At 65.7% G+C, this 54,156-nt stretch carries 56 protein-coding genes; 40 read left to right on the plus strand and 16 right to left on the minus strand.

Going from position 1 to position 54,156, the window contains the following annotated elements:
• The first annotated feature begins 416 nt into the window (after positions 1 to 416).
• The gene (locus HCZ97_RS15160) at positions 417 to 1,004 is read left to right on the plus strand and encodes a YceI family protein (protein ID WP_167689625.1); all 588 of its coding nucleotides are present in this window, start codon (positions 417 to 419) and stop codon (positions 1,002 to 1,004) included.
• Positions 1,005 to 1,288: 284 nt separating this feature from the next.
• Here HCZ97_RS15160 and HCZ97_RS15165 read toward each other — a convergent pair whose 3' ends face one another.
• Positions 1,289 to 2,554 carry a cytochrome b/b6 domain-containing protein gene (locus HCZ97_RS15165; RefSeq protein ID WP_254871553.1) on the minus strand — a complete coding sequence of 422 codons (1,266 nt, stop codon included), beginning with the start codon at positions 2,552 to 2,554 and terminating at the stop codon, positions 1,289 to 1,291.
• Between the two features lie 234 nt (positions 2,555 to 2,788).
• Positions 2,789 to 3,157, minus strand: coding sequence for a hypothetical protein (locus HCZ97_RS15170; protein WP_167689627.1), 369 nt, complete (start codon positions 3,155 to 3,157; stop codon positions 2,789 to 2,791).
• Between the two features lie 282 nt (positions 3,158 to 3,439).
• Here HCZ97_RS15170 and fabD point away from each other — a divergent pair, with 282 nt between their 5' ends.
• The 24 genes from fabD (at position 3,440) to HCZ97_RS15285 (ending at position 24,732) form a co-directional block, all read left to right on the plus strand.
• Positions 3,440 to 4,375: an ACP S-malonyltransferase gene (fabD, locus tag HCZ97_RS15175; RefSeq protein WP_167689629.1), complete on the plus strand. Its 936-nt coding sequence runs from the start codon at positions 3,440 to 3,442 to the stop codon at positions 4,373 to 4,375.
• A gap of 105 nt (positions 4,376 to 4,480) precedes the next feature.
• Positions 4,481 to 5,218 (plus strand): 3-oxoacyl-[acyl-carrier-protein] reductase, encoded by a 738-nt coding sequence (fabG, locus tag HCZ97_RS15180; RefSeq protein WP_167689631.1) that lies wholly within the window; start codon positions 4,481 to 4,483, stop codon positions 5,216 to 5,218.
• A gap of 330 nt (positions 5,219 to 5,548) precedes the next feature.
• On the plus strand, positions 5,549 to 5,782 hold the full coding sequence (locus tag HCZ97_RS15185) for an acyl carrier protein (RefSeq protein ID WP_167689633.1): 234 nt from the start codon (positions 5,549 to 5,551) through the stop codon (positions 5,780 to 5,782).
• A gap of 337 nt (positions 5,783 to 6,119) precedes the next feature.
• Entirely contained in the window at positions 6,120 to 7,379 is a 1,260-nt protein-coding gene (gene fabF, locus HCZ97_RS15190) for a beta-ketoacyl-ACP synthase II (protein ID WP_167689635.1), read from the plus strand.
• A gap of 1 nt (position 7,380) precedes the next feature.
• The gene (mltG, locus tag HCZ97_RS15195) at positions 7,381 to 8,538 is read left to right on the plus strand and encodes an endolytic transglycosylase MltG (RefSeq protein ID WP_167689636.1); all 1,158 of its coding nucleotides are present in this window, start codon (positions 7,381 to 7,383) and stop codon (positions 8,536 to 8,538) included.
• A 210-nt stretch (positions 8,539 to 8,748) separates the two neighbouring features.
• On the plus strand, positions 8,749 to 9,090 hold the full coding sequence (locus HCZ97_RS20630; RefSeq protein ID WP_254871554.1) for a hypothetical protein: 342 nt from the start codon (positions 8,749 to 8,751) through the stop codon (positions 9,088 to 9,090).
• 52 nt (positions 9,091 to 9,142) lie between these two features.
• Positions 9,143 to 10,366, plus strand: a complete 1,224-nt coding sequence (locus HCZ97_RS15200; protein WP_254871555.1) for a DNA-packaging protein — start codon at positions 9,143 to 9,145, stop codon at positions 10,364 to 10,366.
• 295 nt (positions 10,367 to 10,661) lie between these two features.
• The gene (locus HCZ97_RS15205) at positions 10,662 to 11,792 is read left to right on the plus strand and encodes a phage portal protein (protein ID WP_167689640.1); all 1,131 of its coding nucleotides are present in this window, start codon (positions 10,662 to 10,664) and stop codon (positions 11,790 to 11,792) included.
• Positions 11,785 to 12,021 (plus strand): hypothetical protein, encoded by a 237-nt coding sequence (locus HCZ97_RS15210; RefSeq protein ID WP_167689641.1) that lies wholly within the window; start codon positions 11,785 to 11,787, stop codon positions 12,019 to 12,021. Before HCZ97_RS15205 ends, HCZ97_RS15210 begins: the two co-directional genes overlap by 8 nt.
• A 24-nt stretch (positions 12,022 to 12,045) precedes the next feature.
• Positions 12,046 to 12,609 (plus strand): HK97 family phage prohead protease, encoded by a 564-nt coding sequence (locus HCZ97_RS15215; protein WP_167689643.1) that lies wholly within the window; start codon positions 12,046 to 12,048, stop codon positions 12,607 to 12,609.
• Positions 12,610 to 12,641: 32 nt separating this feature from the next.
• Positions 12,642 to 13,826 carry a phage major capsid protein gene (locus tag HCZ97_RS15220; RefSeq protein WP_167689645.1) on the plus strand — a complete coding sequence of 395 codons (1,185 nt, stop codon included), beginning with the start codon at positions 12,642 to 12,644 and terminating at the stop codon, positions 13,824 to 13,826.
• Positions 13,827 to 14,005: 179 nt separating this feature from the next.
• Positions 14,006 to 14,608 carry a hypothetical protein gene (locus HCZ97_RS15225; protein WP_167689647.1) on the plus strand — a complete coding sequence of 201 codons (603 nt, stop codon included), beginning with the start codon at positions 14,006 to 14,008 and terminating at the stop codon, positions 14,606 to 14,608.
• 20 nt (positions 14,609 to 14,628) lie between these two features.
• Complete coding sequence (locus HCZ97_RS15230; RefSeq protein ID WP_167689649.1) at positions 14,629 to 14,940, plus strand: head-tail adaptor protein; 312 nt, start codon at positions 14,629 to 14,631, stop codon at positions 14,938 to 14,940.
• The gene (locus tag HCZ97_RS15235) at positions 14,937 to 15,347 is read left to right on the plus strand and encodes a DUF3168 domain-containing protein (RefSeq protein WP_167689651.1); all 411 of its coding nucleotides are present in this window, start codon (positions 14,937 to 14,939) and stop codon (positions 15,345 to 15,347) included. The genes HCZ97_RS15230 and HCZ97_RS15235 overlap by 4 nt, the downstream gene beginning before the upstream one ends.
• A 55-nt stretch (positions 15,348 to 15,402) precedes the next feature.
• Positions 15,403 to 15,816 (plus strand): phage major tail protein, TP901-1 family, encoded by a 414-nt coding sequence (locus tag HCZ97_RS15240; RefSeq protein ID WP_167689653.1) that lies wholly within the window; start codon positions 15,403 to 15,405, stop codon positions 15,814 to 15,816.
• Entirely contained in the window at positions 15,816 to 16,142 is a 327-nt protein-coding gene (locus HCZ97_RS15245) for a gene transfer agent family protein (RefSeq protein ID WP_167689655.1), read from the plus strand. The genes HCZ97_RS15240 and HCZ97_RS15245 overlap by 1 nt, the downstream gene beginning before the upstream one ends.
• Before the next feature lie 3 nt (positions 16,143 to 16,145).
• Positions 16,146 to 16,373 carry a rcc01693 family protein gene (locus tag HCZ97_RS15250; protein WP_167689656.1) on the plus strand — a complete coding sequence of 76 codons (228 nt, stop codon included), beginning with the start codon at positions 16,146 to 16,148 and terminating at the stop codon, positions 16,371 to 16,373.
• Positions 16,360 to 17,013, plus strand: coding sequence for a phage tail tape measure protein (locus HCZ97_RS15255; protein WP_167689658.1), 654 nt, complete (start codon positions 16,360 to 16,362; stop codon positions 17,011 to 17,013). The genes HCZ97_RS15250 and HCZ97_RS15255 overlap by 14 nt, the downstream gene beginning before the upstream one ends.
• Positions 17,014 to 17,023: 10 nt before the next feature.
• Positions 17,024 to 17,650 carry a DUF2460 domain-containing protein gene (locus tag HCZ97_RS15260; protein WP_167689660.1) on the plus strand — a complete coding sequence of 209 codons (627 nt, stop codon included), beginning with the start codon at positions 17,024 to 17,026 and terminating at the stop codon, positions 17,648 to 17,650.
• Positions 17,650 to 18,534 (plus strand): DUF2163 domain-containing protein, encoded by an 885-nt coding sequence (locus tag HCZ97_RS15265; RefSeq protein ID WP_167689662.1) that lies wholly within the window; start codon positions 17,650 to 17,652, stop codon positions 18,532 to 18,534. Before HCZ97_RS15260 ends, HCZ97_RS15265 begins: the two co-directional genes overlap by 1 nt.
• The gene (locus HCZ97_RS15270; protein WP_167689663.1) at positions 18,534 to 18,974 is read left to right on the plus strand and encodes an NlpC/P60 family protein; all 441 of its coding nucleotides are present in this window, start codon (positions 18,534 to 18,536) and stop codon (positions 18,972 to 18,974) included. The genes HCZ97_RS15265 and HCZ97_RS15270 overlap by 1 nt, the downstream gene beginning before the upstream one ends.
• A complete protein-coding gene (locus HCZ97_RS15275; protein ID WP_167689665.1) occupies positions 18,974 to 22,906 on the plus strand; it encodes a glycoside hydrolase/phage tail family protein in 3,933 nt (1,310 codons plus the stop codon). The genes HCZ97_RS15270 and HCZ97_RS15275 overlap by 1 nt, the downstream gene beginning before the upstream one ends.
• Before the next feature lie 94 nt (positions 22,907 to 23,000).
• Complete coding sequence (gene cysE, locus HCZ97_RS15280; RefSeq protein ID WP_167689667.1) at positions 23,001 to 23,804, plus strand: serine O-acetyltransferase; 804 nt, start codon at positions 23,001 to 23,003, stop codon at positions 23,802 to 23,804.
• A 229-nt stretch (positions 23,805 to 24,033) separates the two neighbouring features.
• Positions 24,034 to 24,732 (plus strand): hypothetical protein, encoded by a 699-nt coding sequence (locus HCZ97_RS15285; RefSeq protein WP_167689669.1) that lies wholly within the window; start codon positions 24,034 to 24,036, stop codon positions 24,730 to 24,732.
• Positions 24,733 to 24,843: 111 nt separating this feature from the next.
• Here HCZ97_RS15285 and HCZ97_RS15290 read toward each other — a convergent pair whose 3' ends face one another.
• The 3 genes from HCZ97_RS15290 to pdhA are packed head-to-tail and all read right to left on the minus strand — an operon-like array spanning position 24,844 to position 28,605.
• A complete protein-coding gene (locus HCZ97_RS15290) occupies positions 24,844 to 26,172 on the minus strand; it encodes a pyruvate dehydrogenase complex dihydrolipoamide acetyltransferase (RefSeq protein WP_167689671.1) in 1,329 nt (442 codons plus the stop codon).
• A 13-nt stretch (positions 26,173 to 26,185) separates the two neighbouring features.
• Entirely contained in the window at positions 26,186 to 27,574 is a 1,389-nt protein-coding gene (locus HCZ97_RS15295) for a pyruvate dehydrogenase complex E1 component subunit beta (protein WP_167689673.1), read from the minus strand.
• Between the two features lie 14 nt (positions 27,575 to 27,588).
• Positions 27,589 to 28,605, minus strand: coding sequence for a pyruvate dehydrogenase (acetyl-transferring) E1 component subunit alpha (gene pdhA / locus HCZ97_RS15300; RefSeq protein ID WP_167689674.1), 1,017 nt, complete (start codon positions 28,603 to 28,605; stop codon positions 27,589 to 27,591).
• A gap of 293 nt (positions 28,606 to 28,898) precedes the next feature.
• Here pdhA and HCZ97_RS15305 point away from each other — a divergent pair, with 293 nt between their 5' ends.
• Positions 28,899 to 29,207 carry an EthD family reductase gene (locus tag HCZ97_RS15305; protein ID WP_167689676.1) on the plus strand — a complete coding sequence of 103 codons (309 nt, stop codon included), beginning with the start codon at positions 28,899 to 28,901 and terminating at the stop codon, positions 29,205 to 29,207.
• A 46-nt stretch (positions 29,208 to 29,253) separates the two neighbouring features.
• Here HCZ97_RS15305 and HCZ97_RS15310 read toward each other — a convergent pair whose 3' ends face one another.
• The 3 genes from HCZ97_RS15310 to pgk all read right to left on the minus strand — a co-directional run bounded on the left by HCZ97_RS15310 (position 29,254) and on the right by pgk (position 31,985).
• Positions 29,254 to 29,553, minus strand: coding sequence for a septum formation initiator family protein (locus HCZ97_RS15310; RefSeq protein WP_167689678.1), 300 nt, complete (start codon positions 29,551 to 29,553; stop codon positions 29,254 to 29,256).
• Between the two features lie 198 nt (positions 29,554 to 29,751).
• Positions 29,752 to 30,675, minus strand: coding sequence for a fructose bisphosphate aldolase (locus HCZ97_RS15315; RefSeq protein WP_254871556.1), 924 nt, complete (start codon positions 30,673 to 30,675; stop codon positions 29,752 to 29,754).
• Between the two features lie 140 nt (positions 30,676 to 30,815).
• Positions 30,816 to 31,985, minus strand: coding sequence for a phosphoglycerate kinase (pgk, locus tag HCZ97_RS15320; protein ID WP_167689680.1), 1,170 nt, complete (start codon positions 31,983 to 31,985; stop codon positions 30,816 to 30,818).
• Positions 31,986 to 32,111: 126 nt separating this feature from the next.
• On the opposite strand from pgk, the gene HCZ97_RS15325 reads away from it, so the two are divergent.
• Together HCZ97_RS15325 and HCZ97_RS15330 are read left to right on the plus strand one after the other, a co-directional pair.
• Positions 32,112 to 32,618, plus strand: coding sequence for a peptidylprolyl isomerase (locus HCZ97_RS15325; RefSeq protein ID WP_167689682.1), 507 nt, complete (start codon positions 32,112 to 32,114; stop codon positions 32,616 to 32,618).
• Complete coding sequence (locus HCZ97_RS15330; protein WP_167689684.1) at positions 32,611 to 33,162, plus strand: peptidylprolyl isomerase; 552 nt, start codon at positions 32,611 to 32,613, stop codon at positions 33,160 to 33,162. Before HCZ97_RS15325 ends, HCZ97_RS15330 begins: the two co-directional genes overlap by 8 nt.
• Before the next feature lie 108 nt (positions 33,163 to 33,270).
• On the opposite strand, the gene HCZ97_RS15335 is transcribed toward HCZ97_RS15330, so the two are convergent.
• The gene (locus HCZ97_RS15335) at positions 33,271 to 34,089 is read right to left on the minus strand and encodes an isocitrate lyase/phosphoenolpyruvate mutase family protein (protein WP_167689686.1); all 819 of its coding nucleotides are present in this window, start codon (positions 34,087 to 34,089) and stop codon (positions 33,271 to 33,273) included.
• A 103-nt stretch (positions 34,090 to 34,192) separates the two neighbouring features.
• Here HCZ97_RS15335 and HCZ97_RS15340 point away from each other — a divergent pair, with 103 nt between their 5' ends.
• The 6 genes from HCZ97_RS15340 to HCZ97_RS15365 all read left to right on the plus strand — a co-directional run bounded on the left by HCZ97_RS15340 (position 34,193) and on the right by HCZ97_RS15365 (position 40,002).
• Positions 34,193 to 34,966 (plus strand): metallophosphoesterase, encoded by a 774-nt coding sequence (locus HCZ97_RS15340; RefSeq protein WP_167689687.1) that lies wholly within the window; start codon positions 34,193 to 34,195, stop codon positions 34,964 to 34,966.
• 251 nt (positions 34,967 to 35,217) lie between these two features.
• Entirely contained in the window at positions 35,218 to 36,612 is a 1,395-nt protein-coding gene (gene cysS / locus HCZ97_RS15345; RefSeq protein WP_167689689.1) for a cysteine--tRNA ligase, read from the plus strand.
• A gap of 151 nt (positions 36,613 to 36,763) precedes the next feature.
• Positions 36,764 to 38,398, plus strand: coding sequence for a citramalate synthase (gene cimA, locus HCZ97_RS15350; protein ID WP_167689691.1), 1,635 nt, complete (start codon positions 36,764 to 36,766; stop codon positions 38,396 to 38,398).
• A gap of 114 nt (positions 38,399 to 38,512) precedes the next feature.
• Complete coding sequence (locus HCZ97_RS15355) at positions 38,513 to 38,917, plus strand: hypothetical protein (protein WP_167689693.1); 405 nt, start codon at positions 38,513 to 38,515, stop codon at positions 38,915 to 38,917.
• Entirely contained in the window at positions 38,917 to 39,120 is a 204-nt protein-coding gene (locus tag HCZ97_RS15360) for a helix-turn-helix transcriptional regulator (RefSeq protein ID WP_167689695.1), read from the plus strand. Before HCZ97_RS15355 ends, HCZ97_RS15360 begins: the two co-directional genes overlap by 1 nt.
• A gap of 93 nt (positions 39,121 to 39,213) precedes the next feature.
• Entirely contained in the window at positions 39,214 to 40,002 is a 789-nt protein-coding gene (locus HCZ97_RS15365) for a squalene/phytoene synthase family protein (protein ID WP_167689697.1), read from the plus strand.
• A gap of 76 nt (positions 40,003 to 40,078) precedes the next feature.
• Here the strand turns inward: HCZ97_RS15365 and HCZ97_RS15370 are convergent, their stop codons facing one another.
• The 3 genes from HCZ97_RS15370 to cobA form a co-directional block, all read right to left on the minus strand.
• Positions 40,079 to 41,311 carry an MFS transporter gene (locus HCZ97_RS15370; RefSeq protein WP_167689698.1) on the minus strand — a complete coding sequence of 411 codons (1,233 nt, stop codon included), beginning with the start codon at positions 41,309 to 41,311 and terminating at the stop codon, positions 40,079 to 40,081.
• Between the two features lie 79 nt (positions 41,312 to 41,390).
• Positions 41,391 to 42,671, minus strand: coding sequence for a cobyrinate a,c-diamide synthase (locus HCZ97_RS15375; protein ID WP_167689700.1), 1,281 nt, complete (start codon positions 42,669 to 42,671; stop codon positions 41,391 to 41,393).
• Positions 42,668 to 43,516: a uroporphyrinogen-III C-methyltransferase gene (gene cobA / locus HCZ97_RS15380; RefSeq protein WP_167689701.1), complete on the minus strand. Its 849-nt coding sequence runs from the start codon at positions 43,514 to 43,516 to the stop codon at positions 42,668 to 42,670. The genes HCZ97_RS15375 and cobA overlap by 4 nt, the downstream gene beginning before the upstream one ends.
• Before the next feature lie 153 nt (positions 43,517 to 43,669).
• Between cobA and HCZ97_RS15385 the strand changes: the two genes are divergently transcribed.
• The 4 genes from HCZ97_RS15385 to HCZ97_RS15400 are packed head-to-tail and all read left to right on the plus strand — an operon-like array spanning position 43,670 to position 46,762.
• On the plus strand, positions 43,670 to 44,758 hold the full coding sequence (locus HCZ97_RS15385) for a cobalt-precorrin-5B (C(1))-methyltransferase (RefSeq protein ID WP_167689703.1): 1,089 nt from the start codon (positions 43,670 to 43,672) through the stop codon (positions 44,756 to 44,758).
• A complete protein-coding gene (locus HCZ97_RS15390; RefSeq protein WP_167689705.1) occupies positions 44,752 to 45,483 on the plus strand; it encodes a cobalt-precorrin-6A reductase in 732 nt (243 codons plus the stop codon). Before HCZ97_RS15385 ends, HCZ97_RS15390 begins: the two co-directional genes overlap by 7 nt.
• A complete protein-coding gene (locus tag HCZ97_RS15395; RefSeq protein ID WP_167689707.1) occupies positions 45,465 to 46,100 on the plus strand; it encodes a DNA-3-methyladenine glycosylase in 636 nt (211 codons plus the stop codon). Before HCZ97_RS15390 ends, HCZ97_RS15395 begins: the two co-directional genes overlap by 19 nt.
• Positions 46,097 to 46,762, plus strand: coding sequence for an alpha/beta fold hydrolase (locus tag HCZ97_RS15400; RefSeq protein WP_167689709.1), 666 nt, complete (start codon positions 46,097 to 46,099; stop codon positions 46,760 to 46,762). Before HCZ97_RS15395 ends, HCZ97_RS15400 begins: the two co-directional genes overlap by 4 nt.
• 41 nt (positions 46,763 to 46,803) lie before the next feature.
• Here the strand turns inward: HCZ97_RS15400 and HCZ97_RS15405 are convergent, their stop codons facing one another.
• The gene (locus HCZ97_RS15405; RefSeq protein WP_167689711.1) at positions 46,804 to 47,232 is read right to left on the minus strand and encodes a VOC family protein; all 429 of its coding nucleotides are present in this window, start codon (positions 47,230 to 47,232) and stop codon (positions 46,804 to 46,806) included.
• A 237-nt stretch (positions 47,233 to 47,469) separates the two neighbouring features.
• Between HCZ97_RS15405 and HCZ97_RS15410 the strand changes: the two genes are divergently transcribed.
• The gene (locus tag HCZ97_RS15410) at positions 47,470 to 48,054 is read left to right on the plus strand and encodes an HNH endonuclease (protein ID WP_167689713.1); all 585 of its coding nucleotides are present in this window, start codon (positions 47,470 to 47,472) and stop codon (positions 48,052 to 48,054) included.
• Positions 48,055 to 48,388: 334 nt separating this feature from the next.
• On the opposite strand, the gene HCZ97_RS15415 is transcribed toward HCZ97_RS15410, so the two are convergent.
• From HCZ97_RS15415 to bcp, 3 genes are all read right to left on the minus strand, one after another.
• The gene (locus HCZ97_RS15415) at positions 48,389 to 48,904 is read right to left on the minus strand and encodes a polymer-forming cytoskeletal protein (protein WP_167689714.1); all 516 of its coding nucleotides are present in this window, start codon (positions 48,902 to 48,904) and stop codon (positions 48,389 to 48,391) included.
• Entirely contained in the window at positions 48,894 to 50,219 is a 1,326-nt protein-coding gene (locus HCZ97_RS15420) for a DUF5930 domain-containing protein (protein WP_167689716.1), read from the minus strand. Before HCZ97_RS15420 ends, HCZ97_RS15415 begins: the two co-directional genes overlap by 11 nt.
• Before the next feature lie 536 nt (positions 50,220 to 50,755).
• Complete coding sequence (gene bcp / locus HCZ97_RS15425; protein ID WP_167689718.1) at positions 50,756 to 51,217, minus strand: thioredoxin-dependent thiol peroxidase; 462 nt, start codon at positions 51,215 to 51,217, stop codon at positions 50,756 to 50,758.
• Between the two features lie 226 nt (positions 51,218 to 51,443).
• On the opposite strand from bcp, the gene HCZ97_RS15430 reads away from it, so the two are divergent.
• Positions 51,444 to 54,156: hypothetical protein (locus HCZ97_RS15430; protein WP_167689720.1), on the plus strand; the 2,713-nt coding region annotated here is incomplete at its 3' end.

The raw sequence follows: 54,156 nt of genomic DNA on the forward strand, positions 1-54,156 counted from the left end.
GGGGGGGGGGGGGGGGGGGGGGGGGGGGGGGGGGGGGGGGGGGGGGGGGGGGGGGGGGGGGGGGGGGGGGGGGGGGGCGGGGGGGGGGGGGGGGGGGGGGGGGGGGGGGGGGGGGGGGGGGGCGCTGCCCCCCACGCCGCATGGCCCCTCGACGGGGCCGTGCGGCGTTCCCCCCGAAGTATTTTTGGCCAGGTGAAGTTTGGGGGCTTGGTGAAGGGCGGGGGGTATTGGGCGGTTTGGGCCGGGTGGAGGGCGGGGCGAAGAGATTGCAAGGGCGGGCGGTTGTTCGATACCGCACAGGTCCTGTGGGGGAGTCATGGATTTACGCGCGGGTGCGGGCCTGCGAGGTGTCCGGGGTACACTGGCCGGGGATGGTCCCCGTCCAAGACCACCCATTGGATGAAAGGCATATCCTGATGAAATCCACCGTGATGGCCACCGCACTTGCCCTCCTTGCCACCCCTGCGCTGATGACCTCTGCCGTGGCGGCGCCGGTCGAATACGACCTTGATACCACGCACACCCAGCTGATCTTCCATTACAACCACCTGGGCTTCTCCACCGGTTTCGGCATGTTCTCCGGCTTCGGCGGCACGATCGAGTTCGACGCGGAAGACCCCGCGGCCTCTTCTGTCGAGGTGACGATCCCTGCCGATACGCTGGTCACCGGCATCGACGAGCGCACCGCGCATTTCCTGACCGGTGATTTCTTCGGTGCGGAAGAGAACGACCTGATCACCTTCACCTCCACCAGCATCGAGGTGACGGGCGATGAGACCGCGCTGATCACCGGCGATCTGACCCTGAACGGCATCACCAACGAGGTGGTTCTGGATGCGGCGCTGAACCAGGTTGGCGAGCACCCGATGGAGGGCAAGCCCTGGGCCGGTTTCGACGCCACCACCACGATCCTGCGCTCCGATTACGACATGGGCATGTTCGCGCCCTATGTCTCTGACGAAGTCGAGATCGAGATCTCCATCGAGGCGATGCAGGCCGAGTGATCGGTGCTTCCGGCGCTTAGAGGCGCCGGGTTGCAGAATGGGAAGGGCGTGTCCGGGAGGGCGCGCCCTTTTTGTTTGGGGCCGATTTGTTTGGAGCTGTGGGGCCGGGCGTCCGGGTGTTTGGAAAGAGCGCTTGGCTTGAGAGGGTTTGGCGCGCCAGGGGGCGTATTTGAGGGCTGCCTTAGCGCGGGCAGGGCGCTGCGGCGGGCATGAAAAAGGCGCCGCGGGGGAGCGGCGCCTTGTCGTGATGTGTCGTGTCTTTCCTTGGTGTGTCGTAGCCGGGCCTACTCGGCACGTGTCGCGGTGAGGTCGAAGAAGATCTCGACCGGGAAGGCGACGGTCTTTTCGTCCGGCATGGTTTCCCCGATGCCGTAGTCCATCCGGTTCACGGTGACGCTGGCGGTCGCATGGGCGGTGCCATCGGTGATTTCAAGCGCGAAGGGGAAGGCGAGCGGCTGGCTGACGCCGACAAGGGTGAAGGTGCCCTCGGCGCGGGGGCCTTCGGGGGTCTGGAAGAGATCGGCCTCGTAAGTGGCCATGGGATGTGCCGCGGCATCGAGGAAGTTTTCCCCAAGCGCCTGTTCGGTGACCGAGCCGAGGGTCATCGTGGGGGTGGAGACATGGACGGTCACATGGCCGGCCAGCCCCTCTATCACGCTGTCGTCCCAGGCGATCTGGGCGGTCCAGTCGGCGAAGCTGCCTTCGACGCGCTTGCCGAACTGGGTGACGGCCAGGCCCAGGCTGCGTTCGGTGACCTGCCAGTCGCTGGCGAGGCTTTCCAGGGCCGGGGTGGCGGCCTGCTGGGGGGCGGCTTCGGCGCCGGGGCGGTTGGCGATGCCGATGCCGACCACAGCCATCAGGACAACGGCGGCCGAGGCAGCGGGCAGCGCGTGGCCCGGTTGCTTCTTGCTGCCGGCGCGGGGGGCGCCGCGCAGCATCCGCATCAGGGTGGCGTCCTTGTCGATCACGTGGTGCTTCAGCGCGCCGGCGATATGCAGCACCAGCGTTGCGGTCAGCGCCCAGGCAAAGGCCCAGTGCACGCCGGAGAAGATCGCGGCCAGCCGGTCGCTTTGCGGCACGAAGGGCAGGTGCTGGCCGAAGGGCCAGAGAATCGGCGCAAAGCCCGTGGTCGCGGAATGATGCAGCCAGCCGGTCAGCGGCACCAGGATCAGCGAGGCATAAAGCAGCCAGTGGACGACCTCGGCCAGCAGGGCCTCGGCGCGGCGGTCGCCGTTCAGCAGGCCGGGGCGGGGCTGGATCACCGCCCAGAGCACGCGCAGGATCGAGGTGAAGAAGACCGCGACGCCCAGCGTCTTGTGCACGGAGAAGAGCGTGGCCGTGGTGGCGACAAGCCGGGCCTGGTCCTGCGGGGCGGCGGTGGCGATATCGGCGGACATGTCGTGCGCGATCAGGCCGAGGGGCCAAGCGAGGAGGATCAGCAGCGCGGTCAGCCAGTGGATGCTGCGCGTGACGGGACCGTAATGGCTGGCGCTGTCGCGCAGCCCGCCGTCGGGGCGGCGCTGTTCGGGGCGGCCGGTGTCATGGGGCAAGGGAATGTCCTTCGGGTTGGCGTGCCGGGGAGTGGCAGGGTTTGGGCGGCATGGCTGAGGGTGGGTTGCTGCGCAACATGACGGCGGGGCCGGGGCGGCTCAATTCCTGCTGCCTGCGCAGTATCTGTGCATGAGCGCGCGGCGGCGCGGCCACCGGTGCGCGGGGAACACGCGCTTTGGCTGGGAGGGGCGGGGGCGAGGGCTTGCTTTATCCTGTCCCGTCAGGACCACGCATCAGGGGATGGAAAAGGCCGAGGCCCCGAAGCTGGCGATGAGCGAGGTGATTATCGGTGCCAGCAGGCTGAGCGCGGCTTCGATCTGGCGCAGAAGGTCATGGGTTGTGCGGCCGGCGGCCTCTTCCGGCGTGGGGGCGATGCCCTCTTTCGCCTCTGCGATCTGGCGGTTCAGGACCAGGGTGACGGGCAGGTAGATGCCCAGGATCACCAGCGAATAGCTGACGCCGAAATAGATCGAAACCGCAGAGGTCATCTTGGCGTAGGTGTCATAGTCCGCCGGGCTGAGCACGGCGCGGCGGAAGCTGAACCAGACCAACATGGAGATCATGCCAAGGGTGAAAAGCGTCGAGGCCAGGTAGAGGAACATGCGTGGTAGGCGGTGTCGTGGCCCTTGGGGGACAATCTGCGGGCATTTCCGGCCGTCAGGGGCTGGGGAGGTGCGCGGATCATTGGTGCGGCGCGTCAGCCGGGTGCCGGGGGCGCAAGCCCCCACGCAAGCCGCCCCTTCGATGGGGAAGGCCTGCGTTCCCCCGGCGGCGAGATCGCGCGCTCTCAATGCGGTCCGCTGGTCCGCATCCTGCCTCTTGCATTGCCATATCCGCCGGCTTTGGCTATCCCCCGGGCCAAAGATGACGTGAGGGAGCAAGTCATGAGCCGCGCATTCGTGTTTCCGGGCCAGGGTGCCCAGACCATCGGCATGGGCAAGGAACTGGCTGAGGCCTATCCTGCCGCGAAAGCCGTTTTCGACGAGGTCGACGAGGCCTTGGGCGAAAGCCTGAGCAGCCTGATCTGGGAGGGCGCGCAGGAAGAGCTGACGCTGACCCGCAATGCCCAGCCGGCCTTGATGGCGACCTCTCTGGCTGCCTTCCGTGCGCTGGAAGTCGAGGGCGTGAGCATCGAGGCCGCCAGCTTCTTGGCCGGTCACAGCCTGGGTGAATATTCCGCGCTGGCCGCGGCGGGCGCGCTGAGCGTGGCCGATGCCGCCCGGCTGCTACGCATTCGCGGCGCGGCCATGCAGGAAGCCGTGCCGGTCGGCGTGGGCGCCATGGCCGCCCTGCTGGGCCTGGATTTCGCCACCGCCGCAGAGGTCGCGGCCGAAGCCGCCGAGGGCCAGGTGTGCCAGGCCGCCAACGACAATGATCCGGGGCAGGTCGTGGTCTCCGGCCACAAGGAGGCCGTGGAACGCGCGCTGGAGATCGCAAAGGGCAAGGGCGCGAAACGGGCCGTGCTGCTGCCGGTCTCTGCCCCCTTCCACTGCGCGCTGATGCAGCCCGCCGCAGAGGTGATGGCCGGGGCGCTGGCAGAGGTGTCCTTCGCGGCGCCGGCGGTGCCCGTGGTTGCCAATGTGCGCGCCGAGGCGGTCTCCGATCCCGAGGCGCTGAAGGCGCTGCTGGTGGAGCAGGTCACCGGCTCTGTCCGCTGGCGCGAAAGCGTGGCCTGGATGGCGGGCCAGGGCGTGAGCGAGCTTTGGGAAATCGGCGCGGGCAAGGCGCTGAGCGGCATGGTGCGGCGGATCGAACGGTCCATCGCCTGCCGCCAGGTCGGCACGCCGGAAGAGGTGAAGGCCGCCGCAGAGGCGGTCTGAGACAGAAGAGGGGGCTTTGCCCCCGTCGCGGCAGGCCGCGACTCCCCCAGAGTTTATCGGCAAGAAGAATGGCAGGGTGGGGGCTGCCGGAAAATGGAGCGAGAGATGTTTGATCTGACGGGCAAAGCGGCGCTGATCACCGGCGCGAGTGGCGGAATCGGCGGCGAGATCGCCAAGGCGCTGCATGGCGCAGGTGCGACCGTGGGGCTTTCCGGCACCCGCGAGGCGCCGCTTGAGGCGCTGGCGGCAGAGCTGGGTGAGCGGGCCCATGTGCTGCCCTGCAACCTTTCGGATGCAGAGGCCGTGGAGGCCCTGCCGAAGGCGGCGATCGCGGCGATGGGCAGCCTGGATATCCTGGTGAACAACGCCGGCATCACCCGCGATCAGCTTTTCATGCGGATGAGCGACGAGGACTGGCAGAGCGTCCTGGATGTGAACTTGACCTCGACCATGCGGCTCTGTCGTGGCGTGATGCGCCCGATGATGAAGGCCCGCTGGGGCCGGATCGTGAATATCTCTTCCATCGTGGGCACCACCGGCAACCCCGGCCAGGTGAACTACGCCGCTTCCAAGGCGGGGATGGTCGGCATGACCAAGTCCATCGCCTACGAGGTTGCCAGCCGCGGCATCACCGCCAACTGCGTCGCGCCGGGCTTCATCGCCACCGCGATGACCGACAAGCTGACGGATGAGCAGAAGGCCAAGATCGACGGCCAGATCCCCGCGGCCCGCATGGGCACCCCGGAAGAGATCGCGGCCGCCGTGCTCTACCTGGCCAGCCCCGAAGCCGGCTATGTTACCGGCGCCACCCTGCATGTGAACGGCGGCATGGCGATGATCTGAGGCGGGAATCGGGCGGGGGGTCCGGCTCCCTGCCGGGGTGCATCCGCCCGATTTCCTTCCCAAAAGCGCGTGGTCCCGAAGGGGAGGGCGCGGAAATCCACCCCGTGGTGCCTTGCAATCGGCGCATCCGGGTCACAAGTCGTGAAAGCGTTTGCCTCTTTCCACCCATATGCTATAGGCGGCGCAGATCGACGGGGGCGGCCATGACCGGACGGCCTCCGTGCCTCGCATTCCGCGGGGACAAACCGCCCGAATGGGCATGAGTTAACCAGCCCGCAAGGGCGAGGCAAAACCGGGCCAGAGTGCCCACCTGACGTGAGGGGAAGACCTATGAGCGATGTCGCAGAGCGCGTGAAGAAAATCGTTGTCGAGCATCTCGGCGTGGAAGAAGAAAAAGTGACCGAGAACGCCTCGTTCATCGACGACCTGGGCGCAGACAGCCTGGACACCGTCGAGCTGGTCATGGCCTTCGAAGAAGAGTTCGGCATCGAGATCCCCGATGACGCAGCAGAGAACATCCAGACCTTCGGCGACGCGGTGAAATTCATCTCCGAAGCCGTCTGAGCTGGTCCGCGCGCCCCGCGGGGTGAGCGATAAGACAGGGCCTCTGCCTGATCGGCAGGGGCCTTACTTGTTTGTCGGGCCCGCTTCCGCGGTGCAGGACAACGGCCCTCGGTCCGTCGGGCCGTCGCCCCTTCTTCTTGCCGGCAAACTCCGGGGGAGGCGCGCGGCACGCGCGGCGGGGGCAGCGCCCCCCTCCGTCCGGTCGCCCGGGCAGGGACCGCCAGGCGGGAAAGTCGCCGAGAGGCGTATTCCGCGCGCGCGCGGAGGCGGGCCAAGTCTTGCCCAGCATGGGGCCCCTCGGGTATGAGCATCCAAGAGTAGTACAAAGGGACAGAATATGCGTCGTGTCGTCGTCACCGGGCTGGGCCTGGTCACTCCCCTGGCCTCCGGGGTCGAGGAAAGCTGGAACCGCATCCTGGACGGAAAATCCGGGGCAGGCCGGATTACGCAATTCGATCCGGAAGGGCTTGTCACAACCTACGCCTGCGAAGTGCCGCGGGGCGATGGCAGCAATGGCACCTTCGATGCCGATGCCTGGATGGAGCCCAAGGAACAGCGCAAGGTCGATACCTTCATCCAGTTCGGCGTGGCCGCCGCCATGCAGGCGGTCGAGGACAGCGGCTGGAAACCCACCGAGGACGAGGACCAGTGGCGCACCGGCGTGCTGATCGGCTCCGGCATCGGCGGGCTCAACTCCATCGCCAATACCGCCATCATGATGAACGAGAAGGGCCCGCGCCGTGTCTCGCCCTTCTTCGTGCCGGGCGCGCTGATCAACCTGATCTCTGGCCAGGTCTCGATCAAGTACGGCTTCAAGGGCCCGAACCATTCGGTGGTGACCGCCTGTTCCACGGGCGCCCATGCCATCGGGGATGCGGCACGCCTGATCCAGTGGGGCGATGCGGACGTGATGATCGCGGGCGGCGCGGAAGCGGCCATCTGCAAGATCGGCATCGCGGGCTTCAACGCCTGCAAGGCGCTGTCCACCAAGCGCGCCGATGAGCCCGAAAAGGCCAGCCGCCCTTATGACGAGGACCGCGATGGGTTCGTCATGGGTGAGGGCGCCGGCGTCGTGGTGCTTGAGGAATACGAACACGCCGTGGCGCGTGGCGCCAAGATCTACGGCGAATACCTGGGCTACGGCATGTCGGGCGACGCCTATCACATCACCGCTCCTTCCGAAGACGGCGACGGCGCACGCCGCTGCATGGAGATGGCGCTGAAACGCGCGGGCCTGACGCCCGAGGACGTGGATTACGTCAACGCGCACGGCACCTCGACCATGGCGGATACCATCGAACTGGGCGCCGTGGAGCGCCTGATGGGCGATCACGCGGGCAAGGTCACCATGTCCTCGACCAAGTCGGCCACCGGCCACCTGCTGGGCGCGGCCGGCGCGATCGAGGCGATCTTCTCCATCCTGGCGCTGCGTGACCAGGTGGCGCCGCCCACCATCAACCTGGATAACCCGGCCGTCACGCCCAAGCTGTTCCTGGCGCCCAACGCCAAGCACGAGCGCGAGATCAACGTGGCCCTGTCGAATTCCTTCGGCTTCGGCGGCACCAACGCAAGCCTGCTCTTCGGGAAGGCCAAATAACATGTGGCGCTCTATCGCCTCGAACGGATTCACCATCCTGATCATGCTCGGGGTGCTGCTGGCCGGTGCCATCCTCTGGGGGCAGCGCCAGTACGTGGCCGAGGGCCCGCTTGAGCAGGCGATGTGCCTGCGGGTGGCCTCTGGGTCCAACATGCGGGCCGTGTCGCACGACCTTGAGGAAACCGGCGCCGTTTCCAACGGGACGCTGATGCGGATCGGTGCGGACTACGCGGAGAAATCCGATGAGCTCAAGGCGGGCGCCTTCCTGGTGCCGGCCGGGGCCTCCATGGAGCAGATCGTCGATATCGTCACCCGTGGCGGCGCCAATACCTGCGGCACGGAGATCATCTGGCGCGTCGGCATCCGCACCTCTGACGTGCTGGTGCGCGAGCTGGATCCGGCCACCAACCGCTACGAGGAACAGGCGCGCTTCGTCCCCTCTGAAGAGCTCGAAACGCCCGAGATCTTCACCAACATGCTGGAAGACAATGACACGCGCTTCCAACTGATCCTGGCAGAGGGCGTGACCTCCTGGCAGGTGCAGCAGGTGCTGAACGATGTTCCGATCCTGAGCGGAGACGAGGTGGAGGAGACCCCCGCAGAGGGCAGCCTGGCGCCGCAAAGCTATTCGCTGACCCGGGGCGACAGCCGCACCGCGCTGGTGGAGCTGATGCAATCGCGCCAGAACGAGATCCTGACCGCCGCCTGGGAGGCGCGCGATCCCGATCTGCCGCTGGATTCGCCCGAGGAACTGCTGACCATTGCCTCCATCATCGAGAAGGAGACAGCAGTGCCGGGAGAACGGACCCTCGTGGCCTCGGTCTTTGAGAACCGGCTGCGGCGCGGCATGCGTCTGCAGACGGACCCGACGGTGATCTACGGGGTGACCAACGGGCAGGGCGTGCTGGATCGCGGTCTGCGCCGCAGCGAGCTGGACCGGGTGACGCCTTACAACACCTACCAGATCGACGGCCTGCCGCCCGGTCCGATCGCCAACCCCGGACGGGCAGCGATCGAAGCCGCGGTGCATCCGGCGGATACGGAGTATGTCTACTTCGTGGCCGATGGCACCGGTGGCCATGCCTTTGCCGCCACCCTGGCAGAGCATAACGCCAATGTCGCCCGCTGGCGCGAGATCGAGCGGGAGACCAACAACTGAGCTGAACCAGACCAGTGACTTGGCCGCCGGATGGGGAAAGACCTTGAGATTTCCCTAACCGGCGCGCCGCTGGCCGGTTTGACAGAGCGCACGGTCTCTGGCAGCTTTTGTGACATGCTGGAAGGAATGGGCGAACGGTCCCGGGAGTGATCCCGAGGCCGTTTTTTCATGCTGCTCGATCGGGGACAACAATCGCGAGGCAGAGCGACAATGACAAATAATCAGTCCAACAGAGACGACACCCGGTTGCGTGAGACAATTGAGACGATTGAGAAACAGGTTTCCGACATCACCCGGGATCTGAAGGCGGTGCAGGGCAGGCTGCGCGCCGGAGAGACCGAGGCGGTGAAGGATGCCACCAGGATGTGCGGAGAGATCCGCACGTGGATCCGCTTTGCAATGGAGATGGAGGCGAAACTCGATGACGGAAGACAGCGGAGGGGCCCAGAGCCCGCAGGAGGAGATATCGACCTCGACGCCGCAAGGGCTTCGATCAGGTGCCGCCTGGATCGCTTGCGCAGATGCGGAAATCCAGAAAAACTTCCTGGATGACCTTGATGAGGGAGAGCTTCGTGCTCTCCCTTTTTTGTTCGAATTCTGGGCCATGCCCCACCAGTTGCCGCCCGAGGGCGACTGGCGGACATGGGTGATCATGGGCGGGCGCGGCGCGGGCAAAAGCCGTGCCGGTTCCGAATGGGTGCGCGCCCAGGTCGAAGGGGCGCGCCCGCTGGATGCGGGGCGCTGCCGGCGGCTGGCCCTGGTGGGAGAGACCATCGATCAGGTGCGGGACGTGATGATTTTCGGCGACAGCGGCATCATGGCCTGTTCGCCCCCTGACCGGCGGCCCGACTGGCAGCCCAGCCGCCGCCGTCTGCTTTGGCCCAACGGGGCCGAGGCGCAGGTCTTTTCCGCGCATGAACCCGAGGCGCTGCGCGGCCCGCAGTTCGACGGGGCCTGGCTGGACGAGATGGCCAAATGGAAGAAGGCGCAGGATACCTGGGACATGCTTCAGTTCGCGCTGCGGCTGGGGCAGGCGCCCCGGGTCTGTGTGACCACCACGCCGCGCAATGTCGGCGTGCTGAAGACCCTGCTTGAGAGCCCCTCGACAGCGGTGACCCAGGCCCCGACAGAGGCCAATCGCGCCAACCTGGCAGAGAGCTTCCTGGAAGAGGTGCGGGCGCGCTATGCCGGCACGCGGCTGGGCCGGCAGGAGCTGGACGGGATCATGATGAGCGATGCGGAGGGGGCGCTCTGGACCGAGGCGATGCTGGTCTCTGCCCAGGTGGAGCGCGTGCCCGAGCTGGACCGCGTGGTCGTGGCGGTTGATCCGCCCGTGACCGGCCACGCGGGGTCCGACGAATGCGGGATCATCGTGGCCGGCGTGATCAGCCGGGGCGAGCCGAAGGACTGGCGCGCCTTCGTGCTGGAGGATGCCAGCATCAGCGCCGCCTCTCCCAATCAATGGGCCGAAGCCGCCATTGCCGCGATGGAGCGCCACGGTGCGGATCGCATCGTGGCCGAGGTAAACCAGGGGGGTGATCTTGTGGAGGCCGTCATCCGGCAGGTGGATGCCTTGGCCCCGGTCAAGAAGGTGCGTGCCGCCCGTGGCAAGGCCGCACGGGCAGAGCCGGTCGCGGCGCTTTACGAACAGGGCCGGGTGCGCCACCTGCGCGGCCTTGGCAAGCTGGAGGACCAGCTGACCCAGATGACCATGCGCGGCTGGGAGGGGGCCGGTAGCCCGGACCGGCTGGATGCGCTGGTCTGGGCGCTGCATGACCTGATGATCGCCGCCCAGGCCGGCCAGAGACCGCAGGTGCGCACGCTTTAGCGTCAGGCCGGTTCGCGTCAGGCCAAACAGATGAGAATGCCGAACGGGCTCCGGATTTTCCGGGGCCCGTTTTTTTGTGTCCGGGTCCCGGGGGGATGTCCTGTTTTCTTGGAAATGACCTTTTTGTCAGGGGCTTGAGGGGCAGCGTACGCTGGATGAGATGCTTCTTAACCTGCTCGTAGCAGAGTGTTCCCCACGGATCGCCACGCAGCAGATCCGGGCCGGGAGACCCGGCAGGGGTTCCGGCCGGGGCCCGCCTTTCGCGGCGGTGCCAGGCCTAGACAAGGAGACAGGAATGGGCGTGATCGACTACTTCCGCCGCGAAGCCACGGCAGCCGCCGCACCGGAGCAGAAAGCCTCTGCCACGGGCAAGCTGGTGGCGATGCAGGCCGCCGGAGGCCGCGTGGCCTGGACCCCGCGCGATGCGGTGTCCCTGACCCGCAACGGCTTTGCCGGCAACCCGGTGGGCTTTCGGGTGGTCAAGCTGATCGCCGAGGCCGCCGCCGCCCTGCCGCTGATCCTTCAGGACAGCGCCCGACGGTACGAGGAACACCCGCTGCTGAGCCTGCTGCGCAAGCCGAACACGGCCCAGGGCCGCGCCGAGCTGCTGGAGGCCTTCTATGGCCAGCTTCTGCTGACCGGCAATGGCTACATCGAGGCGGTGGCTGCCGAAGAGGGTGCGCCGGTGGAACTGCACGTGCTGCGCAGCGACCGGATGAGCCTGGTGCCCGGCGCCGATGGCTGGCCAGTGGCCTTCGATTACACCGTCAACGGGCGCAAGCACCGTTTCGATGTCAGTGGCGCGCGCTCTCCGATTTGCCACATAAAGAGCTTCCATCCGCAGGACGATCACTACGGCCTGTCCCCGATGCAGGCCGCCGCCACGGCGCTGGACGTGCACAATTCGGCCACGCGCTGGTCCAAGGCGCTGCTGGACAATGCCGCGCGCCCCTCCGGGGCCATCGTCTATCGCGGCACGGGCGGCGACGGCACGATGACCACAGGCCGGCCCATGCTGCTTGAGGGCGGGCTGGACTGGAAGCCGATGGGGTTCAGCCCCTCGGACATGGAATTCCAGAAGACCAAGGAGAGCGCGGCCCGCGATATCGCCCTGGCCTTCGGGGTGCCGCCCATGCTGCTGGGGATCCCGGGCGATGCGACCTACGCCAATTACCAGGAGGCCAACCGCGCCTTCTACCGCCTGACGGTCCTGCCGCTGGCCACCCGCGTCACCGCCGCGCTTGGCGAATGGCTGGAACGCTTCACCGAGGAGGACCTGACCCTGGCGCCCGACCTCGAACAGGTGCCGGCCCTGAGCGCGGAGCGCGAGGCGCTGTGGAAGCGCGTGGGCGAGGCGACGTTCCTGTCCGAGGCGGAGAAACGGGCCATGCTGGGCCTGCCGCCGCTGGACATGTCCAATGGGTGAGATCCGCGAGGTCACCCCTGTCAGCTATGATTTCCAATGCGCCCCCTCCCTGAAACTGGAGGCCCATGAGCGGGTCACCAAGCTGCAGATCCGGCAGTTGGAAGAGCGGATCGAACGCCAGAACGGGATCATCGAACGTATGGAAAGGCGTTTGTGGATAACCGTTTACGGCGTCGTGGGCGTGATCCTGGCCCAGGCCTTTCAATCCATCATCGAACGGCTCCCCTGAGAGAGCGCGAAGCGAGGTACGAAGATGCAAGAGACGATGACCGGGCTGGAGCTGAAGTTCTGCCGTTTCGACGAGGACCTGACCGTCAAGGAAGACGGCATGGTGATCGAGGGCTATGCGTCGCGTTTCGGGGCGACGGATCAGGGCGGCGACGTGGTGGAGGCGGGGGCCTACAGTGCCTCTTTGGCTCGGATGATCGCCGAGGGGCGGCGGGGGAAGATGCTCTGGCAGCATGACCCGGCCCAGCCGATCGGCATCTGGGACGAGATCCGCGAAGATGGCACGGGCCTGTGGGTCAAGGGGCGCCTGCTGGAGGGCGTCGCCAGGGGCCGCGAGGCCGCCGCGTTGATCCAGGCCGGCGCGATCGACGGGCTGTCGATCGGCTACCGCACCAAGCGAGCCACCAAGGATACCGGGGGCCGCAGGCTCCTGACGGAACTGGAGCTTTGGGAGGTGTCGGTGGTGACCTTCCCGATGCTGCCCAGTGCGCGGGTCGCCGCGAAATCCGGGGCCACGCCCCTGGAGGACGAACTGCGCGAACTGGCGGCGGCCTTCCGGGCCGCGGGCGCCGAATTGGGCACCCGCTAGGGCGCTCTCACCTTCCATCCCAGGAGAAGACGATGGGTTTGACCGAGCAGAAGCCTCGGCACGGGGAGAATGTGTCTCCGGTGGCCGAGGTGAAATCCGCGATGACGGATTTCGTAAGGGAGTTCAACAGCTTCCAAAGTGACATCCAGGAACGACTGCAACAACAGGAAAGCAAACTGACCATGCTGGACCGCAAATCCCTGACCGCCGCCCGCCCGGCGCTGGCCCATTCGGCCGAGATCGAGGCCCCACATCAGAAGGCCTTTGCCGCCTATGTCCGCACCGGCGATGACGACGGTCTGCGTGGCCTGGAGCTGGAAGGCAAGGCGCTGGCCAGCCTGTCCGGCGATGGGGGCTACCTGGTGGATCCGGCGACCTCCGACACGATCCGCTCGGTCCTGCAGGGCGCGGCCTCCATCCGCCAGGTCGCCAACGTGGTGAACGTCATGGCGACCTCTTACGACGTGTTGGTCGATACCTCTGACGTCGGTGCGGGCTGGGACGACGAGACCTCCGTCTCCGAGACGACGACCCCCGGCGTGGACCGGATCTCCATCCCGCTGCACGAGCTTTCGGCGCTGCCCAAGGCAAGCCAGCGTCTGCTGGACGACAGCGCCTTCGACGTCGAAAGCTGGCTGGCAGAGCGCATCGCGGACAAGTTCGCCCGCGCCGAGGCTGGGGCCTTTGTCAGCGGCGATGGCAACGACAAGCCGATGGGCTTCCTGAGCCACACCAAGGTCGCCGAAGCTTCCTGGAGCTGGGACAACCTGGGCTACGTGGCCACCGGCACCTCCGGCGGCTTCGATCCCTCGGATCCGGCTGATGCCATCGTCGACCTGGTCTATGCGCTTGGCGCGCGGTACCGCGCCAACGGCACTTTCGTGATGAACTCCAAGACCGCAGGCGCGGTGCGCAAGCTCAAGGATGGCGATGGCCGCTTCATGTGGTCCGATGGCCTGGCGGCGGGCGAGCCTGCGCGCCTGATGGGCTATCCGGTGCTGATCGCCGAGGACATGCCCGATATCGCGGCCGGCAGCTTCTCCATCGCCTTCGGGGACTTCCATGCCGGCTACACCGTGGCCGAACGTCCGGACCTGCGGATCCTGCGCGATCCCTTCAGCGCCAAGCCGCATGTGCTGTTCTACGCCACCAAGCGCGTGGGCGGGGACGTCAGCGATTTCGCCGCGATCAAGCTGCTGAAATTCGCCGCATCGTAACAGCGAGCGGCGGATCGGTGGGGCCGGGGTCCCGGCCTCACCGGGCGCGTGTCTCCTGATGCGTTGTCCAGCAGCTCCCTCCGTCCGAGCAACGTGGGGAGGCGCGCGCCGGGAGGGGAAGTGCTGTTCACCAGCAAGAAACGAGGCCGGTCAGCCAGCCACGATCATCGGAGAAACCCATGATTTTGATCGAAGAAACCAAGACCTCGGCCAGCGTCCTGCCGATCGACCACTTCAAGGAGCACTTGCGGATCGGATCGGGCTTTGCAGAGGATACGCTTCAGGACCAGGTCCTGGAAGGCTATCTGCGCGCGGCCATCTCATCCATCGAGGGGCGGACCGGACAGGCGCTTTTCCAGCGTGATTTCATCTGGTCCCTGGGGTCTTGGGAAGATCCCGTGGCCCAGCCGATGCCGCTGGCGCCGGTGCGCCAGATCTCCTCGGTGGAGCTGAAGGACAAGTACGGGTCGATCACGCAGATCCTTCCCGGGGAGGATTTCCGGATCGTCGAGGACGCCCATATGCCCAGCATGCGCGCGATGGAGGGCAGCCTTCCGGAGATCCCCACGGACGGAAAGGTCGATGTGCGTCTTGTCGCCGGCAGCGCCCTGGGATGGGCCGACGTTCCGCCGGACCTGGCCCAGGCCGTTCTGCTGATGGCAGCGCACTACTACGAGTATCGCAACGACCTGGCGCTGGCCCAGGGCTGCACGCCCTTCGGTGTCACCGCCCTGATCGAGCGCTACCTCCCGATCCGGCTGAGCCTGGGAGGTGCATCATGATCCCGCGCTTGAGCCGCCCCATGAAACTTGAAGTCGCGGAAGATGTTCCCGATGGCGCAGGGGGGTACCAGACGGCCTGGCGCACGCTTGGTACCCTCTGGTGCGAAGTCCGGCCGGGATCCGGAAGCACTGTGAGCCGCGGCGGCATTGCCGCCCAGATGCAGCGCTACAAGGTCACCGTGCGCACCGCGTCGATCGGGGCTCCAAGCCGCCCGGTGCCCGGCCAGCGCTTCCGCGATGATCACCAGACCCTGATGATCGAAACCGTGACAGAGCGCGATGAACAAGGTCGGTTCCTGGTCTGCGGTGCAAGCGAGGAGCGCTACCTGTGAGCTATTCCGTTTCAGCTGCCCTTCAGGCGGCCATCTATCAGCAGATCTCCGGGAACACTTCCGTCATCGCCCTGGTGGGCAGCGATATCTTCGATGCCCCGCCCACGGGCACGCCGCCCACGACCTATGTCACGCTGGGTCCGGAGATCGTCCGGGATCGGTCCGACAAGACCGGGAACGGCGCGCGCCATGACCTGACCGTTTCCGTGGTGACAGATGCGGCCGGCTTCCAGGTTGCCAAGGAAGTCGCGGCGGCGGTGAACGACGCGCTTGAGCAGCCGATGCCGGCGCTCAGCCGTGGCACGCTCATCAGCCTGCAGTTCCTCAAGGCGCGGGCCAGGCTGGACGATGCCGGCACGTTGCGCCGGATCGACCTGAACTTCCGCGCGCTGGTGGAAGATAGCTGACCCCCTTCAACGCCCCGCGGGGCGCTTTCAAGGCCTCTTTCAAGGAGTGACGACAATGGTAGCCCAGAACGGCAAGGATCTTCTGATCAAGGTGGACATGACCGGAGCCGGCGTGTTCGAGACCCTCGCGGGGCTGCGTGCCACGCGGATCAATTTTAACGCGGGCGCAGTCGACGTGACCAGCCTGGAAAGCACCGGCGGCTGGCGCGAGCTGCTTGGCGGGGCCGGTGTGCGCTCTGCCTCCATGTGCGGGTCGGGGGTCTTCAAGGACGCTGACAGCGACGAGCGGGCGCGCCAGATCTTCTTTGACGGAGAGACCCCGGATTTCCAGGTGATCATCCCGGATTTCGGCGTGATAGAAGGGCCGTTCCAGGTGACCTCCATCGAGTACAGCGGCGCTCATGACGGCGAGGCGAGCTACGAGCTGGCCATGGCCTTTGCCGGGGCGCTGAGCTTCACGGCGCTCTGATGGGCAACCCTTGGGCAGGCGAGGTTTCCGTGGTCATCGACGGCCAGCGCCACGTGCTGAAGCTGACGCTTGGCGCGCTGGCAGAGCTGGAGGCGGGATTACAGGAGGGCACGCTGATCGACCTGGTCGAACGGTTCGAGACGGCGTCCTACAGCACCCGTGATGTCCTTGCCCTGATCGTGGCCGGTCTGCGGGGCGGTGGCTGGCGGGGCCGGGCGCAGGACCTGCTGACGGCAGAGATCGAAGGCGGCCCGCTGGGTGCGGCGCGGAAGGCGGCAGAGTTGCTGGCGCGGGCCTTCGAGCTGCCGTCCGAAGCGGCGGTGTAACCCATGAGGCAGGTCGACTGGCCCGCGCTGATGGAAGCCGGGATGCGTGGTCTTGGCTTGGCGCCAGAGGCTTTCTGGCGCCTCACCCCGGCTGAGCTGCGCCTGCTTCTGGGCGGCTTTTCAGGGCAGGGCGCAGCCCTTGGACGCAAACGGCTGGATGAATTGCTGGCGGCCTATCCCGATGCCGGGCGGCCGCAGACGGATAAGGAACGCGATCATGGCGGATTATGACGAGATCCAGGTGCAGCTTGATGCACTGGACACGACCCTGGACGGAACCACGACCTCGCTGGCGGACTTCGACGCAGAGCTTCGCCGCATGCGCGGCTCCCTGTCCAGCACCGGCAAGGAGATGCAGATCCTTGAGCGCGGCGTCAGCCGTGGCCTGCGGCGCGCTGTGGATGGCGTGGTCTTTGATGGCATGAAGATGGGCGACGCGATGCGCGGCGTTGCGGGCTCCATGGTCAATGCGGCCTATTCGGCGGCGGTGAAGCCGGTGACCGACCGTTTCGGCGGGTTGATCGCCCAGGGCGTCGGCACCCTGATGGGCGGGGCCATGCCCTTTGCCAATGGCGGCAGTTTTTCGGCGGGGCGGGTGCAGGCCTTTGCCTCTGGCGGGATCGTCAATGGCCCGACGGCCTTTCCTATGCGCGGGGGCACGGGCCTGATGGGCGAGGCGGGTTCTGAGGCAATCATGCCCCTGTCGCGCGGTCCTGACGGCAAGCTGGGCGTGCGCAGTGAAGGGGGCGGCCAGCCGGTGCAGGTGGTGGTCAATATCTCTACCCCCGATGTCGAGGGCTTCCGCCGGTCGCAAAGCCAGGTCGCCGCACAGATGAGCCGAGCCCTGAGCCGCGGCCAGCGCAATTCCTGAGGAGGGTGCCATGAGCTTTCACGAAGTCAGATTTCCCGCGAACCTCTCCTTCGGTGCGCAGGGCGGTCCGGAGCGGCGCACCGACGTGGTGACCCTTGCCAACGGGTACGAGGAACGTAACACCCCCTGGGCCCATTCCCGGCGGCGCTACGATGCCGGCGCAGCCATGCGCTCGCTTGACGATATCGAACTGCTGACCGCCTTCTTCGAGGCGCGCCAGGGTCAGCTGCACGGGTTCCGCTGGAAGGACTGGGCTGATTACAAGTCCTGTCTTCCAAGCGCGGACGTGGGCTTTGCCGATCAGGTCATCGGCACCGGGGATGGCAGCGCAACCGACTTCCAGCTTTCCAAGACCTATGCCTCGGGTGGGCAAAGCTACACGCGGCCCATCACCAAGCCGGTGGCGGGAAGCCTGCGCCTGGGCCTGGACGGGATCGAACAGACCAATGGCTTCAGTCTGGACACGGCTACCGGCGTCGTGAGCTTCGATGTGGCGCCGGGCAATGGGCAGGTCGTTTCGGCCGGGTTCGAGTTCGACGTGCCGGTGCGCTTTGATACCGACCGGATCTGGACCTCCATGGCCACGTTCCGGGCGGGCGAAGTGCCCGATGTCCCCGTGGTGGAGGTGCGGATCTGATGGCCTTCAACGCAGCACTTGAAACCCACCTGGCGAGCGGGGCGACCACCACTTGTCATTGTTGGGCGATCACCCGGCAGGATGGCTCTGTCATGGGGTTCACCGACCACGATGGCCCGCTGGCCTTTGAGGGGATCACCTTCAAGGCCGATAGCGGCCTGTCCGCCACAGCCGTGCAAAAGGCGACGGGGCTCTCCGTGGACAACAGCGAAGCCCTTGGCGCACTCAGCGATGCGGCGATCCGGGAGGAGGATATCCTGGCCGGGCGTTTTGACGAGGCCGAGGTCCTGGCCTGGATGGTCAACTGGGCCGCGCCCGAGGAACGCCAGGTGGTCTTTCGCGGCTCCATCGGAGAGATCACCCGTAGCGGGGGCGCCTTCAGGGCTGAGCTGCGCGGGTTGGCAGAGCAGCTGAATCGTCCCTTCGGGCGGATCTTTCAGAGGTCCTGCAGTGCGGTCTTGGGCGATGTAAGCTGCGGGTTCGACCTGGATCAGGCGGCCTTTCGGGTCGAGGCCAGCGCCACGGTCAGCGCGGATCTGCGCAGTTTCAGCTTTGCCGGCCTGTGGGGCTTTGATGAGGGCTGGTTTGCGCGGGGCCGGATGGGCGTTCTGGGTGGTCCGGCGCAGGGTCTTTCCGCGCCGATCAAGCGGGATTACGCGGCCGCCGGATTGCGGGTCATAGAACTTTGGGTGCCGCTCCCCGTGGATCCGGGTGCGGGCGCTGTGTTCCGGCTGGAGGCCGGCTGCGACAAGCGCTTTGCAACCTGTCGTGAGAAGTTCGGCAATCAGCTAAACTTTCAGGGCTTTCCGGACATTCCCGGGGACGATTGGCTGATGTCTCCTCCGTCCCGGTCCGGTGCGCGCAACGGCGGGAGCCGCCGGTGATGTCCGGCGCGCAGATCGTCGAGGTGGCGCGCGCCTGGATCGGCACGCCCTATGTGCACCAGGCCTCTGTGCGCGGGGCGGGCACGGATTGCCTGGGGCTTCTACGTGGCATCTGGCGCGAGGTTCTGGGCCATGAGCCGGCGCCTGTGCCTGCCTACACGCCCGACTGGTCCGAGCCCCAGCATGCAGAGCAGCTTTGGGCAGCAGCCGAACGCTACCTGGTGCCCCGTCTCCTGGAGCAGGCCGCACCCGGTGATGTCCTGTTGTTCAGGATGCGCAGCCAATCCGTCGCCAAGCATCTGGGGATTGCGGCCAGCCTTGGACCATCCCCCACCTTCATCCATGCCTATTCCGGCCACGCGGTGCTTGAAAGCCCGCTGAGCGCCCCCTGGCGCCGCCGGATCGTGGCGCGTTTCGCCTTTCCCGAGGGAGTTTCCTGATGGCTACCATTCTTCTCTCCGCCGCTGGTGCGGCTATTGGCGGTGCCGTTGGCGGCTCTGTCCTGGGGATCTCTGCGGCCATGGCAGGGCGGTTCGTCGGTGCCGCGGTCGGTCGCACGATAGATCAGCGTATCATGGGGCAGGGCTCTGCCGCGCGTGAGGTCGGCCGTATCGAGCGTTTCCGCCTGACCGGCGCGGGCGAGGGCGACACCCTGGCCCGGGTCTACGGGCGGATGCGGGTGGCCGGGCAGGTGATCTGGGCGTCCAATTTCCGCGAACAGAGCCATACCTCGGGCGGCGGCGGAAAGGGCAGCCCCTCTCAGCCCTCGGTCACGCGCTACAGCTACAGCGTCAACCTGGCGCTGGGCCTCTGCGAGGGCGAGATCGCCGGCGTCGGACGGGTTTGGGCCGATGGCAAGGAAGTGTCTGCCGAGGCGCTGAACATGCGTGTCTATACCGGGGCGGCTGACCAGATGCCGGATCCGACGATGGAGGCCATCGAAGGGGCTGGCGCGGTGCCGGCCTATCGCGGCATCGCCTATGTGGTGTTCGAGGGGCTGGGGCTGGAACGCTTCGGCAATCGTATTCCTCAGTTCTCTTTCGAAGTTCTGCGTCCGGCGCCGGAGGCGCTTGCGGGTGCGGACAAGGAACCTGACCGTGCCGTCCGAGGCGTCGCGCTGATGCCTGGCAGCGGGGAATATTCCCTAGCCACGACACGGGTGCATTTCGATTACGGGACCGGCAAGGGAGCGCTGGCCAATGTCCATTCCCCCTCCGGCAAGAGCGATCTTGAAACCTCTCTCGAGCAGCTCGACACCAGCCTGCCCAATTGCGAGGCCGCCTCTCTGATTGTGAGCTGGTTTGGTGATGATCTGCGGTGCGCGGATTGCACCATCCGGCCGAAGGTCGAACAGGCGGAGTTCGACGGGACGGAAATGCCATGGAGCGTGGCGGGCCAAACCCGCGCGACCGCTGACCTGGTGCCCAAGGATGCCGAGGATCGCCCGGTCTACGGCGGGACGCCGGCCGATGCCGCCGTGATCGAGTCCATCAAGGCGCTGACGTCCAAGGGCAAGGCGGTGATGTTCTATCCCTTCATTCTGATGGAGCAAATGGAGGGCAACACGCTTCCCGACCCTTACAGCACCGGCTCAGGCCAGGCTGCACTGCCATGGCGGGGGCGCATCACCTCTTCGCGCGCTCCCGGTGTCAGCGGCTCGCCCGACGGCACGGCGACGGCGGCCACCGAGGTGGCAGCCTTCTTCGGGACGGCCTCGGCTTCCGATTTCGTGGTGTCCGGCGGGACGGTCAGCTACTCCGGCCCGTCCGAGTGGCGCTACCGCCGGTTCATCTTGCATTGTGCGGCGCTCTGTGCGGCCGCCGGGGGGGTGGACGCCTTCTGCATCGGTTCCGAAATGCGGGGGCTGACGCAGATCCGGGGGGCCGGGAACAGCTTTCCCGCGGTCATGGCTCTGAAGGCGCTGGCCGCAGAGGTCCGCGCGATCCTGGGTCCGGGCACGAAGATCGGCTATGCGGCCGATTGGTCCGAGTACTTCGGGTATCAGCCGCAGGATGGCAGTGGCGACCGGTTCTTCCACCTCGATCCGCTCTGGGCGGATCCCCAGATCGATTTCATCGGGATCGACAATTACATGCCGGTCTCTGATTGGCGTGACGGAAACGCACATCTGGATGCCGCCCAGCACAGATCCATCTATGATACGGACTATCTGGCCGCCAACGTTGCGGGCGGTGAGCTTTATGACTGGTACTATGCCTCCGATGCCGATCGGGAGGCTCAGATCCGCACCCCGATCACGGATGGCGCCTACGGTGAACCTTGGGTGTACCGGATCAAGGACATCCGCAACTGGTGGCTCAACCCCCACCACGAGCGCATCGGCGGTGTCCGGCAGGCCAGCGCAACCGCCTGGCAGCCCCAGTCGAAGCCTGTCTGGTTCACGGAGCTGGGCTGTGCTGCGGTAGACAAGGCCACGAACCAGCCGAACAAGTTCATGGATCCGAAAAGCTCTGAATCCGCTCTGCCGTTCTATTCCAATGGCGGGCGGGACGATTTGATCCAAGGGCAGTACCTGAGGGCGATGCACGCCTTCTGGAACGACGGGGCGAACAACCCCACCTCTTCCGTTTACGCCGGGCCGATGGTCGACATGTCTCGTGCCTTCGTCTGGGCCTGGGACGCCCGGCCGTTTCCCTATTTCCCGAACAACGAGGCGCTGTGGTCCGACGGGGCCAATTACCATGCCGGGCATTGGATCACCGGTCGCATGTCCGGCCGGTCCCTGGCGTTGGTCGTGGCAGAGATTTGCGAGGCCGCAGGGCTGACCCACTACGATACCAGCGGCCTGTACGGGCACGTCAGCGGCTATATCTCTGACGATGTGGCCGAGCCGCGCGAAGTGCTTCAGCCGCTGATGGTCCGTTATGCGTTCGACGCCGTGGAGACCGGCGGGCAGATCGTATTCAGGATGCGCACCGGCCAGGTGGATGCGCAGCTGGACGCCGACAGCGTCGCGATCTCCCGCGAGATCGACGGCCGGATAGAACGTCAGCGTGCGGCAGAGGCAGAGATGGCTGGGCGCATGCGCCTGAGGTTCTTCGAGGCGGATGCGGAGTTCGCATCCATCGCGGAAGAAGCGGTCCTGCCGGATGAGGAAACCCATGCGGTTGCCGGGAGCGAGATCCCCATTGCCATGACGCGGGGCGAGGGGCGGCAAGTGGTGGAACGTTGGCTGACAGAAGCCCGCTTCGCGCGCGATACGATCCGCTTTGCCCTGCCGCCGTCGCGCCGGGGCATCGACCCGGGCGACGTGGTGGAGCTGTCTCAGCATGGACAGACGGAGCGCTACCGGATCGACCGGGCCGAGTTCGGATCAATGGGCATCATGGAGGGTGTGCGGGTCGATCCCGAAGTCTACCTGCCCGCGGCCATGGATCGCGTCGTGACGCCCGCTCCACAGTTTGCCGCTCCGATGCCGGTCTTCCCGCTCTTCATGGATCTGCCGCTGATGCGCGGGGACGAGTTGCCCCATGCGCCCCATGTCGCGGTGACAGGTGACCCCTGGCCCGGCGACGTGGCGGTCTTCAGCTCCGGCAGCGACGCCGGTTATCAGCTGGATACGCTCGTGCAGGCCCGCTCCGTGATCGGTGTCACTACCTCTGAGCTGCCGCGCGGCCCGGTTGGACGGTTCGATCACGGACCGGCGCTTGGCGTAAAGCTGACCTCCGGCACGCTGTCCTCTGCCGAGGAAGCCGGGCTGCTGGCCGGGCAGAACCTCATGGCGATCGGGGATGGCTCGTCCGGGAACTGGGAGCTGTTCCAGTTCCGGGACGCGTTGTTGACTGCGCCGGATACCTACTACCTTTCGGCCCGCCTGCGCGGTCAGCTGGGGAGTGAGGCGCTCATTCCGGAAAGCTGGCCTGCGGGATCCTACGTGGTCCTGCTGGACGGGCTGCCTGAACAGATCTCTCTCTCGCCCAGCCAGGTGGGACTGCCTCGCCATTTCCGCGTCGGGCCTGCCTCCCTGCCGCTGGATGATCCCTCCTACAAGCACGTGAACCATGTCTTCAGGGGCAATGGATTGCGCCCCTATGCCCCTTGCCATCTGCGCGCCATTCCGCAGTTGGGGGGAGACATCCGGTTCGACAGGATCAGGCGAACGCGCATTCGGGGCGACGGCTGGGATCTGCCAGAGGTGCCTCAGGGCGAAGAGGCACAGTCCTTCATGGTGCGCATCCTGCAGGGCAACAGCGTGAAGCGAGAGGTCTTCACCAACAACCCGACCTGGACCTACACCGCAGCGGAACAGGCCGCAGATGGCCTTTCGGGCCCCGCGGAAATCGCGGTTGCACAGGTTTCGGCGAGCTACGGGGCAGGTTCCGCCGCCCGTTTGGCATTTACCGATGGCTAAGCATTCCGGGCGATGATCGGGCCCGTCACCGGTTTGCGATTTCCCCCTTCGGACCATTCTGGTATTCTGAAACCAAGACATCAGGATATTTGCCATGGTCAAACCGAACGCACAACTAGCAGAGTTGGACCCGGTCTGGGACCGGATCACCCGCGAAGCGAAGGATGCAATCAAGGACGAGCCGCTCTTGGGCGGGCTCGTCCATTCGACGATTCTGCACCATCCTTCGATGGAACGGGCGCTTGCCTACAGGATCGCGATGAAGCTTGCCTCGGACGAGATGTCCGGCCAAATCCTGCGCGAAATCTGTGACGAGGCCATCAGCGCCGATCCTTCCATCGTGGATGCCACCCGTGCCGACGTGGTGGCGATCTATGACCGCGATCCGGCCTGCCATCGCTTCCTGCAGCCCTTGCTGTACTTCAAGGGGTTCCAAGCGGTGCAGGTCTATCGCATTGGTCACTGGCTCTGGAACGAGGGCCGCCGGGATTTAGCCTATTTCTTCCAGATGCGCTCTTCCGAGGTCTTCGGCGTGGATATTCACCCCGCTGCGAAGATCGGCAAGGGCATCATGATAGACCACGCGCATTCCATCGTGGTCGGGGAAACGGCCGTGGTGGGGGACAATGTCTCGATGCTGCATTCCGTGACCCTTGGCGGGACCGGCAAGGAAGAGGAAGACCGCCACCCGAAGATCGGCGACGGTGTCCTGATCGGTGCAGGCGCGAAGGTGCTTGGCAACATCGAGGTAGGCCATTGCTCTCGTATCGCGGCGGGTTCTGTGGTGCTGCAGCCCGTACCGCCATGCACCACCGTTGCCGGTGTGCCGGCCAAGATCGTCGGAGAGGCCGGTTGCGATCAGCCCGCTCTGCGCATGGACCAGATCCTGGGCATGTAGCGCGCGCAAACCTTCGAAAATCCGGGAAACCGGCCAGGCCAGAGGTGGCCAGGCCGGTTTTCTTTTGCGCGTGATTGGCCTTCATAACCGAGCGCGAAATTCAGGGGCCCCGCAGGCATCCGCGTGTTTCGCGAAAAAGATCTGTTGGCCTTAAGTCAAATTTTACGATCCCGGGCGATATAGTCCTGCGCAACCCATAAACGTGCGGAGAATAAAGGAAAAGTTAAGGATGGAAGACAAGGTGATGCAGCGCCGGGACGACCGGCCAGCTGTTGAGATCGCGTTGGTTCGGGACAACGATACGCGTGATTGGTGCTTGGACTGGGCGGCCTTCAGCCGCAATGGTTACAAGTTCACCGCACATCCTCAGGGCGGCAAGCCGCTGCTGGATCAGGCCTTCGCTCCTGAATTCCTGGAAAAGATCACGGCCTACCTTCCGATCGAAGGGAGTGAGCCAGCGGTGCTGTCTTCTTCTGTCTGGATCGAGATGCCGACCGTGGTGCTGGGCAAGATCCGCGTGATCTTCACCCGCCCCACAGGAAAGGTCGAACGCATGATGTTGCGCTTCCAGCAGGCGGTTGGCGATCTGCAGGCCATCCTGTTGCCGCATCTGCGTTCGACACTACCCGATGACGGAGCACTGGAGGCCGTGGCCAGCAAGGCCCTTCTGGACCTGCTGCATCCCTGTCTTGATCTGGCGGACGTCGAGATCTCTCGCATGTCAGAGGATAACTACCACCAGGTTCTCGAGCGGCTCTTCACCCTGAAATCCACCAAGGCGGAACTCAATATCTTTGCCCACCTGCTGCGGCGCTTCGTGGAGCACTCCTCTGGCCTGGCACCGGGGACGATCGAGGATCAGAGCAGCGCAATGGACTGGCTGGTGCCCGAAGGGGCAGTGACACCGGCGTTGCGCGGGGCCAACTGAGCAGACGGGAAACGGCCGAAACGTAGATCACTGGCGCGCAGGTGTGCCAAAGACAACGCCCGCGGAATTTTCCGCGGGCGTCTTTCGTTGCCGGTGAGGGTCAGGGCCGGATCAGGCCAGCATGACCATCGGGTTTTCAAGGTTCTCGACGATGGCCTTAAGCAGGTCGGCACCAAGTGCCCCGTCGATCACGCGGTGATCCACAGACATGGTCACGGACATCACCGTTGCGACCTCGATCTCGCCTTCGGCGTTCACGACCGGCTTCTTCACGCCGCCGCCGACAGCCAGGATACCGGCATGGGGCGGGTTCACGATGGCGTCGAAGTTGTCGATGCCGAACATGCCAAGGTTGGAGATCGCGAAGCTGCCACCCTGGTATTCGCTGGGTGCGAGCTTGCGGTCACGGGCGCGCTTGGCCAGGTCCTTCATCTCTGTCGACAGGGCAGAGAGGCTCTTCATGTCCGCGTCCTTCAGGACCGGGGTGAAGAGACCGCCTTCGATGGCCACGGCGACAGCGACGTCAGAGGGCTTCAGCTGCAGCACGCGGTCCCCTGCCCAGACGGCATTCGCCGTGGGAACGGATTGCAGTGCCAGAGCCACGGCCTTGATGATGAAGTCGTTGACCGACAGCTTGACGCTCCGGCCTTCGAGCTGCTTGTTGAGCTGGCTGCGGAACTTGAGCAGCGCGTCCAGCTTGATGTCGCGGCGCAGGTAGAAGTGCGGGATCGTCTGCTTGGCTTCGGACAGACGGGCGGCAATGGTCTTGCGCATCCCGTCCAGCTTGACCTCTTCGTAGTCGCGATCCGCGTACATCTTCATGACCGTCTCGGCGGTCGGGCCGGCAGGCGCAGCCGCCGCAGCAGCGGGTGCGGCGCTTGCGGAGTCGGACTTTGCGGCGGCCGCGGCGGGCTTGGCTTCGGCCGCTTCCACGTCAGCTTTCACGATCCGTCCACGCGGGCCGGAGCCAGTCAGCGTGGCAAGGTCCAGACCCTTCTGAGCCGCGATCCGGCGCGCCAGGGGCGAGGCGAAGATGCGCTTGCCATCGGCGTCCTTCGGGGCGGCTGGGGCTGCGGACGCGTCCGACTTCGGACCCTCCTGAGCTTCCTTGGGCGCCGGAGCGGCCTCGGACGTTTCCTCGGGGTTGGGCTGGGCCTTGGCGGCACCGGAGGTCTCTCCGATGTCGTCCGCGCTTTCGCCTTCCTCGAGCAGGATGGCTATCGGGTCATTGACCTTCACGCCTTCGCTGCCTTCGGCGACAAGGATCTTGCCGATAACGCCTTCGTCCACGGCTTCGAACTCCATCGTCGCCTTGTCGGTCTCGATCTCGGCCAGCAGGTCGCCGGAAGAGACGGTATCGCCTTCCTTGACGAGCCACTTGGCCAGCGTGCCTTCCTCCATCGTGGGAGAGAGGGCAGGCATCAGGATTTCCGTTGGCATCTCTCTCGCTCCCTTACCGGTAGGTGACTTTCTTAACAGCCTCGATCACCTCGTCGGTGGTGATCAGGGCGTGTTTTTCCAGGTTCGCCGCGTAGGGCATCGGAACGTCCTTACCCGTGCAGTTCAGGACCGGCGCATCCAGATAGTCGAAGGCGCGCTCCATGATCACGGCGGACAGGTGGTTGCCGATGGAGGCAACTGGGAAACCTTCTTCCACGGTGACGCAACGGTTGGTCTTCATGACGGATGCCAGCACGGTGTCATAGTCCAGCGGACGCAGGGTGCGCAGGTCGATGACCTCGGCGTCGATACCCTCTTCGGCCAGCTTTTCAGCGGCTTCAAGCGCGTATTTCATGCCGATCCCGAAGGAGACGATGGTGACGTCCTTGCCTTCTTTCCAGATCCGCGCCTTGCCGAAGGGAATGGTGAAGTCATCCATGACCGGCACGTCGAAGGAATGGCCGTACATCAGCTCATTCTCAAGGAAGATCACCGGGTTGGGGTCACGGATGGCGGACTTCAGCAGGCCTTTGGCATCTGATGCGGAATAGGGCATCACGACCTTCAGACCGGGAATATGCGCATACCATGCCGCATAGTCCTGGCTGTGCTGGGCGGCGACACGGGCCGCGGCGCCGTTCGGACCACGGAAGACCATGGGCGCGCCCATCTGGCCACCGGACATGTAGAGCGTCTTGGCAGCAGAGTTGATGATCTGGTCCATGGCCTGCATGGCGAAGTTGAAGGTCATGAACTCGACGATGGGTTTCAGGCCACCGAAGGCCGCACCGACCGCGAGGCCGGCAAAGCCGTGCTCGGTGATCGGCGTGTCGACCACGCGCTTGTCACCGAATTCATCCAGCAGACCTTGGGAGACCTTGTAGGCACCCTGGTACTCGGCGACTTCCTCGCCCATCAGGTAGACGGTGTCGTCGGCGCGCATCTCTTCGGCCATCGCGTCGCGCAGGGCTTCGCGGACCGTCTGGGTCTGCAGCTCGGTACCTTCGGGCCAGTCGGGCGAGGCATTCGACTTGATTTCCAGCGGAGCGGCATCGGCGCCCTTGGGCTTCTCGGCTTCAGCCGGAGCCTTGCCGTCCGGGGCGCTGTCGGCAGCGGGGGCAGGGGCGGCGGCATCATCATCGATGTCATCCGCGCTCTCGCCCTCTTCGAGCATGATGGCGATCGGGTCGTTGACCTTCACGCCCTCGGTCCCTTCGGATACGAGGATCTTGCCGATCACGCCTTCATCGACGGCTTCGAATTCCATCGTCGCCTTGTCGGTTTCGATCTCGGCCAGGATATCCCCGGAAGAGACGGTGTCGCCTTCCTTGACCAGCCATTTGGCCAGGGTGCCTTCCTCCATGGTCGGAGAGAGGGCGGGCATCAGAACTTGAGTAGGCATGCGTTTCGTCTCCCTCAGGCGTCTTCGTCTTGCGGCGCCACGTCGGCGTAGATGTCGGTCCAGAGCTCATCAAGCGCAGGCTCGGGGCTTTCCTTGGCGAAATCGGCGGATTTGTTGACGACGTCCTTGATGGACTTGTCGATCTCCTTGAGATCCTCTTCCGTCGCGTGCTTGCCGTCGATCAGCATCTGGCGGATGTGCTCGATGGGGTCGTGCTTTTCGCGCATGTTCTGCACTTCCTCGCGGGTCCGGTACTTGGCCGGGTCCGACATGGAGTGGCCGCGGTAGCGGTAGGTCTTCACCTCGAGGATGTAGGGGCCTTCACCGGAGCGGCAGTGCGCCACGGCTTTCTCTCCGGCGGCCTTCACGGCCAGCACATCCATGCCGTCCACGATCTCGCCGGGGATGCCGAAGGGTTCGCCGCGCTTGTAGATCTCCGGCGAGGAGGTCGAGCGCTTCTGCGAGGTGCCCATGGCGTATTGGTTGTTCTCGATCACGAAGATCACCGGAAGCTTCCAGACCGCGGCCATGTTGAAGCTTTCGTAGACCTGACCCTGGTTCGCCGCGCCGTCACCGAAATAGGCGAAGGACACTCGGTCGTTGCCAAGGTACTTGTCGGCGAAGGCCAGGCCGGTGCCGATCGGCACCTGCGCGCCCACGATCCCGTGGCCGCCGTAGAAGTTCTTCTCCTTGGAGAACATGTGCATGGAGCCGCCCTTGCCCTTGGAATAACCGCCTTCGCGGCCCGTGAGCTCGGCCATCACGCCGTTGGGGTCCATGCCGCAGGCCAGCATGTGGCCGTGGTCGCGGTAAGAGGTGACGCGCTTGTCGCCTTCGTCCGCTGCGGCCTCAAGGCCGACGACAACGGCTTCCTGGCCGATGTAGAGGTGACAGAACCCCCCGATCAGGCCCATGCCGTAAAGCTGACCGGCCTTCTCTTCGAAGCGACGGATCAACAACATGTCGTGGTAGTAGGTTTTCAGCTCATCCGCCGAGACATTCGGCTTGGCTGCGGTTTTGCGGGTCGCCATGGGTGTCCTCCCCTGATGTGTCTTCGCAAAAGGTAATCTGGGATAGTTTAGTATTAAACTATCCACTACAGCAAATCCCTGCGGGATGCGAGGGGGAATTTGCCGCATCCTCCCGTGACCGCCCTTCAAGGTGCCATTCCTGGCCAAACTGCCTTTTCGATACACGCTACAATAGAGCCTTTGGTGCAGGCGACAATCCATGTCTCGGATGCTAGGCTTTTTCTGTCCATGCAGGGCGCCTCATCCGGGACGGGTGGCAGGCCCGCAAGAACATGGCCAGGAAGGAAGAAGAGATGACAGTGACACTGCAGGTGGCCTATCCGTTGACGGACGGCACGACCTTCGATTTCGACTATTACCTGTCGACCCATATGCCGCTGGTGCAGGAGCACCTGGGGGACCACATCACAGGGGCGACGGCATCACGGAGCATGGCGGGCGGGCCGGATCAGCCATCGCCCTTCTACGCGGTTGCCACGATCAGTTTTGCGGATGGGGAGGCCTTGGAAAAGGCGCTTGCTGTCGCGGGGCCCGTCATGGCGGATATCCCGAACTTTACCGATTGCCAGCCGCAGGTGATGATCGGGGAAGTGGTCGCCTGAACCGGCCTCAAGCCACGGGCGCGGGGCAGGGACCGGTTCGCCGGTCCTAGCGCAGGACGAATTCGTCGCCGCGCACAAGGCCCAGGACATCGCGGGCCTGCTGATCCAGCAGGTCCAGGTCCAGGTAATCGTCCGACAGGCGCCGCGTGCGGTTCTCCATGACCAGGATCTGGCCTTCGAGCTCTGCAAGCTGGTGGCGCAGCTGGATGTTGTCCGCTTCAACCACGGCGCGGCGGAACAGACCGTATTCGCCCTGCACGGCGGCAAAGGTGAAATAGATCCCCAGCATGAAGATCACGCCGCAATAGAGAAAGAGCCCGAGCGCCGGGCGCGTTTCGCTGCTCATGCCTTGCCTCATTCGATGGCCACCGGGGCCGGTCCCGCGCCTCTGTCGGGCGCTGTGACGCCCATCATGACACAGCTGATTCGGGAAGGGAATCCCCTTTCGACCTGCAACCCCTTGCCAGAGAAGAAAAAGGGGCGCCTGAAGCGCCCCGTTTCCCTGAATTTTTCGTGATCATGGCAAAAGGGCCGGTGGGATCGCTTAGCCCGCAACAGAGGCCTGGTAGATCCCGTCGATGGTCTCGGCCAGTACCTTGTCGAAATCCGCGTCCGACTGCTTGGCCGAAAGCCCCTGCGTCATCGCCCGCGAGAAAGAGGCGATCATGCCAGTCTGGGTCGCCAGGCGCGCGTTCGCCTCATCGCGGGAATAACCACCGGAAAGGGCCACGACCTTCATGACCTTGGGGTGATCGACCAGCGCCTTGTACTGGTTCACCTTCTCCGGGATCGTCAGCTTCAGCATGACCTCGGTGCCTTCGGGCAGGGCGTCCAGATGGGCCAGGATCTCATCGCGCAGGAGATCTTCGGCCTCTGCCTTGTCGGGAATGGAGATCGTGACCTCGGGTTCCAGGATCGGCATCAGCCCGTGGGACAGGATCTGCATGCCCAGTTCGAATTGCTGGTCGACGATCTTCTTGATGCCCACCGGGTTGGCGCCATCCACGACAGAGCGCATCTTGGTCCCGAAGATGCCCTTGCTCACGCCGCGGGCGCACAGCGCGTCTAGGTCCGGCATGGGCTTCATCAGTTTGACGTCGTCTTCCGGATCGGCCAGGCCCTTGTCGACCTTCAGGAAGGGCACGACCTGCTTCTTGGTCCAGAGGTATTCGGCGGTGGGAATGCCGTCGATGTCACCGTCCATGGTCCGTTCGAACAGGATCGCACCGATCACCTTCTCGCCGTTGAAGGACGGGGATTTGATGATCCGGGCGCGCATCTGGTGCATGAGCGAGAACATCTCTTCCTCGGAGGAGTATTCGTCTTCCTCGATCCCGTAGAGTTTCAGTGCCTTTGGGGTGGAGCCGCCGCTCTGGTCGAGCGCTGCAATGAAACCGTCTCCGCTGCGCATCTGCTCTGCCTGGGCGGCATCCGCGCGTACCATTTCGGCCTGGGTCGTATCGGTCATGATCAATCGCCTGAAAAATATGTGGGTCGTCAAGGGGCGCGGCGGGTCCACGCCCCATCGCCTATTCAATAGGCGAGGGGCGTAATCCCCGCAACTCAGGTTGCGCTAACGGTGTGACCTTCACCCCTCGCGGGCAGTTTTCAGCCTTCCAGAGCGGCAACGCCGGGCAGCGTCTTGCCCTCCATCCATTCCAGGAAGGCACCACCGGCGGTGGAGATATAGGTGAATTTCTCCGCCGAGCCGGAGGCGTTGAGCGCGGCGACCGTATCGCCACCACCCGCGACAGAAACCAGCTTGCCGGCTTCGGTCAGCTCTGCCGCCTTGCGCGCGGCGGCATCGGTGGCCGCATTGAAGGGTTCGATCTCGAAGGCGCCAAGGGGGCCGTTCCAGATCAGGGTCTTCGCGTTTTCGAAGGCATAGCCCACGCGTTCCACGGCTTCAGGCCCGGCGTCCAGGATCATCGCATCTGCCGGGCATTGGGTTGCCGCCACGGTTTCGTTCTCTGCTCCGGCCTTGAATTCGCGGGCGACCACGATGTCGGCGGGCAGGATGATCTGGCAGCCCACGTCCGCGGCCTTCAGCATGATCTGCTTGGCGATCTCCGTCATGTCGTGTTCGCAAAGGGATTTGCCCACGTCGATGCCCTGCGCCGCCAGGAAGGTATTGGCCATGCCGCCGCCGATCACCAGCTTGTCGACCTTTTCGGAAAGGTTACCCAGCAGGTCAAGCTTGGTGGAGACCTTGGCCCCGCCAACAACCGCCACAACCGGGCGCACCGGATCGCCAAGGGCGCTTTCCAGCGCGGTCAGTTCCGCCTGCATCAGGCGGCCGGCGCAGCAGGGCAGTTCGCGGGCCAGGGCCTCGGTGCTGGCATGGGCGCGGTGCGCGGCGGAAAAGGCATCGTTGCAGTAGATGTCGCCCAGGCCCGCCAGTTTCTTGGCCAGCTGCAGGTCGTTCTTTTCCTCACCGGGCCAGAAGCGGATGTTTTCGAGCAGGACGATCGGCGCATCCAGTCCGTTGGCGGATTCGAAATCCTCCGCAAAGGCGACCTCTTGCCCAAAGGCCTTTTCCAGGGCGGGCAGCAGCGTTTGCAGGGACAGTTCCGGCACCAGCTTGCCCTTGGGGCGTCCGAAGTGGGCGATCAGAACGACTTTGCCATCGTCAGCCAGGATGTCCTTTACCGTGGGCACGATTCGTTCGATCCGGGTGGCGTCGGTGACGCGGCCATCTTCCACGGGCACGTTGATATCCACGCGGGTCAGCACTCTTTTGCCCGCAAGTTCCATATCATCCAGCGTTTTCCAGCCCATGGTGGCACTCCTTGTTTGATGTTGGTCGAAGTGATGGCCGCTTACCGCCCGTGGGTCAACAGCCCGGCCTTGGCATTTGGGCCGCCGGTCCCTAATGCTGGCGCAAACATGTGGAAGGAGAGGCAAATGGCCGATATCAAGGATCCCGAAAACACCATCCTCATGGAGCTGAAGGGCGGCACCGTCGTCATCGAGCTCCTCGCCGATGTTGCGCCCGCGCATACGGCCCGGATGAAGGAACTGGCGCGCTCCGGTGCCTATGACGGGGTGGTCTTCCACCGCGTGATCGAAGGCTTCATGGCCCAGACCGGTGACGTGAAGCACGGCAACAGCACAGCAGATTTCAACATCCGCATGGCGGGCACGGGTGGGTCTGACCTGCCGAACCTGCCGGCCGAATTCTCCAAGCTGCCTCATGATCGCGGCACCCTGGGCGCGGCGCGCAGCCAGAACCCGGACTCGGCGAACTCCCAGTTTTTCATCAACTTCAAGGACAACCACTTCCTGAACGGTCAATACACGGTCTATGGCCGCGTGATCGATGGGATGGAGCACGTGGATGCCATCACCCGTGGCGAGCCGCCTGCGCAGCCCGACACGATGATCTCCGTCAAGGTGGCCGCCGATGCGTAAGGTCCTGTTGTCCGCCGCTCTCGTGGCGCTGGCAGGCCCGGCGCTGGCAACCGGTCTTGATATCCAGGTCGAGGGCGAGGCCAACGGCCTGGTCCATATCGACCTGTTCGAGGATGTCGCCCCCCAGCACGTTGAGCGTATCACCACCCTGGCCGAACAGGGCGCCTATGACGGTGTCTGGTTCCACCGCGTGATCGATGGCTTCATGGCCCAGACCGGTGACGTCGAGTTCGCCAAGGAAGGCGGCGACATGCGCATGGCGGGTCGTGGCGGATCCGATCTGCCCAACCTGCCGGCGGAATTCTCGGATATTCCGTTTGAACGTGGCGTTGTCGGCATGGCCCGCGCGAATGATCCGAACTCTGCCAATTCGCAGTTCTTCATCATGTTCGGCCCCACGCCCCAGCTTAACGGCCAGTACACCGTTGTCGGTGAAGTGACCGAAGGGATGGATGTCGTGGACAAGATCAAGCTTGGCTCCGGCCCGAACGGTGCCGTGGTCGGCGCCGCGGACATGATGACCTCGGTGACCGTGACCGAGTGATCGGGCGCTGGTTCTGAACGACAATGGTCAAAACGAATGGGCCCCGGATCGGCTGATCCGGGGCCTTTTTCGTGTGGCCTGGTCTGAATGTGGAAGCGGGCGAACCCCTCAGCTCTTCCGCGCACCTTTCGCCAGCATCTCGTCGACCTCGGCGCCGGAAACGGATTTCTTCAACCGAGAGAAAGAGCCGTCCTCCCAGATCTCGCTCATCGCGTCGATGATCGCGCGGTGGGTCACGCGGGCCAGGGAAGAGCCAAGGGAGATCCGCGCGACGCCGATGCGGGCGAAATCCTCCATCGCGTAGCTGGCCATGCTGCCGGCCGCCAGCACGTTCACCGGTAGCTCCGTGGCCGTGACGATCCGCTCCAAGGCGTCCCAGTCGGGCGGGCCGGGCAAGTAAAGGCAATCGGCCCCGGCCTCCTCGAAACCGGCCAGGCGGGCCATGGCTTCGTCCATGTCGTAGAGGTCCAGCATGACGCCATCAGCGCGCGCCACCAGGACGAAATCGTGGGGCAGGGCACGGGCGGCAGCCGCGGCGGCACGAATGCGTTCCACCGCAAGGGCGCGGTCATAAGCGTTGTCGCCCTTGATATCCTCGATGGAGATCCCCGCCAGCCCGGCCTCTGCCGCCAGTTTCACGGTCTCAGCCAGCGCATCGGGCGTGTCGGCGAAGCCGTTCTCGAAATCGCCGGAGACGGGCAGGTCGACAGCGGCAACCATGTCCTGGGCATGGGCCAGCGCCTCGTCCCGGGTGACCGCGCCATCGGGCTTGCCAAGGGTGAAGGCCAGCGCGGCCGAAGAGGTTCCGATTGCCTGCGCGCCCATGGCCGCCAGCATCCGGGCCGACCCTGCATCCCAGGCGTTTGCCAGGACGAAGGGTGTGCCGCGCTGATGAAGAGCGCGGAATGTGGCACCTGTATCTTGCATCTCTGCCTCCTTTAAGGCTCTTCGGAAATGGTCTTGCATGAGACCGGGGGGTGCAAGGATTTTTCTCTTGTTCAGAGCGCAATAGCGACGGCAGGGTTGCCCGATGATTACCCTGGATTGCCCCCCGCTTCCCGCCCGTTTCGCCGTTCTTGCCGATGTGCATGGCAACGCGGATGCCCTTGCTGCCGTGCTTGCGGATATGCGCCAGTTCGCGCCCGAAGCCGTTCTGGTGCTGGGCGATCACGTCTCCGGCCCGTTGGATCCGGTGGGCACGGCTGATCAGCTGATGGCGCTGAATGCCTATTTTCTGCGCGGAAATCATGACCGCTACCTGCTTGAAAAAGCGCCGGAGGACATGTGGGGCAGTGACCGGATCGCCTATGATGCCCTGTCGAAAGCGGCGCTCGACTGGCTGGCGGAGATGCCGCAGATCCTGGATTTCGACGATGTCTGGGCCTGTCACGCCACCCCGCTTCAGGACGGTACCTACTGGTCACACAAGGCCGGGCCCGGCGGCATCATGCATCCGCGCCCCATGGAGGAGATCGCCGCTTGGGCCGAGGGCATCACCGCGCCGCTGCTGCTTTGCGCCCATACCCACCTGCCGGTGCTGCTGCGCCTGCCCACGGGGCAGATGCTGTTCAATCCCGGCTCTGTGGGTTGTCCCGGCTATGAAGACGACCGGGAGCCCTTCCCCCATAGGATGCAGATGGGTACCCCGGCGGCCTGCTATGCCATTATCGACCGGCATGGCGCGGACTTCCGCTTTACCCAACGGTATGTGCCCTATGACGCCAGGCGCATGGCGGAGGCCGCGCGCGGCTACGGTGCGCAGGATTGGGCCAATGCGGTCACCACGGGGTATCTTGACGACTGAGCGGGCTGGCGGACCCACTGCGGCCGGCAAGCCGGGGCATGTCGTGCGCTCCGGCGGTAATTCCTGACTTGGCAAACGCCTTTCGCCGCGTTATCCCCGATGCCATGACGACGAAGCGCTGCATCATTATCTGCTGCATTATTACCTGCTGAGAGTTCTCTCGCGGGCCGCTTCCTCGTTTTCCTCTGCAAAAGGATCCTGTAAGCCGCCCGCGGGTGAAGTGCCTTTTGCGCTGAAGAAGAGGAACGGACATGGTCGAGATCAAGCTGCACAATTCCCGGACCCGGACGAAGGAGGACTTCGTTCCGATCGATCCGAAGAACGTGCGGATGTATGTCTGTGGCCCCACCGTCTATGACCGCGCCCACCTTGGCAACGCGCGCCCCGTAGTGGTCTTCGACGTGCTGAACCGCCTGCTGCGCCATGTCTACGGCGAGGATCACGTGACCTACGTGCGCAACTTCACCGACGTGGACGACAAGATCAACGCCACCGCCCTGGCGCGCCAGAAGGCCGGCACCCCCGGCACGCTGGAAGAGCTGGTGCGCGCGCGCTCAGATGAGACCATCCGCTGGTACCACGAGGACATGGATGCCCTGGGTGCCCTCCGTCCCGATCACGAGCCCCGCGCGACCGAGTTCATTCCCCAGATGATCGCCATGATCGAAGGGCTTGTCGCCTCTGGCAACGCCTACGAAGCCGAGGGGCACGTGCTGTTCGCCGTGGACAGCTACGCCGATTACGGCAAGCTGTCAGGCCGGTCGGTCGACGACATGATCGCCGGTGCCCGGGTCGAGGTCGCGCCCTACAAGCGCAACCCGATGGATTTCGTGCTCTGGAAGCCCTCGGCCGATGACCTGCCGGGCTGGGACAGCCCATGGGGGCGGGGGCGTCCGGGCTGGCACATCGAATGCTCGGCCATGTCGGACGCGCTGCTGGGGGATACCTTCGACATCCACGGTGGCGGCATCGACCTGCAATTCCCCCACCATGAGAATGAGATCGCCCAAAGCTGCTGCGCCCACCCCAAGGGCGATTTCGCGCGCTACTGGCTGCATAACGAGATGCTGCAGGTCGAGGGCAAGAAGATGTCCAAGAGCCTGGGCAATTTCTTCACGGTGCGGGATCTGCTGGAGCAGGGCGTGCCGGGCGAGGTGATCCGCATGGTCTTCCTTGGCACCCACTACAGCAAGCCGATGGACTGGACGGAGAAGAAGCGGGAGGAGGCGGAGGCAACCCTGCGCAAGTGGTATGCCCAGGCAGAGCAGGCCGTGGACGGTGGCGAGGTCTATGAACCCGTCGTTTTGGCGCTGGCCGATGACCTCAATACCGCGCGCGCGATCTCAGAATGCCATCAACTTTCGCATGCGGATGATGTGCCGACCCTGCGGGCGACCATGCAGTTCCTCGGCCTGATGGGAAGCGAAGTTCCGGCATGGGCCACTGCGCCGGAGGTCGATCTTTCGGCGCTGGAAACTGCCCTCTCCGACGCCCGCGCCACTGCCATGGAGACCAAGGACTTCTCCCGTGTCGACGCGCTGAAATCCGCGCTTGTCGATGCCGGGGTAGAGGTCCGCATGTCCAAGGCGGGCGTGGAACTCATCCCGGGCCCCAACTTCGACGACGCCAAGCTGGAGGGCATCTAGTGACGGACGAAAGCAACACAAGGCGACGCCCGACCTCGGGTTGGCGCGAAAGCGCCCTCCCGGGGGGAGGTCGGGCGCTGCCCGTGCCGCTGCGCGACACGGGCGTCCCTGCCGCGACCCAGCACACAAATACCAATCCGGGAGGCCAGCGATGAGCGAGCGTCTTTACCTCTACGACACCACCCTGCGCGACGGCCAGCAGACCCAGGGCGTCCAGTTCTCCACCGCAGAGAAGATCCGCATTGCCGGGATGCTTGACCAGCTTGGCATGGATTACATCGAAGGCGGCTGGCCCGGCGCCAACCCCACCGACAGCGCCTTCTTCGATGCCGCGCCGAAGACCCGCGCCACGATGACCGCCTTTGGCATGACCAAGCGGGCAGGGGTCTCGGCGGAAAACGACGATGTGCTGGCGGCGGTCACCAATGCCGGTACGCCTTCGGTCTGTCTTGTCGGCAAGACCCATGATTTCCACGTCACCACCGCCCTTGGCATCACGCTGGAAGAGAACCTCGAGAACATCGCGCGCTCCGTCGCCCATCTGGTCGCCCAGGGACGCGAGGCGCTGTTCGATGCAGAGCATTTCTTTGATGGGTGGAAGGCCAACCGCGCCTATACGCTGTCCTGCCTGAAGGCGGCCTATGAGGCGGGCGCGCGCTGGATCGTGCTGTGTGACACCAACGGCGGCACGCTTCCCGTGGCGATCGGAGAGATCGTGCGGGAGGTCGTCGCGGAAGGTATCCCGGGCGATCACCTTGGTATCCACACCCACAACGATACCGCCAACGCGGTGGCCGGCAGCCTGGCCGCCGTCGATGCAGGCGCGCGCCAGATCCAGGGCACGCTCAACGGGTTGGGCGAGCGCTGCGGGAACGCGAACCTCGTGACCCTGCTGCCGATCCTGCTGCTGAAGGAACCCTATGCCAGCACCTATGAGACCGGGGTGCCGAAGGACGCGCTGAAAAGCCTTGTCCCGATTTCGCGCCAGTTGGACGACATCCTGAACCGCGTGCCGGTCAAGCAGGCGCCCTTCGTCGGGGCCTCGGCCTTTGCGCACAAGGCCGGGCTGCATGCCTCTGCCATCCTGAAGGACCCGACCACCTATGAACACATCGACCCGGGGCTGGTCGGCAACGAACGGGTCATCCCGATGTCGAACCAGGCCGGGCAGTCCAACCTGCGCCGTCGCCTGGCCGAAGCGGGGATCGAGGTCGAAAAGGGCGATCCCGCCCTGGCGCGCATCCTGGAAGAGGTCAAGGCGCAGGAGGATACCGGCTATACCTATGACAGTGCCCAGGCCAGTTTCGAATTGCTGGCGCGTCGGGCCCTTGGCCAGATGCCGCGCTTTTTCGACGTGCTGCGCTACCGGGTGACGATCGAGCGCCGGATAGACCAGGCCGGCAAGGCGCAAAGCTATTCCGAAGCCGTGGTCGTGGTGGATGTGGACGGCGAACGCCGCCTGTCGGTCGCGGAAAGCCTTGAGACCTCCGAACATGACAGCGGTCCGGTGGATGCGCTCTCGCGTGCGCTGCGCAAGGACCTGGGCAAGTACCAGGACCTGATCGCGGACGTGCACCTGGTGGACTTCAAGGTGCGTATCACCCAGGGCGGTACCGGGGCCGTCACACGCGTCATCATCGACAGCGAGGATGCGCAGGGGCATCGCTGGTCCACGGTCGGCGTCTCGGCCAACATAATCGACGCCAGTTTCGAGGCCCTTCTGGATGCTCTGAACTGGAAGCTGCTGCATGCCCAGAAGGCCGGGGCAGAGGCGGTGCCGGCCTGATCCCTGTTTTCGGTGACACGATCCGTAATCAGTGAAAAGTAACCTTGACGTTACACCTCGGATCCGCGTAAGTAACCCATAGGTTACATACTGCGGGTCTGAGGAGGTCTGAACATGGACATGACAGTGGATAAAATCGTCACGGTGCGCATCGCATCCATGGGCGCGGCGGGGCTGATCTGTCTTGCCTACGGGTTGGCGCTGCTGTCGGGCGAGCGCTTGCCGGGCGGCACCTGGTTGCCGGGCGTGGCCGGGCTGAGCGCGGCGGCGCTGGTCTTTCTTGCCTCTTGGGCAGGGGGCAGGCAGCGCGCCCGCGCAGCAGCGGACGAAACCTACCGCCAGGACTGGCGCCGCGCGCAGCAGCACAGTTACTGGGTCGCGCTGGCCCTCTTCAGCACGCTGACGATCCCGGTGGCCTTCGACATGATCCCCGGTGCGATGGCGCTTGGCGCGGGCGGATTGCTGAGTGCGGCAGCGCTTCTGCTTCTCTCGGCCATCTACGATTTCCGAGGCCGCTGATGCGACTCGCCAATCGTGTGAAAGAGGTCCGCACCGCGGCGGGCCTCACCCAGGCGGCCCTGGCCGAACGGGTCGGTGTCTCGCGCAAGACGGTCAACACGGTGGAAAACGCGGTCTTCGTGCCCTCGACCACCCTGGCCCTCACCCTGGCGCGGGAACTTGGTACGGATGTGCAGACGCTCTTCTGGCTGGAAGAGGACTGACGTCAGGACCACAGCCCGGGCCAGGGCCACCGCGCCGTTGAAGCCGCGCGGCTTTCGTGAAAAGGAGGGTCCGACCGCAAGCAAGGACCCTCCATGGCGCCCCCCACCGACTGGACCGACGACCTGACCGCCTGTGCTTCCCTGGTTGAACGCGGCGACCCGGAGCGTTTTCGCCAGGTGATGGCCGCCCCCCTCTCGGCGCGCCGCGCGCTCTTTCCGCTCTACGCCTTCAATATCGAGGTCGCGCGCGCACCCTGGGTCACGCAGGAACCGATGATCGCAGAGATGCGCCTGCAATGGTGGCGCGATGCCCTGGAAGAGATCCAGGCGGGCACCGGCATCCGGCGGCACGACGTGGTAACGCCGCTGTCCGACATGTTGCCGCCCGCCGGCGCGCGCTGGCTTGATGCGCTGGTGGAGGCACGTCGCTGGGATGTCTGGAAAGAACCCTTCGAGGACGCGACCCATTTCAACAGCTACCTAGATGCGACCTCCGGCCACCTGCTGCGGGCCGGTGCCCTGATGCTGGGAGAGCCGCTTGACGAAAGCCTCGCGGCCTCCGCAGGGTTCGCCCTGGGGCTGGCCAACTGGTTCCGGGCCATTCCTGCGCTTGAGGGGTCAGGTCGCCAGCCGCTGCCCGATGGCCGGCCCGAGGCCGTGGCGCAACTGGCGCAGGCCGGGATCGCCGCGGCGGACCAGGTGCGCGCGCGCCGTACCAGCCTGCCAAAGACCCTGTCCCCGCTCTTCTTCGGCCTGCCGGAGGCGCGTGCGCTTCTGCGCATGGCCGCGCGGACGCCGCAGCGTGTGGCAGATGGCGCGCTGGAACTTGGGCCCCTACAGGCCCGGTTGGCGCTGACCAGGGCCGCGTTTGGCCGCTGGTAGGCTTGCGCTGAAATCTGGAAGATGGCTTGGGACCTGAACCGGACCCAAGCCATGACGAGTGGCCCAATGTACCCTGTCAGGAAGTGCCTTCAGTCGCGTCACTTGGGCGCAGGACCAGCCAGATCAGCGCCCCGCCGGCCAGGGCCAGCAGCGGTGCCATGGCCAGGTTGACCGCGTTCCAGCCCGCCTCGGGCGAGCCGCCGGAGCAGTTCATCAACCCGCCCGAGGCCAGCGACGCCAGCGTCACCCCGCCAAAGACGATCAGGTCGTTGAGACCCTGCATCCGGCCGCGCTCTTCGGGGGCATGAGAGGCGGCGAGCATGGTGGTCGCGCCGATGAAGCCGAAGTTCCAGCCGATACCCAGCAGGATCAGCGCGGCAAAGAAATTGCCCAGCTCGACCCCCTGCAGCGCGACGACACCGGCGCAGGCCAGGATGAACAGGCCGATGCCCATGATCTTTTCAACGCCGTAGCGGGCAATCAGGTGGCCGGTGAAGAAACTGGGCACATACATCGCCAAAACGTGGCTGGTGACGATATCGGCGGCATTGCCGGGGGCATAGCCGCAGCCCACCACCGCCAGCGGGGTGGAGGTCATGACCAGGTTCATCAGCATGTAGCTGACCGTGGCACAGATGACGGAGACGGCAATGCGCGGCGTGGTGATCAGCTCGCGCCGGGTGCGGCCTCGCGGCGCGTCATGGGCCGGGCGCGGGGGCTTGGGAATGTCGAGGAAGGCAAACAGGAAGGCCCCGCCCAGGTTCAGCACGACCATGGTGACATAGGCGCCCAGGAAGGGGATGATCATGGCCTCTGCCGTGACCTTGATCAGCTGCGGCCCGATGATGGCTGCCGCCAGACCGCCGGCCATGACCAGAGAGATCGCTTTGGGCCGGAAGGCCTCTGACGCGGTATCTGTTGCGGCGAAACGGTAGAAGCCCTGCGCGGACATGTAGACGCCGGTCAGCAGGGAGCCCATCAGGAACAGCACGAAGCTTTGCTGGTAAAGACCATAGGCCGCCACCACGGTGCCGGTGGCGCCGAAGCCCGCCCCGGTCAGGAAGCCCGCGCGCCGTCCGAAGCGCTGCATGAGCGCGGACATCGGGGTGGCCGCCAGCATGGAGCCCAGCACGATGAGAGAGATAGGCAGGGTCGCAAGGCAGGGATTGGGCGCAAGGCTTTGACCCGCGAGGCCCCCGATGGTGAACATCATCGGCATCTGCGCGCCAAGAATGGCCTGGGCCATCACCAGCACTATCACGTTGCGGCGGGCGCGGCTGTCATCGGGGATTTGCGTGGTCTCGGTCATGTCATCGCCATTAGTCCCGCCGCGCTGGCGCAGCAAGAGGGCGTATGCGCACAGCCCCTGGAGCCGTTGCGCTTTGGCGTCACTCGGGCTCTATCAGGTGGGCAAAGCTGCCGCAGACCCCGCCGTTGCGCAGGCCTATGGGGGGCAGCTGCGTGCCCTCTGCATCGCGCGCGCTGAACAGGGGCTGACCCCGGGCCGAAAGGGTGGAGGCATAGTGGAACTCATGCCCGCGCCAGGGTCCGGCGAAGGGACCGGCGCCCCCTTCCAGCGACCGGTAGCCCAGGTTCAAGCGGCGCTTTGCAAAGCTGGTCTCCAGGCCCAGGAGGCCTGCCATCTGGTGCCGCTTTCCATCGGCATCCACCAGCCCTTCGCCCAGCACCATGTAGCCGCCACATTCGCCGTAGACCTGCGCGGTCTCCGCGCGGCTGCGCAGCGTGCTTAGGAAGCGCTGGTTGGCCGCCAGCCGGCCGGCGTGCAGCTCTGGATACCCGCCGGGCAGGTAGACAAGATCGGCCTCTGGCACCGCGTCATCCACAAGCGGAGAGAAGGGGATCACCTCTGCCCCCGCGAGCTGCCAGTCGCCCAGCTGGTGGGGGTAGGAAAAAGCGAAAGCCTCGTCCTGGGCCATGGCGATGCGTTGCGCGGGCGGGGGCACCAGCACCTCTGGCCCCTCGGGAAGCAGGCGGGCAAGGTCCAGCACCCCTTGCAGGTCAAGACCGCTGCCGAAACCCTCTGCAAGGCAGGTGGCGGCGTTCTCCAGGAAGGCCTCCAGCTCCGGCGTCTCTTCGGCCTGGACCAAGCCAAGGTGGCGTTCAGGAAGCGCCAGGTCAGCCTTGCGGGGCAGGCAGCCCAGCACCGGCAGACCAAGCGGGGCAAGCGCGCGGTGCAACATGCTTTCGTGCCGGGCAGAGCCCACGCAGTTCAGGATCACCCCGCCGATGGTGACGTCGGGATCGAAGCGTGCGAAGCCGGCGACCAGGGGGGCGATGCTCTGGGCCATCTTGCCGGCGTCCACAACCAGCACGACCGGCAGGTCGAAGGCCCGTGCCAGGTCGGCCACGGCGCCGCGTCCCTCTGGGGGGGCGCCGTCGAAAAGGCCCATGGCCCCCTCGATGATCAGAAGCTCCTGCGGCCCGCGACGGGCCAGGGTCAGCAGGCGATCGCGGCGCATCGACCAGGCGTCCAGGTTCAGGCTTTCGGCCCCGCAGGCGGCGGCGTGAAAGCGCGGGTCGATGTAATCGGGACCGGATTTCGCGCCGCGCACGCTGACGCCGTTCCGGCGCAGAAGACGCAGCAGGGCGAGGGTCACCGTGGTCTTGCCCGCACCGGATCCCGGAGCGGCCAGGATGAGACCCTTCATGAGACCTCCGCCGGACGCCCCCGTCCCAGAGGATCCAGGTTGCGCGGTTCCTCGCCGTGAAGCAGCGCCTGCCAGTCCAGCACCTGCCGCATCAGGACCGACCGCCCGATGCAGAGGATTGCGGGCGGTTCAAGGTTGCTGGCGGCGATGTCATCGGCCAGCCGGCCCAGGGTGGTTTCCAGCACCTGCTGTTCGGCCATCGTGGCATTGGTGACCACGGCGGCGGGTTCATCGGCGGGGCGTCCGGCCTCCATCAGCTGATCGGCGATGCGGCGGGCGTGTTTCATGCCCATGTAGATCACCAGCACCTGCGCGCCTTCCGCGATGGCGCGCCAGTTGAGCGATCCCGGCGCCTCTCCGGTCTGGTCATGGCCGGTGACGAAGGTGACCGATTGGTTCACGTCGCGATGGGTGACGGGGATGCCGGCATAGGCCAGCCCGCCGATCCCGGCGCTGATGCCGGGGATGATGCGGAATGGCACGCCATGCTGGATCAGGGTCTGGGCCTCTTCGCCGCCGCGCCCGAAGACGAAGGGATCGCCGCCCTTCAGGCGCAGCACCCGCTTGCCCGCCTGGGCCATGTCCACTAGCTGAAGGGAGATATCCCTTTGTTTCGCCGAGGGTTTTCCGCCGCGCTTGCCGGCATAGACATGCTCTGCCTGCGCCGCCCAGGCTAGGATCTCGGGCGCGACGAGCGCGTCGTAGATCACCACGTCTGCCTGGCGCAGGGCGTTCAGCCCATGCAGGGTCATCAGGCCCGGATCACCGGGGCCGGCACCACAAAGCCAGACCCAGCCGGGCAGCATCTCAGGCCAATCTGCGGGGGGAAGGGGCGAGTCGTTCATGGCGCCATTATGACCAGAAGCCGCAGCCGGGGGAAGAGAGGGCAAGGCGGGTTCCCCCTTGCCGCCGCCGCCCAGCCGCGCTTCACTGGGGGGCCGCCGTTTGGCGGTGGCAGGTAGGGGCCCGGTAGGACCGGCGCGTTGAAAAGGGGTGACATGGGCCAGAGCGCAAGCCGCGATCCGCAGGGCAAGCCAGCCGGGCGGGCAAGGGGACCGGACAGGCCGCTGCGCCGGGGCTGGACCACGGGCGCCTGCGCGACCGCTGCGCTGAAGGCGGCGCTGACCGGGCTCTGGTCCGGGCAGATGCCGGACCGGATCGGGATTCGCCTGCCAAGGGGCGAGGAACCCGTCTTCGAGCTGGCCGAGGCGCGGCTGGGCGAGGGCTGGGCAGAGGCGGCGGTGATCAAGGATGCCGGCGATGATCCGGACGTGACCCATGGCGCGCTGATCCGTACGCGCGTCATTCCGGGCGGCACGGGGATCCGCTTCACCGCCGGGCAGGGCGTGGGCACCATCACCCGCCCGGGCCTGCCACTGCCGCCCGGCGAGGCGGCGATCAACCCGGTGCCGCGCCAGATGATGGAAGAGGTCCTGAGGGACCTGGCCGCCGCCCATGGCAAGGCGCTGGATGCAGAGATCATCGTCTCCATCCCCGGAGGCGAGGCGCTGGCGCAGAAGACCTGGAACCCCCGGCTGGGCATCCTGGGCGGCCTGTCGGTGTTGGGGACCACGGGGATCGTGCGGCCCTTTTCCTGCGCCGCCTGGATTGCCTCCATTCACCGCGGGGTGGACGTGGCGCGGGCAGAGGGGCTGACCCATGTGGCCGGTTGCACCGGGGCCACCTCGGAGCGGGTGGTGCAGGCGCTGCATGGATTGCCGGACCACGGGATGCTGGACATGGGCGATTTCGCGGGCGGGCTGCTCAAGTATCTTTCGGCCCAACCGGTGGCCCACGTGACCATCGGCGGGGGCGTGGGCAAGTTGACGAAGCTGGGACAGGGCGCGGCGGATTTGCACTCCGGTCGCAGCCAGGTGGATTTTTCGGCGCTGGCGCAAGGGCTTGGCCGGCCGGAGGTGGCGGATATGCGCACCGCGCTCGAGGTGCTGGAAACGCTGGGCACGGATTTTGGCGCCCATGTCGCTGAGCTGGCATTGGCAGAGGTGCGCCGCCGCCTGCCAGGGGAAGTCTCTGCCGATGTGGTGGTGATCGACCGGGCCGGGAAGATCGTGGGGCGGGCATGGTAACCTTGGTCCTGGGCGGCACGACGGAGGCGCGGGAGCTGGGGCGCAAGCTTGCTCAGGCGGGTAGGCCCGCCATCGTCTCGCTTGCCGGCGCGGTGCAAAGCCCCGCGCCGCAGCCCCTGCCAATGCGCCTGGGCGGTTTCGGCGGCGGTGCGGGCTTTCGCGCTTACCTGGCAGAGGCCGGGATCACCGCGGTGCTGGATGCCACGCATCCCTTCGCCACGCGCATCACGGAGCGCAGCGCGGCGATCTGCGGGGAACTTGGGATGCCTTATGCGCTGCTGAGCCGCCCGCCCTGGAAGCCTGGGCCGGGCGACCTGTGGACCGAGGTTGCCTCAGCCGCCGATGCCGGGGCGCATATCCCCTTGGGCACCCATGTCTTTCTGGCGACGGGCCGGCAAAGCCTGCCTGATTTCAGCGGCTTGGCCGCGGGTCGCCGCCTGACCCTGCGCGTGGTCGAACTACCCGCGCAGCCCTTTCCCCATGACGGCGCCTACCTAGTGGCGCGCCCACCCTTCACCGCAGAGGCGGAAGAAGCGCTGTTCCGCGAGCTGGGCGTGCAGTGGCTGGTTGCCAAGAACGCGGGCGGGCAGGCGGGCCGGGCCAAGCTGGACGCCGCGCGCCGCCTGGGGCTGCCGGTCCTGATGCTGAGCCGCCCGCCGGTTCCGCCGGGGGTGACCCTTCTTCGCGATGTTGAGGAGGCCTTTGCATGGGTGAACCGCCTGTGATCCTGAGAGATGAGTCGGTCCTGGCTCGGGGCCGGGACTGGCTGGCAGAGCATGACGCTGGTCTCAGGCGCGTGGCCCAGGGCCTGCCGCTGCCGCCGCTGCGCCGCCGGCCCGAAGGCTATGCCACGCTGCTGCAGGCGATCGTGGGGCAACAGGTCTCTACCGCTGCCGCCGCCGCGATCTGGTCCCGGCTGGAAAGCGCCGGGCTGATCACGCCGCAGGCAGTGCTCGCCAGCGGGGAAGAGGGGCTGCGCGCTGCCGGTCTGAGCCGCCCCAAGATCCGCTATGCCCTTGGAATCGCGGGCTCCGGCATGGATTTCGCGGCACTTGCGCAGCTTGGCGATCAGCAGGTGATCGCAGAGCTGACCGCGCTGCCGGGCATTGGCCTCTGGACGGCAGAGATCTACGCCACCACGGCCCTTGGACGGGCTGATATCCTGCCTGCGGGTGATCTGGCCTTGCAGGAGGCCACGCGCCTCCTTTACGGCTTGAACGACCGGCCCGCAGAGGCCGCGCTGCGCGAAAGGGCCCTCCTGTGGTCGCCCTGGCGCGGGGTGGCCGCGCGGATGCTCTGGAGCTACTACCGGGCTGAAAAACAAAGGGAAGGGATCCTGTGACACGCGTTCTGACGGCTGAAAAGAAAGACCCGCTTTCGGGCAGCACCCGCTCCATCGTGGTCTTCCTGCATGGATATGGCGCCAATGGCGCGGACCTGCTGGGGCTGGCGGATCCGCTGGCCGAACACCTGCCGGACACGCTTTTCGTGGCCCCAGATGCGCCTGAAAGCGTGCCGGGCGCGCCGATGGGCTACCAGTGGTTCCCGATCCCCTGGATCGACGGCTCTTCCGAGGAAGAGGCAGAGCGCGGTTTGATCGCGGCTTCAGAAGACCTGAACGCCTTCCTGGATGCGCTGATGGTGGACGAGGACGTGCTGCCCGAACAGGTGGCGCTTTTCGGCTTCTCGCAGGGCACGATGATGGCGCTGCATGTCGCGCCGCGCCGGGACGATCCGGTCGCGGGCATCGTCGCCTTCTCCGGTCGTCTGCTCCGCCCCGACTTGCTGGGGGACGAGGCGAAATGCAAGATGCCCGTGCTGCTGGTCCACGGCGATCAGGACGACGTGGTGCCGCCGCAAAGCCTGCCTGAGGCCGCCGAGGCCCTGCAGGAGGGCGGCTTCAAGGAGGTCTTCGCCCATGTCATGAAGGGCACCGCCCATGGTATCGCGCCGGACGGGCTGTCCGTGGCACTGGCCTTCCTGCGGGATAAATGCGGGTTCTGACAAGGGGTTAGGGGGCCATGCCCCCGCGCCCGATATCCGGGTCAGCTGCCTTCGAACCACAGCCGCGGTTCGGCGAATTCCAGTGAATTGCCGGCCAGATCGCGGAAATAGATCGACCTTGCGCCATTGGGCCAGTGGAAATCGGCCTCTATCGGGATGCCGGCCTCTGTCAGCCGGTCGACCCAGGCGTGAAGCTCTGCCGCAGTCGCGCTGAAGCACAGATGCCCCTGACCCGTGGCCCCGTGGGGCGGGACGGGCAGGTCCAGGTTGGAGCTGCCCTCCAGCGTGCGGGCGGGATCGAAGAGCAGCAGAACGACCTCTCCCAGGCGATAGAAGACATGGCGATCCGGCACGCGGGCGATCTGTTCCAGGCCAAGGATCCCGCCGTAAAATGCCTCTGCCTCCGCAAGGTCGGAGACGTAGAGCGCGGTTTCCAGGAGGGCGGCGGGGGGTGTGCTTTGCTGGGCCATGAGGGGAATGATAGCACGCGCGGAGCGGGTGTCATCCCTGGGGTCCATGGTGGCCCGGGAAGAGCCGCTGCGATTGTCATTTGAGCGTCATGCTGGACGGGTAATGCTTTGGGTGGGTCACTATAGATCATGGGGCTTGCCAGTTAGCTACCGCGATATATAGTCAAGTCATAGCCGGGGCGGGATGTCCCGCTCTGGTGCCGACACGGGCAGACAGGGCGGGAGCGGAGTCGCAAGATGGACGGAGATTTCAGAACAGAATTCGTGAGAGAACCAGCGGCGCTGAGGCAACATCCGGCGCTGGTGCTCAACGCGGATTACCGGCCCCTGTCCTATTACCCGCTCAGTCTGTGGCCATGGCAGGAAGCGGTGAAGGCGGCCTGGCTCAATCGGGTCGACATCGTGGCCGAGTATGACAGCTTCGTGCGAAGCCCGAGCATGCAGATACGGATCCCTTCGGTTGTCGTTCTGAAAGATTACGTAAGACCCCAGAAGCGCGTGGCTTTCACGCGCTTCAATCTTTTTCTGAGGGACGAATTCGCCTGCCAGTACTGTGGCGCAAGGGGCGATCTGACCTTTGACCACGTGGTGCCACGGGCCTCTGGCGGGATCACCAGCTGGGAGAACGTGGTGGCGGCCTGTTCGCCCTGCAACCTGCGCAAGGGGTCCAAGTCGCTGCGCCGCGCGGGCATGTCCCTGCGCAAGCCACCCCGCGCTCCGGGCGCGGAGGAGCTGCGCAACATGGGCCGGAAATTCCCGCCCAATCACCTGCATGAAAGCTGGATGGACTTCCTGTACTGGGATGCCGAGCTGGAGGCCTGAGAGGGCCGTTTGCGCGGGGCACCGTTCCAGGGTTAAGCGGATCTTGCCGATGCGCACGGACGACTCGGGCTAAGAATGCATTTTCCTTGGTTAATCAGGGAATTGGCGGTCATTTCCAACGTCAGTATTACGTCGGTATTACGTCGGTATTACGTCGGTATTACGTCGGTGCGGATGTCGGTATCCGGGCCGGTTAAGGCAGCGCACGGTCAGGAACCGTTAAGACCTGCGCCGACCGCGCCACGGTAACCAGACCCCCGGAAATGCGAAAAACCCCGCCGGCAAGGGCGGGGCTTTCCAGATAGGTCTGGCCTGTCGGGGCCGCGGCCCGGGCTTAGCCCTGGGGCGTCTGGCCGGCGGTCGAACCCGGAACCGGGCTGGTTTTCGGACCGGAGGACAGCGGATCGTCCTGGCGCTGCACGGAGCCTTCGAAATGGGCGCCGCTTTCGATCGCGATGGTCTTGTGAATGATGTCGCCTTCGACGCGGGCGGTCGAGGTCAGGCGGACCTTCAGGCCACGCACGCGGCCGACGATGCGGCCGTTGATCACCACGTCATCGGCGGTCACTTCACCGCGGATGGTGGCGCCTTCGCCGATGGTCAGCAGGTGGGCGCGAATGTCGCCTTCGATGGTGCCTTCCACCTGGATGTCGCCAGTGGTCTTCAGATTGCCCGAGATATGCAGATCGGAGGACAGGACAGAGGCCGGCGGCTTCGCCTTGGGGGCGACAGCGGGCTTGCTATCCTTGGCAGCGTTGGCAGGGGCCGCAGGCTTGGGCGCGGCGCTGTCTGCGCTGTGCGCCTCGGAAGTTTTCGAACCGGGTTCGTTGATTTTGCTCTTAGAAAACATTCTTTGCAGCCTTGATATAGGTCATCGGATTAACGGGTGTTCCGTTCACGCGCACCTCGTAATGCACATGTGGTCCTGTAACACGCCCGGAGGCTCCCATATCACCGATACGGTCCGCGCGCGAGACCTTTTGTCCGACCTTGACGGAGATCCGGGACATATGGGCGTAGCGGGTTTCGATGCCGAAGGCGTGCTGGATCTTCACCAGGCGACCGTAGCCGCTGGACCAGCCGGCGAAGACGACGGTGCCGTCCGCGGTGGCGTAAAGCGGGGTGCCGACGGGCGCGGCAAGGTCCACGCCCATGTGGCTGCGGATGCCGCCGGTCTTGGGGTCGCGCCGCCGGCCGTAGCCCGAGGTGAAGCGGAAGGAGGATTTGACCGGGGTCGCAAAGGGCGCCTTGGAGGCGGCGATCCGGTAAAGGTTGAGCTGGTCCAGTTCTTCAAGGATCGCATTGGCGCGGTCCGCATCCGGGTTGGGCATCTCGCCCATGGTGGAGAAGGAGATCGGCGTCATCGGGCCACCCTGGCCGGAATAGCCGCTGCGCACCTGGTCCAAGATGCTGTCAGGGTTCATGCCGGCGGCGCGGAACATCTTGTCCAGCGGCTCGACAGAGACCTGCATCGCATCTTCGAGCTGGCGGAAGATCGCGTCGTTCTGATCCTCCATCAGGGCGATGCGCTGCGCCATCTCATCGGCCTGCAGCAGGGCGTCCTGGGCGTTGCGTTCGGTCTGGTCGCGCTGCTCTGCGGTGTCCGACAGCGCAGCGCTGAGGAAGTTCAGTGTTTCCTCGGCTTCGGCGGGAAGGGCGGCGCCCTGGCCCTCTGCCGCGGGATCGGTCAGGGCGGTCAGTTCCGCGCGCGCCGTGTCGCGTTCCTTAAGCGTGCGGCGCAGGTTGACCTGGATCACGTCGATGCCGGTCTCAAGTTCCCGCCGGCGCGCTTCGGAGCGCAGCAGTTCCGTCTGCATGTCCGAGACCCGCGCCAGGGCGGAGCTGAAGCGATCCTGGGCCGCAAGGGCTTCTTCCTCGCGCAGGTCGCGTTCGACGGCCATCGCGTTGAGCGAGGCCTGGTATGTCTGTTGGTCGCGCAGCGCCTGGTCCCGGTAGTTCCCGGCGCCGATGGTATCCATCAGCAGGATGGCGGTGGCGATGATCGTCCAGGCCACAAGCGCCGCACTGCCTGCGAAAGCAATGAGTTGCGTCCCGGGTTTGAGGCGGATGAACCGCGTCTCATCTTCGGATCTCAAAAAGAGCCGGCGTTCCGGAAAGTGCCGCTCCAGCAACGCATGGCCGCGAATGGCTAGCCTTTTTCTCACGGAGTCGTGTCCCTTGTCGTCCCAGTCCCCGGCGCCCGGTCAATCAGGTCCCCACCTGCGGCGCCTAAGATGTGTTAGCCGCCCATCGCCCCGGGCGGCAACACTTTTGCCGGCGGATCTTGGCGTGAGGCCGGAATTCCGCCTGTTTTGGCGGCTTTTCGCCTAGTTTCAACGGGAAAACGGCGAAAGTTGGTCGGAATGGCGGGCGTTTGGCTGGCGCAGGCTGAAGTGGTGCGGGGTGGCGTCAGGGATTTGGCAAGGGTTTGGGCGTTGAGGGTTTGGGGCTTGTGGGCGGAGGCAGGTTGGCTAGGTGGGAAGTCGTTCAGCATTGCAGGGTGTAAGTTGAAGAATGGATTTCAAAGCTTTGGAAGTAATATATAATCCCGCCTCAAAAGTGTGTTTCCTTCCCGAATTTCCGCTAGCTCCAAAGCGCGCCGTGAGTATTTCCGCCTCAGCATGAAAAACCGGCGGCAGAGGGGTGTACTGCCGCCGGTTTCTAGAAAGCATTCAATGGGTTGCGGCGCAATCCTGAGAGGTCAGAGCGCCTTGACGGCCTCCAGCACCTCCTGGGCGTGGCCGTCGACCTTGACCTTGGGCCAGGCGCGGGCGATGCGGCCGTCTCCGTCGATCAGGAAGGTGGCGCGCTGAATGCCCATGAAGGTCTTGCCGTACATCTTCTTTTCCTGCCAGACGCCGAAGCCCTCGCAGGCATCGCTGTCCTCATCGGAGAGGAGCGTCACGGAGAGGTCATGCTTGGCAGAGAATTTCTCATGCTTGCCCAAGCTGTCCTTGGAGATGCCCAGCACCTTGGCGCCGGCGGCTTCGAACTCTGCCGCGAGGCTGGTGAAGTCCTTGTTTTCAATGGTGCATCCGGGGGTGTCATCCTTGGGGTAGAAGAAGACGACCACGGGCGCGGGGCGCAGCTGGGACAGGGTAATCGTGCCCCCGGTGGTGGCCGGAAGGGTGAAATCGGGTGCCATGTCGCCACTGGTAAGCATTGAGGAGCCTTTCGCTGGAGTAAACTTCGCTTCCATATTAAGCCGTGCGGAGGGAGAATAAAGCGCATAGCGGCAAGAGGTTCCGGGATTTCCGGGCCCGGCTGTCGCGGGTGCGTGGTACTGGACAGGTGGCGCGGCGGCGTGGTCGGGGATGGCCGGCCTGGCGGGCCGCTTGACCCCGTTGGCGACAGGGACCCCCGGCGCGGGCCGGAGGAAGAGACACAGGATGACGCAAAGGCGGCGCCCGCAGGATGGCGGGCGCGACAGCACCGATAGCGGGGAGGCAGGCGAAAGCCCTGCCAAGGTCGTGCCGATCCGGCCCGACGCCCAGCCGCCTGCGCAAAAGCGCGGCAAGCGGCGGACCCTGCTGCACGGGGCCTGGCGGGGCAGTGTGATGCTGGTGGCCGTTGCTGTCGCCATCTGCGTCAGCGTTGCGGTGCTGCTGAGTGCCATCGTCATCCGGCAGGAACGCCTGGTCGCCCCGGACTGGCTGCGCGCGGCTATCGAGACGCGGCTTGAGACCCAGTTCCCCGGGCTCCGGGTGGATTTCGACGCGCTCAGCCTGGTCTTCGAAGAGGGCAACCGGATGCGCATCCGTCTGGACAACGTGAAGCTGGCGATGACCGACGGGCGCACCTACCTGACAGTCGCGGCCATGTCCGGGGACCTCGCGGCCCTGCCGCTGCTGGAAGGCCGGATCGAGCCGGAGGCGCTGTCGATGTCGGGCCTGCAGCTGCTGCTGCGGCGTAGTGCGGATGGCAGTATCGACCTTTTTTCTGCCGGCGCGCCGGGCTTTGCCGATGCCTCCGAGGCGGGGCGGGACCTGACCACCGCCGTCAAGGAGGTCAAGAGCCTGCTGGCAAGCCCCAACCTGGACCGGCTGGAGCGGATCGAGGCCACCGGGATCACCATCGCCTACGAGGATGAGCGCGCCGGGCGCAGCTGGTCCGTGGACGGCGGCCGGATGGAGCTGGACAAGGACGGACCCCAGATCGCGATGAGCGGGGATTTCGCGCTGCTGGGCGGGCATTCCTATGCCACGGTGATCCGCACCAGTTACGAGACGCAGCTGGACCAGGAGATGGGCGATTTCTCCATCTCCGTCAGTGACGTGCCTGCGGGGGACCTGGCCAGCCAGAGCCCTGCGCTGGCCTGGCTGGGGGTTCTGGATGCCCCGATTTCCGGCGCGCTGAGGATGCCGCTGGAGAATGGCGTGCCGGCGGGGCCGATCAATGCCACGCTGCGCATCGGTGCGGGGGTCCTGCAGCCCACGCCTGATGTTCGGCCGATCCCCTTCACCTCTGCCCGCAGCTACTTCAGCTTTGATCCCGCCGCGCGGATGCTGCGCTTTACCGAGCTTTCGGTCGACAGTGCCTGGATCCATGCGGTCTCCGAAGGGGCGCTGCGGCTGGACCTGCCGCCCGGTGGCCCGGTCGAGATGGTCGGCCAGCTGAACCTGAGCAGCTTAACCGCGGACCTGGGCGCGGCCCAGGCAGAGGCGCTGGCGCTGGAGGGGGCGCTGTCGGCGCCCGCCGGGGAAGAGGCCGCGCAGGAGGCGGATCCCGATGACGCCACCGCCGCCGTGCCGGAGGCGGAAACGGGCGATCCCGCGGAGCGGCTGAACCTGGATTCGGGCCAGATCGACATGCGGCTGCGGTTGGATCCCTTCCGGCTTGAGCTGGGCGCGGTCACCCTGCGCGACGGCGACGTGACGCTGGGCCTGCGCGGCGCGCTGGAGACGAAGGCGGGCAACTGGGACCTGTCGCTGGATGGCAAGGTCGCGGAAATCTCCTCGGCCGATCTGATGGCGCGCTGGCCGGCGGCGCTGGCCCCCAAGCCGCGCAAATGGGTGCGCGAGAACATCCGGGCGGGCCAGCTTGAGAACGTGCAGCTGGGGCTGCTGGCCAGCAATGGCGCGGCCCCGGACCTTTACCTGGGGTTCGAGTTCCGCGATGCCGCCATGCGGGTGGTCAAGGGTCTGCCGCTGATGACCGGCGCGCGGGGCCAGGCCAGCCTGCTGCGCAACCGGTTTGCGGTGCAGGCAGAGGCGGGACAGATCGCGGCCCCGGGGCGCGGGGCGCTGGATGTGGCCGGCACGGCCTTTATCGTGGAGGACACGCGGCAGAAGCCAAGCCCGGGCGAAGTGCGCCTGCATCTGCGTGGCGCGATCCCGGATGCGCTGGCGCTGCTGGATCAGAAGCCCTTCCAGTTCCTGACCAAGGCCGGGCAAAGCGTGGACATGGCGCAGGGGCAGGCCGATTTGCAGGCGGTGGTGAACCTGCCGCTGCGCAAGGCCCCGATCCCACCGGAAGAGATCGACCTGTCGCTCAAGGGCACGCTGAGCAACGTGACAAGCGATGTGCTGGTGCCCGGGCGGACCCTGACCGCGCAGCGGCTGACCGTCGAAGGCACCATGGAGCAGCTGACCGTGGCCGGGAAGGCCGCCGTGGATGGCGCCGCGCTTGAGGGGCAGTGGCAGGGCGGCCTGGGCAAGGCGGCGGCCGGGGGATCGCAGGTCACCGCCAGGGTAACCCTGGATGAAACCTTTGCCGAGGTCTTCAAGATCGGACTGCCCAAGGGCGCGATCACCGGGCGCGGGCAGGGTGACCTGGTGGTGAAACTGGACAAGGAAGTGCCGCCCCGGATGCGTCTGACCTCTGACCTGGCGGGGCTGGGCCTGCGCATCGACGCGCTTGGCTGGCGGCTGTCCGAAGGGGCCAAGGGCGATCTTGAGATCACGGGCACCCTGGATCAGCCCCCGTCCTTCGACCTGCTGAAGCTCGAGGCGCCGGGGCTGAGCGCCAAGGGCTCTGTCGCGCTGAACGCCGATGGCTCCATGCAGGCGCTGAGCTTTGATCGGGTGCAGGCGGGCAGCTGGCTGGATGCGCCGGTGGTGCTGCGTGGGCGCGGCGCGGGCGTGCCACCCGCCGTGGAGATCA

The organism is Pseudooceanicola sp. HF7, from assembly GCF_011806405.1.
Classification (GTDB): Bacteria; Pseudomonadota; Alphaproteobacteria; order Rhodobacterales; family Rhodobacteraceae; genus Pseudooceanicola.

Coding starts and splice junctions, on each gene's coding strand:
- HCZ97_RS15160 (WP_167689625.1), top strand. CDS start 417: ATGAAATCCACCGTGATGGCCACCGCACTTGCCCTCCTTGCCACCCCT.
- HCZ97_RS15170 (WP_167689627.1), bottom strand. CDS start 3,157: ATGTTCCTCTACCTGGCCTCGACGCTTTTCACCCTTGGCATGATCTCC.
- fabD (WP_167689629.1), top strand. CDS start 3,440: ATGAGCCGCGCATTCGTGTTTCCGGGCCAGGGTGCCCAGACCATCGGC.
- fabG (WP_167689631.1), top strand. CDS start 4,481: ATGTTTGATCTGACGGGCAAAGCGGCGCTGATCACCGGCGCGAGTGGC.
- HCZ97_RS15185 (WP_167689633.1), top strand. CDS start 5,549: ATGAGCGATGTCGCAGAGCGCGTGAAGAAAATCGTTGTCGAGCATCTC.
- fabF (WP_167689635.1), top strand. CDS start 6,120: ATGCGTCGTGTCGTCGTCACCGGGCTGGGCCTGGTCACTCCCCTGGCC.
- mltG (WP_167689636.1), top strand. CDS start 7,381: ATGTGGCGCTCTATCGCCTCGAACGGATTCACCATCCTGATCATGCTC.
- HCZ97_RS20630 (WP_254871554.1), top strand. CDS start 8,749: ATGACAAATAATCAGTCCAACAGAGACGACACCCGGTTGCGTGAGACA.
- HCZ97_RS15200 (WP_254871555.1), top strand. CDS start 9,143: ATGCCCCACCAGTTGCCGCCCGAGGGCGACTGGCGGACATGGGTGATC.
- HCZ97_RS15205 (WP_167689640.1), top strand. CDS start 10,662: ATGGGCGTGATCGACTACTTCCGCCGCGAAGCCACGGCAGCCGCCGCA.
- HCZ97_RS15210 (WP_167689641.1), top strand. CDS start 11,785: ATGGGTGAGATCCGCGAGGTCACCCCTGTCAGCTATGATTTCCAATGC.
- HCZ97_RS15215 (WP_167689643.1), top strand. CDS start 12,046: ATGCAAGAGACGATGACCGGGCTGGAGCTGAAGTTCTGCCGTTTCGAC.
- HCZ97_RS15220 (WP_167689645.1), top strand. CDS start 12,642: ATGGGTTTGACCGAGCAGAAGCCTCGGCACGGGGAGAATGTGTCTCCG.
- HCZ97_RS15225 (WP_167689647.1), top strand. CDS start 14,006: ATGATTTTGATCGAAGAAACCAAGACCTCGGCCAGCGTCCTGCCGATC.
- HCZ97_RS15230 (WP_167689649.1), top strand. CDS start 14,629: ATGAAACTTGAAGTCGCGGAAGATGTTCCCGATGGCGCAGGGGGGTAC.
- HCZ97_RS15240 (WP_167689653.1), top strand. CDS start 15,403: ATGGTAGCCCAGAACGGCAAGGATCTTCTGATCAAGGTGGACATGACC.
- HCZ97_RS15245 (WP_167689655.1), top strand. CDS start 15,816: ATGGGCAACCCTTGGGCAGGCGAGGTTTCCGTGGTCATCGACGGCCAG.
- HCZ97_RS15250 (WP_167689656.1), top strand. CDS start 16,146: ATGAGGCAGGTCGACTGGCCCGCGCTGATGGAAGCCGGGATGCGTGGT.
- HCZ97_RS15255 (WP_167689658.1), top strand. CDS start 16,360: ATGGCGGATTATGACGAGATCCAGGTGCAGCTTGATGCACTGGACACG.
- HCZ97_RS15260 (WP_167689660.1), top strand. CDS start 17,024: ATGAGCTTTCACGAAGTCAGATTTCCCGCGAACCTCTCCTTCGGTGCG.
- HCZ97_RS15265 (WP_167689662.1), top strand. CDS start 17,650: ATGGCCTTCAACGCAGCACTTGAAACCCACCTGGCGAGCGGGGCGACC.
- HCZ97_RS15270 (WP_167689663.1), top strand. CDS start 18,534: ATGTCCGGCGCGCAGATCGTCGAGGTGGCGCGCGCCTGGATCGGCACG.
- HCZ97_RS15275 (WP_167689665.1), top strand. CDS start 18,974: ATGGCTACCATTCTTCTCTCCGCCGCTGGTGCGGCTATTGGCGGTGCC.
- cysE (WP_167689667.1), top strand. CDS start 23,001: ATGGTCAAACCGAACGCACAACTAGCAGAGTTGGACCCGGTCTGGGAC.
- HCZ97_RS15285 (WP_167689669.1), top strand. CDS start 24,034: ATGGAAGACAAGGTGATGCAGCGCCGGGACGACCGGCCAGCTGTTGAG.
- HCZ97_RS15290 (WP_167689671.1), bottom strand. CDS start 26,172: ATGCCAACGGAAATCCTGATGCCTGCCCTCTCTCCCACGATGGAGGAA.
- HCZ97_RS15295 (WP_167689673.1), bottom strand. CDS start 27,574: ATGCCTACTCAAGTTCTGATGCCCGCCCTCTCTCCGACCATGGAGGAA.
- pdhA (WP_167689674.1), bottom strand. CDS start 28,605: ATGGCGACCCGCAAAACCGCAGCCAAGCCGAATGTCTCGGCGGATGAG.
- HCZ97_RS15305 (WP_167689676.1), top strand. CDS start 28,899: ATGACAGTGACACTGCAGGTGGCCTATCCGTTGACGGACGGCACGACC.
- HCZ97_RS15310 (WP_167689678.1), bottom strand. CDS start 29,553: ATGAGCAGCGAAACGCGCCCGGCGCTCGGGCTCTTTCTCTATTGCGGC.
- HCZ97_RS15315 (WP_254871556.1), bottom strand. CDS start 30,675: ATGACCGATACGACCCAGGCCGAAATGGTACGCGCGGATGCCGCCCAG.
- pgk (WP_167689680.1), bottom strand. CDS start 31,985: ATGGGCTGGAAAACGCTGGATGATATGGAACTTGCGGGCAAAAGAGTG.
- HCZ97_RS15325 (WP_167689682.1), top strand. CDS start 32,112: ATGGCCGATATCAAGGATCCCGAAAACACCATCCTCATGGAGCTGAAG.
- HCZ97_RS15330 (WP_167689684.1), top strand. CDS start 32,611: ATGCGTAAGGTCCTGTTGTCCGCCGCTCTCGTGGCGCTGGCAGGCCCG.
- HCZ97_RS15335 (WP_167689686.1), bottom strand. CDS start 34,089: ATGCAAGATACAGGTGCCACATTCCGCGCTCTTCATCAGCGCGGCACA.
- HCZ97_RS15340 (WP_167689687.1), top strand. CDS start 34,193: ATGATTACCCTGGATTGCCCCCCGCTTCCCGCCCGTTTCGCCGTTCTT.
- cysS (WP_167689689.1), top strand. CDS start 35,218: ATGGTCGAGATCAAGCTGCACAATTCCCGGACCCGGACGAAGGAGGAC.
- cimA (WP_167689691.1), top strand. CDS start 36,764: ATGAGCGAGCGTCTTTACCTCTACGACACCACCCTGCGCGACGGCCAG.
- HCZ97_RS15355 (WP_167689693.1), top strand. CDS start 38,513: ATGGACATGACAGTGGATAAAATCGTCACGGTGCGCATCGCATCCATG.
- HCZ97_RS15360 (WP_167689695.1), top strand. CDS start 38,917: ATGCGACTCGCCAATCGTGTGAAAGAGGTCCGCACCGCGGCGGGCCTC.
- HCZ97_RS15365 (WP_167689697.1), top strand. CDS start 39,214: ATGGCGCCCCCCACCGACTGGACCGACGACCTGACCGCCTGTGCTTCC.
- HCZ97_RS15370 (WP_167689698.1), bottom strand. CDS start 41,311: ATGACCGAGACCACGCAAATCCCCGATGACAGCCGCGCCCGCCGCAAC.
- HCZ97_RS15375 (WP_167689700.1), bottom strand. CDS start 42,671: ATGAAGGGTCTCATCCTGGCCGCTCCGGGATCCGGTGCGGGCAAGACC.
- cobA (WP_167689701.1), bottom strand. CDS start 43,516: ATGAACGACTCGCCCCTTCCCCCCGCAGATTGGCCTGAGATGCTGCCC.
- HCZ97_RS15385 (WP_167689703.1), top strand. CDS start 43,670: ATGGGCCAGAGCGCAAGCCGCGATCCGCAGGGCAAGCCAGCCGGGCGG.
- HCZ97_RS15390 (WP_167689705.1), top strand. CDS start 44,752: ATGGTAACCTTGGTCCTGGGCGGCACGACGGAGGCGCGGGAGCTGGGG.
- HCZ97_RS15395 (WP_167689707.1), top strand. CDS start 45,465: ATGGGTGAACCGCCTGTGATCCTGAGAGATGAGTCGGTCCTGGCTCGG.
- HCZ97_RS15405 (WP_167689711.1), bottom strand. CDS start 47,232: ATGGCCCAGCAAAGCACACCCCCCGCCGCCCTCCTGGAAACCGCGCTC.
- HCZ97_RS15410 (WP_167689713.1), top strand. CDS start 47,470: ATGGACGGAGATTTCAGAACAGAATTCGTGAGAGAACCAGCGGCGCTG.
- HCZ97_RS15415 (WP_167689714.1), bottom strand. CDS start 48,904: ATGTTTTCTAAGAGCAAAATCAACGAACCCGGTTCGAAAACTTCCGAG.
- bcp (WP_167689718.1), bottom strand. CDS start 51,217: ATGCTTACCAGTGGCGACATGGCACCCGATTTCACCCTTCCGGCCACC.